Annotated in this window: 59 protein-coding genes (1 of these 59 only partly in view); 25 read left to right on the top strand and 34 right to left on the bottom strand. The window is 53.7% G+C overall.

Annotated features, from left to right (window positions below):
* The 3 genes in view from aaeB to aaeX are tightly spaced (at most 7 nt apart) and all read right to left on the bottom strand, a layout consistent with a single transcriptional unit that may run on beyond the window.
* Positions 1–1,026: the 5' portion of a p-hydroxybenzoic acid efflux pump subunit AaeB gene (gene aaeB / locus ADJ24_RS13815; RefSeq protein ID WP_023309393.1), read on the bottom strand. It extends 942 nt beyond the left edge of the window; the window shows 1,026 of its 1,968 coding nt (coding positions 1–1,026); the start codon lies at positions 1,024–1,026; the stop codon falls past the left edge of the window.
* A gap of 5 nt (positions 1,027–1,031) precedes the next feature.
* Complete coding sequence (aaeA, locus tag ADJ24_RS13810) at positions 1,032–1,964, bottom strand: p-hydroxybenzoic acid efflux pump subunit AaeA (protein WP_023309394.1); 933 nt, start codon at positions 1,962–1,964, stop codon at positions 1,032–1,034.
* A gap of 7 nt (positions 1,965–1,971) precedes the next feature.
* Positions 1,972–2,175, bottom strand: a complete 204-nt coding sequence (aaeX, locus tag ADJ24_RS13805) for a p-hydroxybenzoic acid efflux pump operon protein AaeX (protein ID WP_003860416.1) — start codon at positions 2,173–2,175, stop codon at positions 1,972–1,974.
* Positions 2,176–2,354: 179 nt separating this feature from the next.
* Here aaeX and aaeR point away from each other — a divergent pair, with 179 nt between their 5' ends.
* Positions 2,355–3,281 (top strand): HTH-type transcriptional activator AaeR, encoded by a 927-nt coding sequence (gene aaeR, locus ADJ24_RS13800; protein ID WP_023309395.1) that lies wholly within the window; start codon positions 2,355–2,357, stop codon positions 3,279–3,281.
* Between the two features lie 76 nt (positions 3,282–3,357).
* On the opposite strand, the gene tldD is transcribed toward aaeR, so the two are convergent.
* The 8 genes from tldD to csrD all read right to left on the bottom strand — a co-directional run bounded on the left by tldD (position 3,358) and on the right by csrD (position 15,629).
* Positions 3,358–4,803: a metalloprotease TldD gene (gene tldD, locus ADJ24_RS13795; protein ID WP_023309396.1), complete on the bottom strand. Its 1,446-nt coding sequence runs from the start codon at positions 4,801–4,803 to the stop codon at positions 3,358–3,360.
* 84 nt (positions 4,804–4,887) lie between these two features.
* A complete protein-coding gene (gene yhdP / locus ADJ24_RS13790; protein WP_023309397.1) occupies positions 4,888–8,691 on the bottom strand; it encodes an AsmA2 domain-containing protein YhdP in 3,804 nt (1,267 codons plus the stop codon).
* Positions 8,692–8,733: 42 nt separating this feature from the next.
* Positions 8,734–10,203 (bottom strand): ribonuclease G, encoded by a 1,470-nt coding sequence (gene rng / locus ADJ24_RS13785; protein WP_010436156.1) that lies wholly within the window; start codon positions 10,201–10,203, stop codon positions 8,734–8,736.
* Entirely contained in the window at positions 10,193–10,786 is a 594-nt protein-coding gene (locus ADJ24_RS13780; RefSeq protein ID WP_023309398.1) for a Maf family protein, read from the bottom strand. The genes rng and ADJ24_RS13780 overlap by 11 nt, the downstream gene beginning before the upstream one ends.
* Before the next feature lie 9 nt (positions 10,787–10,795).
* Positions 10,796–11,284, bottom strand: a complete 489-nt coding sequence (gene mreD / locus ADJ24_RS13775) for a rod shape-determining protein MreD (protein ID WP_023309399.1) — start codon at positions 11,282–11,284, stop codon at positions 10,796–10,798.
* Positions 11,284–12,300 (bottom strand): rod shape-determining protein MreC, encoded by a 1,017-nt coding sequence (gene mreC, locus ADJ24_RS13770; protein ID WP_048702671.1) that lies wholly within the window; start codon positions 12,298–12,300, stop codon positions 11,284–11,286. The genes mreD and mreC overlap by 1 nt, the downstream gene beginning before the upstream one ends.
* A gap of 62 nt (positions 12,301–12,362) precedes the next feature.
* A complete protein-coding gene (mreB, locus tag ADJ24_RS13765) occupies positions 12,363–13,406 on the bottom strand; it encodes a rod shape-determining protein MreB (protein ID WP_000913396.1) in 1,044 nt (347 codons plus the stop codon).
* A 282-nt stretch (positions 13,407–13,688) separates the two neighbouring features.
* Positions 13,689–15,629, bottom strand: a complete 1,941-nt coding sequence (gene csrD, locus ADJ24_RS13760; RefSeq protein WP_023309401.1) for an RNase E specificity factor CsrD — start codon at positions 15,627–15,629, stop codon at positions 13,689–13,691.
* Between the two features lie 182 nt (positions 15,630–15,811).
* Here csrD and ADJ24_RS13755 point away from each other — a divergent pair, with 182 nt between their 5' ends.
* The 12 genes from ADJ24_RS13755 to fis all read left to right on the top strand — a co-directional run bounded on the left by ADJ24_RS13755 (position 15,812) and on the right by fis (position 26,165).
* Positions 15,812–16,786 (top strand): MDR family oxidoreductase, encoded by a 975-nt coding sequence (locus ADJ24_RS13755; protein ID WP_023309402.1) that lies wholly within the window; start codon positions 15,812–15,814, stop codon positions 16,784–16,786.
* Between the two features lie 77 nt (positions 16,787–16,863).
* Positions 16,864–17,865, top strand: coding sequence for a protein-methionine-sulfoxide reductase catalytic subunit MsrP (msrP, locus tag ADJ24_RS13750; protein ID WP_023309403.1), 1,002 nt, complete (start codon positions 16,864–16,866; stop codon positions 17,863–17,865).
* Entirely contained in the window at positions 17,866–18,465 is a 600-nt protein-coding gene (gene msrQ, locus ADJ24_RS13745) for a protein-methionine-sulfoxide reductase heme-binding subunit MsrQ (RefSeq protein WP_023309404.1), read from the top strand.
* Between the two features lie 234 nt (positions 18,466–18,699).
* Positions 18,700–19,152 (top strand): type II 3-dehydroquinate dehydratase, encoded by a 453-nt coding sequence (gene aroQ, locus ADJ24_RS13740; RefSeq protein WP_023309405.1) that lies wholly within the window; start codon positions 18,700–18,702, stop codon positions 19,150–19,152.
* A gap of 21 nt (positions 19,153–19,173) precedes the next feature.
* Positions 19,174–19,635 (top strand): acetyl-CoA carboxylase biotin carboxyl carrier protein, encoded by a 462-nt coding sequence (accB, locus tag ADJ24_RS13735; protein ID WP_010436174.1) that lies wholly within the window; start codon positions 19,174–19,176, stop codon positions 19,633–19,635.
* Between the two features lie 10 nt (positions 19,636–19,645).
* A complete protein-coding gene (accC, locus tag ADJ24_RS13730; protein WP_003860388.1) occupies positions 19,646–20,995 on the top strand; it encodes an acetyl-CoA carboxylase biotin carboxylase subunit in 1,350 nt (449 codons plus the stop codon).
* Between the two features lie 108 nt (positions 20,996–21,103).
* Positions 21,104–21,346, top strand: a complete 243-nt coding sequence (locus ADJ24_RS13725; protein ID WP_006178860.1) for a YhdT family protein — start codon at positions 21,104–21,106, stop codon at positions 21,344–21,346.
* Positions 21,336–22,787: a sodium/pantothenate symporter gene (panF, locus tag ADJ24_RS13720; RefSeq protein WP_023309406.1), complete on the top strand. Its 1,452-nt coding sequence runs from the start codon at positions 21,336–21,338 to the stop codon at positions 22,785–22,787. The genes ADJ24_RS13725 and panF overlap by 11 nt, the downstream gene beginning before the upstream one ends.
* Positions 22,788–22,798: 11 nt before the next feature.
* Complete coding sequence (prmA, locus tag ADJ24_RS13715; RefSeq protein WP_023309407.1) at positions 22,799–23,680, top strand: 50S ribosomal protein L11 methyltransferase; 882 nt, start codon at positions 22,799–22,801, stop codon at positions 23,678–23,680.
* Between the two features lie 128 nt (positions 23,681–23,808).
* A complete protein-coding gene (locus ADJ24_RS13710) occupies positions 23,809–24,549 on the top strand; it encodes a carbonic anhydrase (protein WP_032667954.1) in 741 nt (246 codons plus the stop codon).
* Between the two features lie 330 nt (positions 24,550–24,879).
* Positions 24,880–25,845 (top strand): tRNA dihydrouridine synthase DusB, encoded by a 966-nt coding sequence (gene dusB, locus ADJ24_RS13705; RefSeq protein ID WP_023309409.1) that lies wholly within the window; start codon positions 24,880–24,882, stop codon positions 25,843–25,845.
* A 23-nt stretch (positions 25,846–25,868) separates the two neighbouring features.
* Positions 25,869–26,165 (top strand): DNA-binding transcriptional regulator Fis, encoded by a 297-nt coding sequence (gene fis, locus ADJ24_RS13700; RefSeq protein WP_000462905.1) that lies wholly within the window; start codon positions 25,869–25,871, stop codon positions 26,163–26,165.
* Between the two features lie 153 nt (positions 26,166–26,318).
* On the opposite strand, the gene ADJ24_RS13695 is transcribed toward fis, so the two are convergent.
* The 11 genes from ADJ24_RS13695 to ADJ24_RS13650 all read right to left on the bottom strand — a co-directional run bounded on the left by ADJ24_RS13695 (position 26,319) and on the right by ADJ24_RS13650 (position 33,494).
* Positions 26,319–26,507: a hypothetical protein gene (locus ADJ24_RS13695; protein WP_023309410.1), complete on the bottom strand. Its 189-nt coding sequence runs from the start codon at positions 26,505–26,507 to the stop codon at positions 26,319–26,321.
* A gap of 8 nt (positions 26,508–26,515) precedes the next feature.
* Entirely contained in the window at positions 26,516–27,130 is a 615-nt protein-coding gene (locus ADJ24_RS13690; RefSeq protein ID WP_023309411.1) for a tail assembly protein, read from the bottom strand.
* A gap of 11 nt (positions 27,131–27,141) precedes the next feature.
* Positions 27,142–28,803, bottom strand: a complete 1,662-nt coding sequence (locus ADJ24_RS13685; protein ID WP_023309412.1) for a terminase large subunit — start codon at positions 28,801–28,803, stop codon at positions 27,142–27,144.
* The gene (locus ADJ24_RS13680; RefSeq protein WP_023309413.1) at positions 28,787–29,143 is read right to left on the bottom strand and encodes a phage terminase small subunit P27 family; all 357 of its coding nucleotides are present in this window, start codon (positions 29,141–29,143) and stop codon (positions 28,787–28,789) included. Before ADJ24_RS13680 ends, ADJ24_RS13685 begins: the two co-directional genes overlap by 17 nt.
* A gap of 128 nt (positions 29,144–29,271) precedes the next feature.
* Positions 29,272–29,424 carry a hypothetical protein gene (locus ADJ24_RS25285; protein WP_001547822.1) on the bottom strand — a complete coding sequence of 51 codons (153 nt, stop codon included), beginning with the start codon at positions 29,422–29,424 and terminating at the stop codon, positions 29,272–29,274.
* A complete protein-coding gene (locus ADJ24_RS13675) occupies positions 29,417–29,860 on the bottom strand; it encodes an HNH endonuclease signature motif containing protein (protein WP_023309414.1) in 444 nt (147 codons plus the stop codon). The genes ADJ24_RS25285 and ADJ24_RS13675 overlap by 8 nt, the downstream gene beginning before the upstream one ends.
* Complete coding sequence (locus ADJ24_RS13670; protein ID WP_023309415.1) at positions 29,860–30,153, bottom strand: head-tail connector protein; 294 nt, start codon at positions 30,151–30,153, stop codon at positions 29,860–29,862. The genes ADJ24_RS13675 and ADJ24_RS13670 overlap by 1 nt, the downstream gene beginning before the upstream one ends.
* Complete coding sequence (locus tag ADJ24_RS13665; RefSeq protein WP_023309416.1) at positions 30,150–30,488, bottom strand: phage head closure protein; 339 nt, start codon at positions 30,486–30,488, stop codon at positions 30,150–30,152. The genes ADJ24_RS13670 and ADJ24_RS13665 overlap by 4 nt, the downstream gene beginning before the upstream one ends.
* A complete protein-coding gene (locus tag ADJ24_RS13660; protein WP_032667956.1) occupies positions 30,485–31,720 on the bottom strand; it encodes a phage portal protein in 1,236 nt (411 codons plus the stop codon). Before ADJ24_RS13660 ends, ADJ24_RS13665 begins: the two co-directional genes overlap by 4 nt.
* 1 nt (position 31,721) lies before the next feature.
* A complete protein-coding gene (locus ADJ24_RS13655; RefSeq protein ID WP_023309418.1) occupies positions 31,722–32,282 on the bottom strand; it encodes an HK97 family phage prohead protease in 561 nt (186 codons plus the stop codon).
* 51 nt (positions 32,283–32,333) lie between these two features.
* On the bottom strand, positions 32,334–33,494 hold the full coding sequence (locus tag ADJ24_RS13650) for a phage major capsid protein (RefSeq protein WP_045343320.1): 1,161 nt from the start codon (positions 33,492–33,494) through the stop codon (positions 32,334–32,336).
* A 262-nt stretch (positions 33,495–33,756) separates the two neighbouring features.
* Here ADJ24_RS13650 and ADJ24_RS13645 point away from each other — a divergent pair, with 262 nt between their 5' ends.
* Positions 33,757–34,269, top strand: coding sequence for a hypothetical protein (locus ADJ24_RS13645; protein ID WP_023309420.1), 513 nt, complete (start codon positions 33,757–33,759; stop codon positions 34,267–34,269).
* Positions 34,270–34,315: 46 nt separating this feature from the next.
* On the opposite strand, the gene ADJ24_RS13640 is transcribed toward ADJ24_RS13645, so the two are convergent.
* From ADJ24_RS13640 to ADJ24_RS25280, 7 genes are all read right to left on the bottom strand, one after another.
* Positions 34,316–34,651 (bottom strand): hypothetical protein, encoded by a 336-nt coding sequence (locus ADJ24_RS13640; protein WP_023309421.1) that lies wholly within the window; start codon positions 34,649–34,651, stop codon positions 34,316–34,318.
* A 345-nt stretch (positions 34,652–34,996) separates the two neighbouring features.
* Complete coding sequence (locus ADJ24_RS13635; protein WP_023309422.1) at positions 34,997–37,126, bottom strand: DUF927 domain-containing protein; 2,130 nt, start codon at positions 37,124–37,126, stop codon at positions 34,997–34,999.
* Positions 37,126–37,491 (bottom strand): hypothetical protein, encoded by a 366-nt coding sequence (locus tag ADJ24_RS13630; RefSeq protein ID WP_023309423.1) that lies wholly within the window; start codon positions 37,489–37,491, stop codon positions 37,126–37,128. Before ADJ24_RS13630 ends, ADJ24_RS13635 begins: the two co-directional genes overlap by 1 nt.
* Positions 37,488–37,856, bottom strand: a complete 369-nt coding sequence (locus ADJ24_RS13625) for a hypothetical protein (RefSeq protein WP_023293262.1) — start codon at positions 37,854–37,856, stop codon at positions 37,488–37,490. The genes ADJ24_RS13630 and ADJ24_RS13625 overlap by 4 nt, the downstream gene beginning before the upstream one ends.
* A complete protein-coding gene (locus ADJ24_RS13620; protein WP_023309424.1) occupies positions 37,853–38,080 on the bottom strand; it encodes a hypothetical protein in 228 nt (75 codons plus the stop codon). The genes ADJ24_RS13625 and ADJ24_RS13620 overlap by 4 nt, the downstream gene beginning before the upstream one ends.
* Positions 38,073–38,270, bottom strand: coding sequence for a hypothetical protein (locus tag ADJ24_RS13615; protein ID WP_001547835.1), 198 nt, complete (start codon positions 38,268–38,270; stop codon positions 38,073–38,075). The genes ADJ24_RS13620 and ADJ24_RS13615 overlap by 8 nt, the downstream gene beginning before the upstream one ends.
* Positions 38,263–38,475, bottom strand: a complete 213-nt coding sequence (locus tag ADJ24_RS25280; protein WP_023309425.1) for a host cell division inhibitor Icd-like protein — start codon at positions 38,473–38,475, stop codon at positions 38,263–38,265. The genes ADJ24_RS13615 and ADJ24_RS25280 overlap by 8 nt, the downstream gene beginning before the upstream one ends.
* 193 nt (positions 38,476–38,668) lie before the next feature.
* On the opposite strand from ADJ24_RS25280, the gene ADJ24_RS25275 reads away from it, so the two are divergent.
* Both ADJ24_RS25275 and ADJ24_RS25270 read left to right on the top strand, forming a co-directional pair.
* Entirely contained in the window at positions 38,669–38,854 is a 186-nt protein-coding gene (locus ADJ24_RS25275) for a YlcI/YnfO family protein (RefSeq protein WP_023309426.1), read from the top strand.
* A gap of 8 nt (positions 38,855–38,862) precedes the next feature.
* Positions 38,863–39,096: a hypothetical protein gene (locus ADJ24_RS25270; RefSeq protein WP_023309427.1), complete on the top strand. Its 234-nt coding sequence runs from the start codon at positions 38,863–38,865 to the stop codon at positions 39,094–39,096.
* A gap of 166 nt (positions 39,097–39,262) precedes the next feature.
* On the opposite strand, the gene ADJ24_RS13595 is transcribed toward ADJ24_RS25270, so the two are convergent.
* From ADJ24_RS13595 to ADJ24_RS13585, 4 genes are all read right to left on the bottom strand, one after another.
* Positions 39,263–40,042, bottom strand: coding sequence for a phage antirepressor KilAC domain-containing protein (locus ADJ24_RS13595; RefSeq protein WP_023309428.1), 780 nt, complete (start codon positions 40,040–40,042; stop codon positions 39,263–39,265).
* Positions 40,043–40,050: 8 nt separating this feature from the next.
* Positions 40,051–40,335, bottom strand: a complete 285-nt coding sequence (locus ADJ24_RS24295; RefSeq protein ID WP_023309429.1) for a helix-turn-helix transcriptional regulator — start codon at positions 40,333–40,335, stop codon at positions 40,051–40,053.
* A gap of 104 nt (positions 40,336–40,439) precedes the next feature.
* Positions 40,440–41,246, bottom strand: coding sequence for a DUF6387 family protein (locus ADJ24_RS13590; protein ID WP_023309430.1), 807 nt, complete (start codon positions 41,244–41,246; stop codon positions 40,440–40,442).
* A 91-nt stretch (positions 41,247–41,337) separates the two neighbouring features.
* Complete coding sequence (locus ADJ24_RS13585) at positions 41,338–42,564, bottom strand: tyrosine-type recombinase/integrase (protein ID WP_023309431.1); 1,227 nt, start codon at positions 42,562–42,564, stop codon at positions 41,338–41,340.
* A 365-nt stretch (positions 42,565–42,929) separates the two neighbouring features.
* Between ADJ24_RS13585 and ADJ24_RS13580 the strand changes: the two genes are divergently transcribed.
* Entirely contained in the window at positions 42,930–43,094 is a 165-nt protein-coding gene (locus tag ADJ24_RS13580) for a DUF2556 family protein (protein ID WP_023309432.1), read from the top strand.
* Positions 43,095–43,233: 139 nt separating this feature from the next.
* Positions 43,234–45,315, top strand: coding sequence for a putative bifunctional diguanylate cyclase/phosphodiesterase (locus tag ADJ24_RS13575; RefSeq protein WP_023309433.1), 2,082 nt, complete (start codon positions 43,234–43,236; stop codon positions 45,313–45,315).
* Here ADJ24_RS13575 and envR read toward each other — a convergent pair.
* Complete coding sequence (envR, locus tag ADJ24_RS13570; RefSeq protein WP_023309434.1) at positions 45,231–45,950, bottom strand: acrEF/envCD operon transcriptional regulator; 720 nt, start codon at positions 45,948–45,950, stop codon at positions 45,231–45,233. The genes ADJ24_RS13575 and envR overlap by 85 nt on opposite strands.
* A 386-nt stretch (positions 45,951–46,336) precedes the next feature.
* On the opposite strand from envR, the gene ADJ24_RS13565 reads away from it, so the two are divergent.
* The 7 genes from ADJ24_RS13565 (at position 46,337) to ADJ24_RS13535 (ending at position 55,753) form a co-directional block, all read left to right on the top strand.
* Positions 46,337–47,476: an efflux RND transporter periplasmic adaptor subunit gene (locus ADJ24_RS13565; protein WP_023309435.1), complete on the top strand. Its 1,140-nt coding sequence runs from the start codon at positions 46,337–46,339 to the stop codon at positions 47,474–47,476.
* Between the two features lie 11 nt (positions 47,477–47,487).
* Positions 47,488–50,601: an efflux RND transporter permease subunit gene (locus ADJ24_RS13560; protein ID WP_023309436.1), complete on the top strand. Its 3,114-nt coding sequence runs from the start codon at positions 47,488–47,490 to the stop codon at positions 50,599–50,601.
* 303 nt (positions 50,602–50,904) lie between these two features.
* The gene (locus ADJ24_RS13555; RefSeq protein WP_008502867.1) at positions 50,905–51,126 is read left to right on the top strand and encodes a lipoprotein; all 222 of its coding nucleotides are present in this window, start codon (positions 50,905–50,907) and stop codon (positions 51,124–51,126) included.
* Between the two features lie 473 nt (positions 51,127–51,599).
* Entirely contained in the window at positions 51,600–52,625 is a 1,026-nt protein-coding gene (locus ADJ24_RS13550) for an amino acid ABC transporter substrate-binding protein (RefSeq protein WP_024906309.1), read from the top strand.
* Positions 52,626–52,692: 67 nt separating this feature from the next.
* On the top strand, positions 52,693–53,874 hold the full coding sequence (locus ADJ24_RS13545) for an amino acid ABC transporter permease (RefSeq protein ID WP_023309438.1): 1,182 nt from the start codon (positions 52,693–52,695) through the stop codon (positions 53,872–53,874).
* 9 nt (positions 53,875–53,883) lie between these two features.
* Positions 53,884–54,987, top strand: coding sequence for an amino acid ABC transporter permease (locus ADJ24_RS13540; protein ID WP_023309439.1), 1,104 nt, complete (start codon positions 53,884–53,886; stop codon positions 54,985–54,987).
* Between the two features lie 7 nt (positions 54,988–54,994).
* Positions 54,995–55,753 carry an amino acid ABC transporter ATP-binding protein gene (locus ADJ24_RS13535; protein ID WP_023309440.1) on the top strand — a complete coding sequence of 253 codons (759 nt, stop codon included), beginning with the start codon at positions 54,995–54,997 and terminating at the stop codon, positions 55,751–55,753.
* Positions 55,754–55,911 lie beyond the last annotated feature (158 nt).

Raw genomic sequence — 55,911 nt, 5'->3', positions numbered from 1 at the left:
CACTTCCCCCTGCAGCACCTCTTCTTCCGCCGCGCTGATTTTGGTGTTACCAATCACGCCGCGCTTCAGCAGCAGATAGCGCGTCGCGGCGCCGACCCAGGTGTAGATGGTCACCGGCGTGTCGCGCTCCCCGGTCCAGGCAATCACCCGGCGCATGCGCTTAAGCTGCTTATGCACGTCCTGTACGGTTTCCACCGGCTCGGCAAACAGTTCGCGGAACGTATCGGTGACTGCTTCCGGCCGGGTGTTCTGAATCAGATAGGTTTCACAGGCCTGGGTAATCAGCGTCAGAGAGACGGTGTTGAGGGCTTTAAGGCGTCGATTCGCGCGGGCCCAGCGCGAGGACTCCATGTTAAGGTTGCTGCGCATACCTTCCAGCGCCTGCGTACGACGTACCAGCCCGCTCCAGGCTTTATCCACCTCTTCGCTATCGCCGTGCTTAATGCACAGCTGCATCAGCTGATACTGGGCAACAATCAGCGCGTCGAGCTCACGGTCGACCTCCTGCTTGATGGAGCGCGGGGAGAAAAGCAGATCAGCGACGATCGCGCTGACAATACCAATCACAATTTCACTGCATCGCTCCACCGCAAACTGCGGGGCCAGCAGCGGTTCGCTTTGGATAGTGATGATAATAATCAGCGCGGTATAGCCCGCCAGTCCCCAGGCGTAGGAGTTTTCCACTTTCACCAGAGACGAGATCCAGGTGCAGAAACCCGCCCAGATGCAGCAGACCATCAGCATCAGCAGCGGGGTGCGGATCATGAGAATAATAATGGTCAGCGCCGCGAAACAGCCGATAAACGTCCCGATGATACGCAGCATCCCGCGATAGCGGATCGCGCCTGAATAGGGTTCCCCACCCGCGGCAAAGGCCGGGCCCGCCGCGACAATCGCGGCCGTCAGCACTGCCCAGCGAGGGGTTTCAAGCTGGAAGTGAAAGCCAACAAACAGCGCCAGCACGATGGCGCACGCCAGCTTCACGGCGAAGCGAATGTGCTGGCTGGCGATGGAAAAGATACCCATGGCGATTAACCAAACTCGCGCAGGCGGTGGGCAATTTTACGGAAGAACGAGTCCTGGCTGGCATCCCGGTCCTTTTCACCGGTGATCACCACCGTCGCCGTGGTACCCGCAGGCCACAGATTTCCCTGCTGTTCATCCAGATGAATACGTACCGGCACGCGCTGGGCCAGACGCACCCACTCCAGGTTGGAATCGACCGTCGCCATCCCTTTGGCATCGTTAGAGCTGCTGGAGTTAGTCACCCCTGCGGCAACGCTGTCGACGGTGCCTTTAAAGACGCGATTGCTGCCGAGCGGCGTAATTTCCGCCCGATAACCTGGACGCACGCCTTCCAGCTTGGTCTCTTCCATATAGGCGAGCACGTAGAAGGAGTTCTGTTTAACCAGCGCCACGGCGGTTGAGCCACGGGTAATGAATTCCCCGGCATAGACGTTGAGGTTGGTGACCCAGCCATCGGACGGCGCGCGGATCACGGTGCGCTCGAGATCGAGCTTCGCCAGATCGCGCGTTGCCTGCGCTTTCGCCAGCTGGTGCAGCACGGTTTGCAGCACGTTGTTGGACTGGTCAATCTCTTCGCGGGACATTGCCTGAACGCCCAACTGATTACGGCGGCCTGCCTCGCGGCGTTTCTCCGCAGCGAGCGCCTGATAATAGGCCACATCCGCTTCCGCCTCTTCCAGCGCTTTCTGGTAACGAGGCTGGTCGATGGTGAACAGAACCTGATCTTTTTTCACCAGCTGGTTATCGTGGACGTTGACCGCCGTGATAAGACCGGCCACGTCAGGGGCTATTGCCACCACATCGGCGCTGAAGCGTGCATCACGCGTCCACGGTGATTCGGTGTAATAAACCCAGGCGCGGAAAATAGCGATGAAGGCGAGGATAACCAGCGCCATTGTGATGGCAGTGCGGGAGATTTTTCTTGTTAGCGTTTTCACATCAACCTCAGACAAACATGCGCGATATCAGATAAAACAGGCAGCAATACAGCGCGGTATTGAACAATGCAGGGTGCCAGACGAAATCGTAGATCCCGGTAGGGACCAGCACCTTGCGCACCAGCCAGAAGATCGCCAGTGATAAAAGAAGCTCGAAAAATATCGGTGGGAACGACAGACCGAACACCACGATAACGGGAAACAGACTCATGTTGACCTTGATAAGAGAGAGTGCAGGCTTCAGAATTTTTTAGCGCACGCCACCGCAGGAGAGCAAGAAACGCCGGGCGAGAATGGCGCAGCCGTTATGTAATTAATAATATATTAACGTAACTGTTATGCTGTTATCTATAATATGTGATCTAAATCACTTTTAAGCCAGAGTGAACAATGGAACGTTTAAAACGCATGTCGGTCTTCGCCAAAGTGGTTGAGCTGGGCTCTTTTACCGCCGCTGCACGCCAGCTTCAGATGAGCGTCTCATCCATCAGCCAGACGGTGTCCAAACTGGAAGATGAGCTTCAGGTCAAGCTGCTCAACCGCAGTACCCGCAGCATTGGGCTGACGGAGGCGGGTAAAATTTACTATCAGGGCTGTCGCCGCATGCTGCTTGAAGTGCAGGATGTTCACGAACAGCTCTATGCCTTCAACAACACCCCCATCGGCACGCTGCGCATCGGGTGTTCTTCAACTATGGCACAAAATGTTCTCGCTGCCATGACGGCGGATATGCTGAAAGAGTATCCCGGGCTTACCGTCAATCTGGTGACGGGTATCCCGGCGCCGGATCTGATTGCCGACGGGCTGGACGTGGTGATCCGCGTCGGCGCGTTGCAGGATTCCAGCCTGTTCTCGCGACGGCTGGGCAGCATGCCGATGGTGGTCTGCGCCTCGAAAAGCTATCTGGCGCAGTACGGCGTTCCGGAGAAACCCGCCGATCTCACCAACCACTCGTGGCTGGAGTACAGCGTGCGGCCCGATAATGAATTTGAGCTGATCGCTCCGGAAGGGATCTCTACCAGGCTGCTGCCGGAAGGACGGTTTGTCACTAACGATCCGATGACCATTTCGCGCTGGCTGGTGGCCGGCGCCGGGATCGCCTACGTGCCGTTAATGTGGGTGATCAACGAGATCAACAGCGGCGTGTTGGAGATCCTCTTCCCGCGCTACCAGTCCGATCCGCGACCGGTGTACGCCCTGTATACCGAAAAAGACAAACTCCCGCTCAAGGTACAGGTGTGTATTAACTATCTGACCGAGTATTTTGTGGACGTAGCGGAGCTGTTTCAGGGGATGCGGGGGAGAAGGAAAGAGTAGACCTTTTCCAAAAGGACGAGGGAGAAAAGACTGCGCGGAGCAGTTCCCTCTCCCCTTTGGGGAGAGGGTCAGGAAATCACGCCGTTCCGCCCACCGTCAGGTTGTCCACCTTCAGCGTTGGCTGGCCCACGCCAACCGGCAGGCTCTGGCCCTCTTTACCGCAGACGCCCACGCCGTTATCCAGCTTCAGATCGTTACCGACCATAGAGATCTGCTGCATGGCTTCAATACCGGAGCCAATCAGCGTCGCACCCTTCACCGCTTTGGTCACTTTGCCTTTCTCGATCAGATACGCTTCTGACGTGGAGAAAACAAACTTACCGGAGGTAATGTCCACCTGGCCGCCGCCAAAGTTTGGCGCAAAGATACCGTAATCAACGGATTCGATAATCTCCTGCGGCGTGGATTTGCCCGGCAGCATGTACGTGTTGGTCATGCGCGGCATCGGCAGGTGCGCGTAAGATTCACGGCGTCCGTTGCCCGTCGGCGCCACGCCCATCAGACGCGCGTTGAGTTTGTCCTGCATGTAGCCTTTCAGCACACCATTTTCGATCAGCACGTTGTACTGCCCTGGCGTACCTTCATCGTCGATAGCCACCGAGCCGCGACGATCGCGCATGGTGCCGTCATCCACCACGGTGCACAGCTCAGAGGAGACAAGCTGCCCGATTTGACCGCTGAACACGGACGTCCCGCGACGGTTAAAGTCGCCTTCCAGGCCGTGGCCTACGGCCTCGTGCAACAGCACGCCCGGCCAGCCAGCGCCCAGCACCACCGGGAATGAGCCCGCCGGCGCCGCGACGGCATTCAGATTCACCAGCGCCATACGCACGGCTTCTTTCGCCCACGCGTCGGCGCGAGCTTCACCGTCAACGTCGCCCAGGAACCAGTCATAGCCGAAACGACCGCCGCCGCCGCTTGAGCCGCGTTCGCGTTTGCCGTCGTCATCGACCTGCACGCTGATAGAGAGACGCACCAGCGGGCGAACGTCTGCCGCAAGGGTACCGTCCGTTGCCGCAACCAGAATCAACTCATACACGCCGCTCAGGCTGGCAGAAACTTCCTGCACGCGTTTATCCGCCGCGCGGGCGACTTTGTCCACGCGACGCAGGATATCCAGCTTCTCTTCACGGCTCATGCTCTGCAGAGGATCGATGCTGGTATAGAGCGCAGAGTGCTGCACTTCTCCCAGGGTTTTCACGCGACCATCGCCGGTATCACGCACAATGGTACGCGCGGCCTGCGCGCTCTGCTCAAGTGCAGCCAGGCTAATCTGATCGGCATAGGCGAAACCGGTTTTCTCGCCGCTAACGGCGCGGACGCCGACGCCCTGGTCGATGTTGTAAGAGCCATCTTTAATGATGCTGTCTTCTAAAACCCAGGATTCGTGATAGCTCGACTGGAAATAAAGGTCGCCGTAGTCGAGACGGCGTTCGGTCAGTTGACCAAGAATGGAGAACAGGTCCTGATGATTCAGGCCGTTCGCTGCGAGCAAATGTTCACTTACCAGGTTCAGACTCATCGTATTGCTACTCGTTCGTTGCCGCCCGTGGCGGTATAAAGATCGTATTTATTGAGAGTGAGGCAATTACCTGCCCACGTCAAATCATTGCTGTGCATCTTTGCGCGGCTGGCGCAGCACCTCGTTAATCTGCGGTTTATCTACCGGACCGGTAATGCGGTAGCGCAGAATGGAGACTTTGCTCCACAGCGGACCCAGCACTTTGCTGGCGGCAAACACCGCCGCACCGACAATCGGGTTCACCACAAAGGCCGCCGCCACGCCCACGCTCGCGGAAATTTCCGGTGCCACCACGGCTTCCATATCCAGCTCGCGACGCACGAGGTTAACGGAGCCTTTCATGGCGATATCCGCTTCCAGGCCATCCACCAGCGTATCGTCCGTATGCAGAACGCCGTCCTTAATCCATGCCGTACTGCGGATGGAATCGTAGTAGAAACCTTCGCTGAACGTATCGCTGAAATCGAAGCGCAGCTTGCGCAGCAGCGCATCAAAACTCAGCAGGCGCAGGATCTGCCCGGCGCGCCCCGTACTCACGTCGGCGATCTCACCTTTACCAAAGTGGGTTTTCAGAATGCCGTTCAGCGAGGCCTCATCCGGCTTCCACGGAGCGTCGCGCCAGTGAAGATCGTAATCGACGTCAAATGACGAGCCGCGCAGCGGCGTGCTGATACCAAAGAAATTGGCTGCCGCATCCAGCTTGTTGCCTTTAATGTCACCCTTCAGGGAAGTTCGCTGCTCGCCCGGGTTATTCACCCATTCCCCTGCGGCCGTCATGCGGCCAAAACCGGTATCAACCAGGCCACCGGAGAGCGTAAGCGTATTTGCCTGGATGGTGAAATCGCCGTCGATACGGCCATATTTCTGCCCCCACAGCCAGCACTCCGCGCAGCGCAGCTGGAGATCGGGCCAGCCGCTAAAATCGACGCGGGAGACATTACTCAGCGGCGACGTCTCTGCCGGTTTATCTTTCCCGCTCGCGGCGCTTGCCGGGTTGTAGTAGAGGTAGCGGATCGCCGCCTGCCAAGGCGCGTGATTGCGCATGGTCAGCGTGCCGTTGATCTCTCTGCCCTGGGCCTCCACCTTCGTGCCGTTAGCGCCAGGCCGCGAGACAATGCTCAGGTTGTTCCACTGCTGCCCGCCCAGCATCAGCGACGGCGTACGTACGGTAATGGCTTGCGGGAACTGGGCGGTTTCATCAACGTTTTGCCCAACGCCTTTCTGGAACAGCGCCAGCCACTCTGCGCCGTCCATCGGCGGGAGATTCAGCTCAATGCCAGCCTGCTCCGGCAGAGGCGGCGTGGAGCGGCTATCCGTTGTCCAGATGGCTTTGTCGAGGGTGAGCTTGCGGTTAAGTAGCCATCGGCTGTTGAAGTGGTTTGTCCCGCCCGCGCTTCCGGTCAGCGCGAAGCTGTTCAGGTTGCCATCGACGTTCAGCTTTACCGGCAGCGGCTGTCCGGCCTGTTTATCCAGCGGCGCAGGCAGCTGGCTCTGAAGGTTTTTCAGATCGCCCGTGATGTCGACCTTGTACCGTGCGCCCGCGTGATAAGGCAGGTCAATTGCCACTTTACCCTGCCAGGCGACCGCGCCCTGCACTGACGCCTCAATGGGCTTCGGCAGAACGTCCATGCGCGCTGGCTGCCAGTTACCGGCCAGATTGACGGCCACCTGATAAGCCTTTTCACCCTCGGTGGTCGTGAAGTCGATATTAACGGGCTGATTAAACCAGCTGGCCGTAAGCGGCTCGCTCTTAAGGTTTCCGTTGTCAAAGCTGAACTGCCCGCTGAGATTTTTCAGCGTGCTCTCAAGGGGTTTGATGAACAGACTGTTGTTCTTCAGGCGGACGTCACCTTTGGCTGTGGTCATCTCTCCGTCCAGCGGGATATCAAGATGTAAGCGAGCATTCACATCGCCATCAAGCTGAAGCTGCTGGAGCGTCGCCGCCAGCGACTCTTTCAGGGGCGTCTCCTCAAAATACGGTCCCACCGCTTTGCCCGGACCGTTGATGTCAGCATCAATCAGCAGCTTCTCTTTGGAGTAATCCGGGATGTTGGCCGTTAGGTTGCTGGCCATCACGCCGCCCAGCGCCACGCTGTCGGACTTCATCCATAGCCCGTCATTGAGGAAGTTGAGCTCGATATCCAGGTCTTTCAGCGCAGGCCAGCCGGGCTGGAACGCAAAGGTCGCGTTATGCAGCGGCACCAGCACCTGGAACTGGCCTTCATTATGTTTGTACGGGAATAGATGCGGGTTACCGCCGTAGACCAGCGTGGCATTGTCCGCCTGACCGCCCTGAATCGCGCCGCTGAGATAGTCCACCAGGGCTTTTCCCATCAGGTTTTCCGGGAAGTAACGCCAGGCCTGAGAGCCGTCATCGGTGCTGATCCCGGCCAGAATGCCCAGCCACGGCTCGTCACCTGCAGGCTGCATATAGCGGAAATCACCGCGCGCGTGCACCGCTTTGGCTTTCACATCGATATGGCGACCATCAAGCTGGAAACCCTTGTCGTTACGGAGCCAGTTGAGTACCGCGCTGCCCTGTTCGATTTCCAGCGGCGCGCGGAAGACCGTCTCGTAAGGCATTTTGGCGTCGTGCATATCAACCGTCAGCCTGCCGTTTTCCACGCTGCCTTCCAGCTTGCCGCTAAAGTGCTCCGCCCCCGGCAGCAGCTTCCACTGCTTCCAGGCAAGATCTTTCCACGTTGCCTGGAAGCGGGTTTTTTCCGTCGCCTGGAGCGGGATATCCAGCCCCAGAGCATCGATCGTCCCGCTCGGCTGCGTTGCCAGCCAGATCTCGCCCAAGTCCGGAGAGAGCTTTGCCGCCATCGAGCGCAGGCCTTCAATGGCCGCCAAATCGAGGTTGCTGGCGCGGATGCGCAGCTCGTCGCTGCGTTTACTGGCCGTACCGCCGACGTCCTGCTCCGGCATCCAGGCCAGCGTCAGCGCACCGCGCGGCCACGGCTTGCCGTCCATGGTGATGCGCGTATCCGGAATGGCAAACTGCCAGCCCTCTTTCTCCTGCGTCACGTGCGCGGTGAGGTTATCGACGGAAAGCTGATGCTGCTGTTTTTCGCCTTTCCAGCTGGCACCCCCCTGCTTGAGCCAGATATCGCCGCTGGCAAATTCGCCTTTGGTCAGGGTCAGCCAGCCTTCAAGGCTGAAACGGGCAGTCTCCAGCTGCATATTTTGCTGGATCCAGTCACCCAGCCATGGCTTCACGTCAACATCGTCGGCCTGCAGCCAGACTTTGCCGTTGTTTAACAGGCCGTCATCGTCCCGCAGATCCATGCGCACCTGCATCACGCCGTGCTGGCCGTTCAGGCTTGAGAGATTGACCTGCCCCTCGGCGCGGTGACGTTCTTTACCGTTGAGCCAGGTCAGCTGAGGGATCGCCAGTTCGGCGCGCTGGCCGGAAAGGGTAATGAAGCTCACCTCGCTGTCGCGCAGATCGAAGTGATCGAACTGGCGGAGGAAAAGATCGCTGAAGCGGTTGGCTTCAAGACCCTGACTGCTATCGCCGCCAGACAGCGGCGTATTGGTCAGGAACTGGAGTTGATAAAAGGTGAGATCGCGAAACTGCCAGCGCAGATGCAGCAGGCTTTGCCAGACGTCCAGCGCCAGGGTCACGCGTTTGATTTTCAGGTGGCCGCCATCTTTTAGGCTGGCGTTGATATCCCGGACATCGAGCGTCGGGCCAAAATTCTGCCAGTTAGCGCTTAGCTGGCTTACGTTCACCGGCACGCCGGTGGTGGATTCAATTTTAGCCAGCAGCTGCGGACGCCAGCTGTCCAGATGCGGTAATACGAGGCGTAGCCCGCTCACGAGCAACGCGACAATCACGACCAGCGTTGCCCCTGTAAGCAATAAAATCCCCGGCAATCGCCTCACGCATCTCTCCTTGTCAGCTTTCGTCACGCAGCGTACTGCGTCTTACATCATCACGACGTCAAACTGCTCCTGGTTATAGAGCGGTTCAATTTGTACTTTTACCTGTTTGCCGACAAAGATTTCCACTTCCGCCAGCGCGTGTGACTCTTCGCCTTTCAGCGCTTCAGCCACCGCAGGGGAAGCATAGACCAGAAAACGATCGGAGTCGTAGGCATGATGAACACGGACGATTTCACGCATAATTTCGTAGCAGACGGTCTCAACCGTCTTTACCGTTCCGCGTCCATGGCAGGTTGGGCATTCATTACACAGCACATGCTCAACGCTCTCGCGGGTACGCTTACGCGTCATTTCCACCAGCCCCAGCTGTGAGAAGCCATTAATGCTGGTTTTCACGCGGTCTTTGCTCAGCGCCTGCTCAAGCGAGTGCAGCACGCGGCGACGGTGGTCTTCATTACTCATATCGATGAAGTCGATGATGATAATGCCGCCCAGATTGCGCAGACGAAGCTGGCGCGCAATCGCCTGCGTGGCTTCGATGTTGGTGTTGAAGATGGTGTCATCCAGGTTGCGATGGCCGACAAACGCGCCGGTGTTGATATCGACGGTGGTCATCGCTTCGGTCTGATCGATGATCAGATAGCCGCCTGACTTCAGTTCGACCTTACGCTCCAGCGCGCGCTGGATCTCGTTTTCGACATCATAGAGATCGAAGATCGGCTGACGCCCTGAATAATGCTCCAGCAGGCCGGGCATCTCCGGGATGTACTCAGCGGTAAATTCCAGCAGCGCTTCATAGGTCAGGCGCGAGTCCACGCGAATGCGGTCGAGCTGCGCATCAGCAAAGTCGCGCAGAACGCGCTGAGCAAGCGCCAGTTCACCGTAAAGCTGGTAGCGGGTCTGGTTGCGTTTTTTACGCTCCATTACCTTGGTCCAGACGCGCTTCAGGTAAGCCGCATCCGACGCGAGGTCTTCTTCGCTGATCCCTTCTGCAGCGGTACGGATGATAAACCCGCCCTGTTCATCGCAGTAGGCGCTGACCACTTTCTTCAGACGCTCGCGCTCGGTTTCGCTCTCAATACGCTGCGAAACGCCCACGTGCGACGCGCCGGGCATAAAGACCAGATAGCGGGAAGGTAAGGTGATGTCGGTGGTCAGACGGGCGCCTTTGGTACCGAGGGGATCTTTCACCACCTGCACCATCAGATCCTGCCCCTGACGTACCAGTTCAGAAATATCGCGCACGGCAAACTGCTTTTGCTCTTCGCCCGCGACGCACTCGGTGTGCGGCATGATATCGGAGGCATGTAAAAACGCCGCCTTATCCAGTCCAATATCTACAAAAGCCGCCTGCATACCCGGTAGTACACGACTGACACGACCTTTGTAGATATTGCCTACTATTCCGCGCCGCGCTTCACGCTCAATATGAATTTCCTGAAGAATGCCACCATCAATATAGGCCACACGGGTTTCCGATGGCGTTACGTTTACCAACAATTCAGCCGTCATAATTATCCCTTCCCTCACGCAGTGAGTTAAAATTGCTCAGCAACTCATACGTTTCCACCAGCGGTAAGCCGACTACGGCGTGATAGCTGCCATTAATCTTCCTGACAAAACAGCCACCCAGCCCCTGAATACCGTATGCACCTGCTTTATCCATCGGTTCACCGCTGGCAATATAAGCGGCGATGTCGTCGTCGGTAAGTACTCTGAACGTCACTTCGGTCACCACCAGGCAATCCAGCACGTGCTGGCGGTCAGCCAGCGCGACGGCCGTCATCACCTGATGCGTTTGTCCGGACATTTTGTGCAGCATGCGCGCCGCATGATCGGCGTCGCGCGGTTTCTCAAGCACTTCACCGTTCAGAATAACGATGGTATCTGCTCCCAGCACGGGAAGATCGCGTGGCACACTGGCCACGCCCGCCTGCGCTTTCTCGCGCGCCAGGCGAGACACATACTGTTGAGCGCTTTCGCCCTCAGCACGCTTTTCTTCAATGCCGGTAACGATGCGTTCAAAAGAGACCCCTAGTTGCGTCAGGAGTTCCTGACGGCGCGGGGAGCCGGAAGCGAGATACAAAGACGTCATAGAAACCTTTTATTGCACAGCAAACTGCTGGCGAACCTTACGCATCAGCAGGAATAACCATGGCCAGAGCACACCGTTTACTACACTACTCCAGAACACTTCCGGTCGGAAAGAGACGTTGATCACTAAAAACTCTGCCCAGAAAACAACGATATCCGCAGCGAGCGACAATAACATCACCACCAGGGCCTGTTGCCAGAGCGCAAGGTTACGAAAGAGCTGGAATTTGAGTGCGACGAGGTACGCAATAATGCTCATGGACAAGGCGCGCACGCCAAGCGTTGAGCCGCTAATGAGATCCAGTATGGCACCCATCACAAAACCTGTGCCGACATTTACGCGATGCGGCAGGGCAAGGATCCAGTAGAGCAAAATGAGCAATACCCAGTTTGGCCGGAAAACGAGAATGTCATCCGGCCAGGGCATCACTTGCAGTAACAGTGCAATGAGAAACGAGAGCCAGATGACCCAGCGCCCCTGGCTACGATAGCTTGCCACTACTGCCCTCCCGAAGAGAGTTTAGGCGGTGGCGGCGCATCCGGCAGCGGCTGCGTTAACCCTGTTGCCGGCGCCGGTACTGGCGCAGGCGGCCCCATGGAATCCGCAGGCGGGAGAACCTGCGGCATCATCTGCATCAGGCGCTCATTTGCTACGCGATGCACCTCTTCAGGCGTCATCGGGTTAGCACCGTTACGATCGGCGCCCCACAGCAGCAGCAGATAGCGCAGACGCTGCAACCCGGCGGTTGGAGGCGCCTGAATCACGGTATAGGCACGCTGGGTGTCCAGCTTGACCGAAGAGACCACCGCAACCGGATAGCCTTCAGGGAAGCGTCCGCCCAGGCCGGAGGTTACCAGCACGTCGCCCACGCGAATATCCGTGTTAGCCGGGAGGTGTTCCAGCTGCAGATCGTCCGTACAGCCGTTACCGGCCGCAATCACGCGGATGTCGTTACGCAGGACCTGGATCGGCAGCGCATGTGTGGCATCGCAAATCAGCAGCACGCGGCTGGTCAGTTTGGCCACGGCAACAACCTGGCCCACGACGCCCTTATCACTGATAACAGGCTGACCTTCATACACCCCGTTCACGCTCCCTTTGTCGATCACAACCTGATCGCTGTAGGGGTCGTTCACGGTGGAGATCACCTGCGTGACCATTTTCTGCTCATCCTGACGCAGCGGCGAGCCGAGCAGTTCACGCAGACGCGCGTTTTCCTGCTTGTATTGCCCCAGCATCAGCAGTTCGCTGTTTTTCAGCAGCAATTCCTGACGTAATGCCCGGTTTTCAAGTTCGAGTTGGTCGCGCGAAGACAGCGTTTGAGAAACGGAGTCGAGCAGTTCACGGGGACCATTTGAAACAAAGTAGAATGGACTGACGGCGGTATCCATGTACGTTCTGATCTGGCTGAACGTACCGAGGCGGCTATCGGCAATAATGACCCCAAGCGCAACCAGCACCGCCAGAATAAGGCGAAACTGTAGCGATGGGCCACGGCTAAAAATTGGCTTCATAGGCTATGCGTATTCTCGCGTCAGAGAGAAAGGGTAGCAAATTGCTACCCTCTCAAACTCGACTACTCTTCGCTGAACAAATCGCCGCCGTGCATGTCGATCATTTCCAGCGCCTTGCCACCACCACGGGCGACGCAAGTCAGTGGATCTTCTGCAACTACGACAGGAATACCTGTCTCTTCCATTAACAGGCGGTCGAGGTTACGCAGCAGCGCACCACCACCGGTCAGAACCATACCGCGCTCGGAGATATCGGACGCCAGCTCTGGTGGGCACTGTTCCAGCGCAACCATTACCGCGCTCACGATGCCCGTCAGTGGTTCCTGCAGAGCTTCCAGAATTTCGTTGGAGTTCAGGGTGAAACCGCGTGGAACACCTTCAGCCAGGTTACGGCCACGCACTTCGATCTCACGCACTTCATCGCCCGGATACGCAGAGCCGATTTCGTGTTTGATACGCTCTGCGGTGGCTTCACCGATCAGAGAGCCGTAGTTACGGCGCACATAATTAATGATGGCTTCATCGAAGCGGTCACCACCGATACGTACGGAAGAGGAGTACACCACGCCGTTCAGAGAGATAACGGCCACTTCAGTGGTACCACCACCGATATCCACCACCATAGAACCGGTAGCTTCGGAAACAGGCAGGCCCGCACCGATGGCCGCAGCCATTGGCTCTTCAATCAGGAACACTTCACGTGCACCTGCACCCTGGGCAGATTCACGGATTGCGCGACGCTCTACCTGGGTTGCGCCAACCGGCACACACACCAGAACACGCGGGCTTGGACGCATGAAGCTGTTGCTGTGAACCTGCTTGATGAAGTGCTGAAGCATTTTTTCAGTCACGAAGAAGTCGGCGATAACGCCGTCTTTCATTGGGCGAATGGCGGCGATGTTGCCAGGGGTACGACCCAGCATCTGCTTCGCGTCATGACCCACTGCAGCCACGCTTTTCGGCGAGCCTGCACGATCCTGACGAATGGCCACAACGGAAGGCTCATTCAATACGATGCCTTGTCCTTTTACATAAATAAGGGTATTCGCGGTACCCAGGTCAATGGACAGGTCATTGGAAAACATGCCACGAAATTTTTTCAACATACTAAGGGATAATCCTGAAAGCTGGGGCGGAAAACAAAATCCGCTTACTTTACCAACCACACGCAGCAGCGACAAGGCGCAAAAATCATCTGCAACGGTGAAAATTTGTGCAGTACGTTTCCTGATGTTACAAAATCATCCCCTGACTCCCTCAGGGCTGAGTAAACAGTAGCGTTCCCCACTGACGTTTGTAACCCGTTACAGGTCGTTCACTGGCTTTTTGCTCGACATACTCAAAGCTACAGGCGCGATATTCTACGTGAAAACAGCGTAAACGGCAGGTCAAACAGAGTATCTTTGCAAATATTTTTTCACGTTGGTGTCAAGCGGTTGAGAGGCAGCAAAAAAATCCCCCTGACCGCCCATCACGCCGCGCGCTGTTAACATCTGCCATTCGCTTCTGGAGCGCACGCCCGTGGCAAATACTTGTGTTCGCGTACCCTTGCAAGCTTCTACCAGACTCTGTACCAGCAGCTGGTTTTCCGTACGCTTCTCAATATTCCTTACCAGCCCCGGATGTAGCTTTAATAACTCTACATCCAGCTCCTTGATCCAGTTGGTGCTGACCAGCGTTAAACCTGCCTGCGTCACAGCGATACGTGCACCGAGCGCATTGATCAAACGTACCACCGGACGTAACCGGCTGATGTGTTGACCTACATCGGCCTCAGCAAGTTCAAAAATAATGTGTTTACGTTGCGATTTTTCGCATTGCATTAACGTATCACGTAGCCACCGCTGAAAACGTGGACGTATTAACGACTCCACGGTGACCTGCAACGCCAGGTTTTCTTCAGGCCAGAAGGATAAAAACGGAATCAGCCGGGTAATTTGCTGGCGGTCATACTCTTCCGACAGGCCAAATTGCAGCACCATCGGCAGATATTCCGCAGAGATGACCTCTTCGGTGCCGTCAAAAATACGACACATCAGTTCACGGTGATGAACGTTGCCGTTTTTCATGACCGCGGGTTTTTGATAAATACGTGGCCCGCCGCGGCTAAGCATTTGCTCAATCAGCGTTCGCCAGCGCACGTTGCCGCGCCCTTTTTCCGGCAGCGAGTCATCGTAAACCGCCCATCCGTTGGCCCCCTGCAACACGGCGTTGCGGGTAGCGGCTTCCGCATGTTCCATCACCTGCTCGGTGGATTGTCCGCCACGCCAGGCGCAGATCCCCATGTGGACCATATCGTCCCTGTCGAGCATTTTGCTCTGCGGCAGCGCATCTACCGCCTTCAGCAGCTGGCTGGCGATGCTTTCGGATTCCTTCAGCGTACGATGAGGCAACAGCACGGCAAAGTCGCTGCGGTGATAGCGGGCCAGCAGCGCGCCCGGGTAGCGCATAATAAAGGTGGAGAGCAGGTTGATCAGCGTAAAGAGGTTTTCTTCCGCGGCCCGCTGTCCCCAGGTGTCGCGCAGGAGATCGAAATCGGGCAGGCGAATCATCATCACCACCCCGTGAGTCCCCACTTTCTCTGAATCGTCGAGCAGCGTGGCGAGCTGATTATCAAAGAAAAGACGGTTGTTAAGGCCGGTTTTATTATCCTGCGCCGCATAAGAGCGGATCAGCGTATCCATACGGCTGCGCTGGTCGCTGGCAAACTGGATTTCGGAGAGCAGGGTATCGAGCGCGCTGCTGGCGCGTGACGGCCACTCGTGAACGGAGCCACGCACCTGCGGGCCGCGCTCACCGTTCAGGATCCGCACGGAGCGCATCTCCAGCAGCTCCTGACCGGAAAGCTGGCGGCGCAGCCAGCGGACCGCGAGAAAGATCAGCAGGACGATAAACGCAACGGCGACGGTGAGCGGCGCGGTGGTCATCATGGAACGGAAATAGCTGGCCATCGGATCGAGGTAGACCATGCGTATGGTCATCCCCGGATTTTTAAGGGAATGCACCGTCACTTCCCGATACTGGCTTACCACGCCCGCGGGGCGATAGCTTCCCGGTCGTTCGTGGCTTAAAACACGATGCTTTCCCTGCAGAATGTCGATCTGAACGATATCAACAGGTACCATCAACTCATCGAGCTCACGGGAGAGCGCTGGTAGCGGCGTCGTCAGCAGACGCGTATCAATCACCGAGGCAACAGACTGTACCCGGTTAACCAGCTTGTCCTGAATGGCAGTGTAAAAACTCAGGGAACAGCCCAGAAGCGTGACAAAAATGGTAAGCCCCGTCAGCAAGGTGATAAAAGCTGAGAACTTCGTCGTTAATCGCATCCTTGAGATTACTCCGTGGGTTGATGGGGTAGCGAGTGAGCGCTAACTTGCATTTCAAATGCGGCATACTACCAAATCGGGTGTATCTGGCAATTTATTGCGTTAAATCGGCACTGCGTTTCCCTGAGCGAGTATAGTCTTCAGAAATTATTTTCCAATCATCTGAGTCGAGAGGACCCCGTATGCAGGCTTTGATCTTAGAACAGCAGGACGGCAAAACGCTTGCCTCAGTGCAGGCGGTTGAAGAGAGTCGCCTGCCGGAAGGCGACGTAACCGTCGACATCGACTGGTCCAGTTTAAATTATAAAGATGCGCTGGCTATTACCGGTAAGGGTAAAATCATCCGAAATTTCCCTATGGTGCCGGGGATTGATTTCGCTGGCCGGGTTCATACCAGCGAGGATCCGCGCTTCCATCCAGGCCAGCATGTACTGCTCACCGGCTGGGGCGTGGGTGAAAATCACTGGGGCGGGCTGGCAACGCAGGCGCGCGTGAAGGGCGACTGGCTGGTGCCTGTGCCGAAAGGCATGGATGGCCGCAAGGCAATGATTGTCGGCACGGCAGGCTTTACCGCCATGCTGTGCGTGATGGCGCTGGAAGATGCGGGTATCCGCCCTGAGTCAGGGGAAATTGTCGTCACCGGTGCCAGCGGCGGCGTGGGCAGCACGGCAGTCACGCTGCTGCACAAGCTGGGCTATCAGGTCGCTGCGGTTTCCGGCCGAGAAAGTACCCATGACTATCTGCGCCAGCTCGGTGCAAACCGCATTCTCAGCCGTGACGAATTCGCTGAAACCCGTCCGCTGGAAAAACAGGTTTGGGCAGGGGCGGTGGATACCGTCGGTGATAAGGTGCTGGCAAAAGTCCTGGCGCAGATGAACTACGGCGGATGCGTGGCAGCCTGCGGTCTGGCGGGCGGATTTGCCCTGCCAACCACCGTGATGCCATTTATTCTGCGTAACGTACGCCTGCAGGGTGTGGATTCCGTAATGACCCCGCCGGCCCGTCGTCATGAAGCATGGGAACGGCTGGTGCGCGATCTGCCGGAATCTTTCTTTACCCAGAGCGCAACGGAGATAACCCTCAGCCAGGCGCCGGAATACGCCAGTAAGATCATGGACAACCAGTTCCACGGTCGTGCGCTGGTGAAAATCGCCTAATCTTCAAATTTTCGTGACATATTCGCGCGAATCCCTCTCCTCCGTCATGCTTAGAAAAACGCATGACGGAGGATGCCATGAAAAACCGAAAACTGACGGAAGCCGACGTAACGTCTGAGTCTGTCTTTATGTTACAGCGCCGCCAGATCCTGAAAATGCTTGGCATCAGCGCCACTGCCCTGACGCTCTCTCCGGCGGCACACGCCGACCTGCTCGACTGGTTTAAAGGCAACGATCGGCCAAAGGCTCCATCCGGCGCCCCGCTCACCTTTACGAAACCGGCCGAATGGCAAAACAAGCTGACGCTTACGCCGGAAGATAAAGTTACCGGCTACAACAACTTCTACGAATTTGGTCTCGATAAGGACGATCCTGCCGCCAACGCGGGGAGCCTCAAAACCGATCCGTGGACGCTGAAAATTGATGGTGAAGTGGCGAAGCCCCTGACGCTGGACCACCACGATCTCACTACCCGCTTCCCGCTCGAAGAGCGTATCTATCGCATGCGCTGCGTGGAAGCCTGGTCGATGGTGGTGCCCTGGGTCGGCTTCCCGCTTCATAAGCTGCTGGCGATGGTTGAACCCACCAGCAATGCGAAATATGTCGCTTTCCAGACGCGCTATGCGCCTGACGAGATGCCCGGGCAGAAAGATCGGTTTATCGGCGGCGGGCTTGAGTATCCGTATGTGGAAGGGTTACGTCTCGACGAAGCTATGCACCCCCTTACCCTGCTGACCGTTGGCGTTTATGGCAAAGCGCTTCCGCCGCAGAACGGCGCCCCCATCCGTTTAACCGTACCGTGGAAATATGGCTTCAAAGGGATTAAATCTATCGTCAGCATTAAGCTTACCCGCGAACGTCCGCCAACCACCTGGAATCTGGCGGCCCCGGACGAATACGGCTTCTTCGCCAACGTGAACCCGCACGTGGATCATCCGCGCTGGTCGCAGGCAACCGAGCGATTTATTGGTTCCGGCGGTGCGCTGGACGTAAAGCGCCAGCCGACGCTGCTGTTTAACGGCTATGCGGATGAAGTGGCTTCGCTTTACCGTGGTCTCAACTTACGGGAGAACTTCTGAGTGCGTTTAACGGCAAAACAGATTACCTGGCTGAAAGTGCTGCTGCACCTGGCCGGGCTGCTTCCTTTTATATGGCTGTTTTGGGCCGCCAGCCAGGGGCTCTTTAGCGCAGACCCGGCAAAGGATATCCAGCATTTTACCGGTCGGATGGCTCTGAAATTTTTGCTGGCCACCTTGCTCGTCTCGCCGCTGGCGCGCTACGCTAAACAGCCCTTATTGATACGCACCCGTCGGCTGTTAGGGCTATGGTGTTTTGCCTGGGCGACGCTGCACCTCACCAGCTACGCCCTGCTGGAACTGGGAATTAACAATCTGGCGCTGCTTGGCCGCGAACTGGTGACACGTCCTTATCTGACGCTGGGTATTGTGAGCTGGGTGGTTTTACTGGCGTTAGCGCTGACATCCACGCAATATGCGCAGCGAAAACTGGGCAGGCGCTGGCAGCTTCTGCACAACTTCGTCTATCTTGCCGCGATCCTCGCTCCCATTCATTACCTGTGGTCGGTGAAGATCCTCTCACCACAACCGATCCTTTATGCACTGGCGGCCGTGGCGCTTTTGGCATGGCGTTACAAGAAGTTCCGCCAGTGGTTGCGATAGTTCGCGAAACTGTGCGTTTTCCCGCAGATTACCCGTCAACCGCAAATCTTTTTCGGATAGCGGTTGATAATCTTCCCTGATAAGACCAGTATTTAGCTGCTAAATGCTACGAAATCGTTATAATGTGCGACCTTGGTTCGCCTGACAGCGGTTTTAAGCCTCTGAAAAGGTGACATTTGCGTTTCGAAGGTATATTTTGTTTTTTACCCGAAAATCGCAGGAGATAGCGGCATTATGACTGATAAGTTCCATATCTTAGTTTTGAACGGACCGAACCTGAACATGCTCGGCACCCGTGAGCCAGAGAAGTACGGCACGCTAACATTGAGTGAAATTGTTAACCGTCTGGGAACGGAAGCAGCGTCACTGAATGTGGATTTGGATCATTTTCAGTCGAATGCGGAGTACGCACTCATCGACCGTATTCATCAGGCTAAAGACAATGTGGACTATATCCTGATCAATCCGGCCGCGTTTACGCACACCAGTGTTGCTATCCGCGACGCACTGCTTGCGGTGAGTATCCCGTTTATCGAGATCCACCTGAGTAATGTGCACGCCCGAGAGCCGTTCCGTCACCATTCGTATCTGTCAGATATCGCTGCTGGCGTTATCTGTGGACTGGGCGCAGACGGCTATTCATACGCTTTACAGACAGCGGTAAAACGCTTGTCACAATCACACTAAACAAGAGTACGGAACCCACTCATGGATATTCGTAAGATTAAAAAACTGATCGAGCTGGTTGAAGAATCAGGCATCTCCGAACTGGAAATTTCTGAAGGCGAAGAGTCTGTACGCATCAGCCGTGCAGCCCCAGCCGCTAGCTTCCCGGTAATGCAGCAGGCTTATGCTGCGCCAGTGCAGCAGCCTGCGCTCTCCGCAGCCGTTGCGCCAGCAGCTGAAGCCGCACCTGCCGCTGCAGCAGAAATCAGTGGTCACATCGTACGTTCCCCAATGGTTGGTACTTTCTACCGCACCCCGAGCCCGGACGCGAAGGCGTTCATCGAAGTGGGTCAGAAAGTCAACGTAGGCGATACCCTGTGCATCGTTGAAGCGATGAAAATGATGAACCAGATCGAAGCAGACAAATCAGGTACTGTGAAAGCGATTCTGGTCGAAAGTGGTCAGCCGGTTGAATTTGACGAGCCGCTGGTCGTCATCGAGTAACGAGGCGTACATGCTGGATAAAATTGTTATCGCCAACCGCGGCGAGATCGCACTGCGTATTCTTCGTGCCTGTAAAGAACTGGGCATCAAGACCGTCGCTGTGCACTCAAGCGCGGATCGCGATTTAAAACACGTATTGCTGGCGGATGAGACGGTCTGTATTGGCCCGGCTCCGTCCGTAAAAAGCTATCTGAACATCCCGGCTATCATCAGCGCCGCTGAAATCACCGGCGCGGTGGCAATTCATCCGGGTTACGGCTTCCTCTCTGAGAACGCCAACTTTGCTGAGCAGGTTGAACGCTCTGGCTTCATCTTCATCGGCCCGAAAGCCGACACCATCCGCCTGATGGGCGACAAAGTGTCTGCAATCACCGCGATGAAAAAAGCCGGTGTTCCAACCGTACCAGGCTCTGACGGCCCTCTGACCGACGATATGGATGCTAACCGTGCTCACGCTAAACGCATTGGCTATCCGGTTATCATCAAGGCGTCCGGCGGCGGCGGCGGTCGCGGTATGCGCGTTGTGCGCAGCGATGCTGAACTGGCGCAGTCCATCTCCATGACCAAAGCAGAAGCGAAAGCCGCTTTCAGCAATGACATGGTATACATGGAAAAATACCTGGAAAACCCACGCCACATCGAAATTCAGGTGCTGGCTGACGGTCAGGGTAACGCGATCTATCTGGCAGAACGTGACTGCTCCATGCAGCGTCGTCACCAGAAAGTGGTCGAAGAAGCGCCAGCACCGGGCATTACTCCGGAACTGCGTCGCTACATCGGCGAGCGTTGCGCCAAAGCGTGTGTCGATATCGGCTATCGCGGTGCAGGTACCTTTGAGTTCCTGTTCGAGAACGGCGAGTTCTATTTCATCGAAATGAACACCCGTATTCAGGTTGAACACCCGGTTACCGAAATGATCACCGGCGTTGACCTGATCAAAGAACAGCTGCGTATCGCTGCGGGCCAGCCGTTGTCCATCAAGCAGGAAGAAGTTGTGGTGAAAGGCCATGCGGTAGAGTGCCGTATTAACGCCGAAGACCCGAACACCTTCCTGCCAAGCCCGGGTAAAATCACGCGTTTCCACGCGCCGGGTGGCTTTGGTGTGCGCTGGGAGTCTCATATCTACGCCGGTTACACCGTACCGCCGTACTATGACTCAATGATCGGCAAGCTTATCTGCTACGGCGAAAACCGTGACGTGGCGATTGCCCGCATGAAAAACGCCCTGCAGGAACTGATCATCGACGGTATCAAAACCAACGTTGATCTGCAGATGCGTATCATGAGCGACGAGCACTTCCAGAATGGTGGAACTAATATCCACTATCTGGAGAAAAAACTCGGTCTGAACGAGAAGTAAGAGACCTGTGTTGCTAAAAGGCCGGAATATCCGGCCTTTTTTATTTCTGGGGCCTGGAAAGCCTCATCATGTACAATCCCCGCTTTCTTCATCCACAAGGGACAAAAAATGGACAAACGTTTTGTTCAGGCCCATAAAGAAGCGCGCTGGGCGCTGTGGCTGACCCTTCTCTATCTCGCCGCATGGTTAGTAACTGCTTACTTACCTGACTCCGCTATTGGCATCACCGGCCTGCCGCACTGGTTCGAAATGGCGTGTCTGCTGGTACCGCTGGTCTTCATCCTGCTGTGCTGGGCAATGGTGAAATTCATCTATCGCGATATTCCGCTGGAGGACGATGATGCAGCTTGAAGTCATTCTGCCGCTTATCGCTTACCTGTTAGTGGTGTTTGGTTTATCCGTTTACGCCATGCGTAAAAGAACGACGGGCACCTTCCTGAACGAGTATTTTCTTGGCAGCCGCTCGATGGGCGGCGTCGTGCTGGCCATGACGCTGACCGCGACCTACATTAGCGCCAGTTCGTTTATCGGCGGGCCCGGTGCAGCCTATAAATACGGGTTAGGCTGGGTGCTGCTGGCGATGATCCAGCTTCCAGCCGTCTGGCTCTCGCTGGGCATACTGGGTAAAAAATTTGCCATTCTGGCGCGCCGTTATAATGCCGTGACGCTCAACGATATGCTGTTTGCCCGCTATCAGAGCCGTTTACTGGTGTGGCTGGCCAGCTTAAGCCTGCTGGTGGCCTTTATTGGCGCAATGACGGTGCAGTTTATCGGCGGGGCACGCCTGCTGGAAACGGCGGCGGGAATTCCCTACGAGACGGGCCTCGTCATCTTTGGGGTGAGTATCGCACTCTACACCGCGTTTGGCGGATTCCGCGCCAGCGTGCTGAACGATACGATGCAGGGATTGGTGATGCTTGTTGGCACCCTTGTTCTGCTGGTCGGCATTGTGCATGCTGCTGGTGGCCTGAGCCATGCGGTTGAAACGCTCGAGGCGATCGATCCAAAACTGGTTTCGCCGCAGGGCGCGGATGACATCCTTTCGCCAACCTTTATGACCTCGTTCTGGGTGTTGGTATGCTTTGGGGTGATTGGCCTGCCGCATACCGCCGTGCGCTGTATCTCTTACAAAGACAGCAAAGCCGTGCACAGAGGTATCATTATCGGCACTATCGTTGTCGCAATCCTGATGTTTGGTATGCACCTGGCAGGCGCGTTAGGTCGGGCAGTTATTCCTGACCTTACCGTACCCGATCTGGTTATCCCAACCCTGATGGTTAAAGTACTGCCGCCATTTGCCGCCGGGATCTTCCTCGCCGCACCGATGGCCGCCATTATGTCGACCATCAACGCTCAGCTGCTGCAAAGTTCCGCTACGATCATTAAAGATCTCTATCTGAACCTGCGTCCTGACCAGGCAGAGAATGAACGGCGCCTGAAGCGCATGTCGGCCGTTATTACTCTGGCGTTAGGGGCATTGCTGCTGTTAGCCGCGTGGCGCCCGCCGGAGATGATCATCTGGCTGAACCTGCTGGCATTTGGTGGGCTTGAAGCGGTATTCCTGTGGCCTCTGGTGTTAGGGCTCTACTGGGAGCGCGCGAATGCCGCCGGTGCGCTGAGCGCTATGATTGTCGGCGGCGTGCTTTACGCCGTCCTCGCAACGTTTAAGATTCAGTACCTGGGCTTCCATCCAATTGTGCCTTCGTTACTGCTAAGTTTACTGGCGTTTGTGGTGGGGAACCGTTTCGGTCAGCCCATCCCACAACCCGCTATGATTTCTACTGATAAATAAAGAGTTTTGCCATGCCGTGGATCCAACTAAAACTGAACACAACCGGCGCGAACGCCGAAGAGCTGAGCGATGCGCTGATGGAGGCCGGGTCGGTCTCTATCACCTTCCAGGACACGCATGACACGCCGGTCTTTGAGCCGCTGCCGGGCGAAACCCGCCTGTGGGGTGATACCGACGTTATTGGCCTGTTTGATGCCGAAACCGATATGAAAGAGGTTGTCGCGATTCTGGAGAATCATCCTCTGCTGGGCGCGGGTTTCGTGCATAAAATCGAACAGCTGGAAGACAAAGACTGGGAACGCGAGTGGATGGATAACTTCCACCCGATGCAGTTCGGCAAACGTCTGTGGATCTGCCCAAGCTGGCGCGACGTCCCGGACGAGAATGCGGTCAACGTGATGCTCGACCCGGGTCTGGCGTTTGGTACCGGCACTCACCCCACCACGTCCCTGTGCCTGCAGTGGCTGGATGGTCTCGATCTGGACGGTAAGACCGTGATCGACTTCGGCTGTGGATCCGGGATCCTCGCGATTGCAGCCCTGAAGCTGGGCGCGGCAAAAGCCATCGGGATCGATATCGATCCGCAGGCGATTCAGGCCAGCCGCGATAATGCCGAGCGTAACGGCGTCTCCGATCGTCTGGAGCTGTATCTGCCGGATGGTCAGCCAGAAGCCATGAAAGCCGATGTGGTGGTCGCAAACATTCTGGCGGGCCCGCTGCGTGAACTGGCTCCGTTAATCAGCGTGCTGCCCGTTGAGGGCGGTCTGCTGGGGCTTTCCGGTATCCTGGCGAGCCAGGCCGACAGCGTGTGTGAAGCCTACGCCGATCTCTTTGCCCTTGATCCGGTAGTGGAAAAAGAAGAGTGGTGCCGCATCACCGGTCGTAAAAAATAAGAATCTGGCGTGGTCATCTGACCACGCCTCTCCCCCTCTGATAATCCTCTCTCCCCCGTTCATTCTTCGGTAAAATAACCCTACAAATCATGTTGATTTGTATTACAAAAATTCACCGGAAGAATATGATGACACAGGTTACAGGCAAGGCAGCGCTGCTGGCGCTGAGCATGATCTCGGCTTCAGCATTCGCATCACACTGGAGCTATGAAGGGGAAGGTTCACCGCAACACTGGGGCGAGCTGGACGAGGCATATAAGACCTGTCAAAGCGGAATGAACCAGTCCCCTATTAATATTGATTCGACCGCTATCGCCCATCTCTCCCCGCTACAAACCCACTACGTTGATGGCCCTGTTACGCTGACGAACAATGGCCATACCATTCAGGCAGGTGAACAGGCGAACACCCGCGATACTCTTACTCTCGATAAGCAAACCTGGACGTTACAGCAGTTCCATTTCCACGCGCCGAGCGAAAACACCGTACATGGCAAGAGATACGCGATGGAAATGCATCTGGTTCATAAAAATGCCAGTGGGGAACTGACGGTGGTGGCGGTCATGTTTGATAAAGGAACCGCAAACCCGGAGCTAGAAAAACTGTGGCGCGTTATGCCTCAGCAGGCCGAGCAGAACGTCTCCATCAAACAGGATCTCAACCTGAACAAACTGCTGCCAAAAAATAAAACGTACTGGCGCTTTAGCGGTTCACTGACCACTCCACCGTGTTCAGAAGGCGTTACCTGGATTGTACTTAAACAGCCCCTGACGATTTCTGCAGAACAACTTGCCAGATTCACCCAGACAATGCATCACGATAATAACCGTCCGGTACAGTCGCTGCATGGGCGCGTCGTGGTCGAATAACACGCATTTTTCGCATGACGATCATGTTCTAAAATGCGACGCAGATCGCAAAGAAGAAGGGAAATCTGCTGCTAAAAACAGCAGATTATCCCGCTTCAGCGACGCATTTATTCAGAAATGATGAGAAGTTACGGGAAATTGTAAGCGCCCATAAAATAACCATCACCATATAACTTAATGATTTAAATAATGAATAATTTTTAACGGGAAGATTGGGTGGCGATTCCTTGATCTACAACAGTGGATTGTTCAAAGTTTGGCCTTTCATCTCGTGCAAAAAATGCGTAATATACGCCGCCTTGCAGTCACAGTATGGTCATTTCTTAACTCATGCGCATCGGACACCACCAGCTTAGAAATCGCCTGATCGCAGCCCCAATGGCAGGTATTACAGACCGGCCGTTCAGGACGCTGTGCTATGAGATGGGAGCCGGTTTAACCGTATCCGAGATGATGTCGTCTAACCCGCAGGTTTGGGAAAGCGATAAATCCCGCCTTCGGATGGTGCACGTTGATGAACCAGGTATTCGCACCGTGCAAATTGCCGGAAGCGTGCCTGAAGAGATGGCAGATGCCGCGCGGATTAACGTGGAAAGTGGTGCCCAGATTATTGATATCAATATGGGGTGCCCGGCCAAAAAGGTGAATCGCAAGCTTGCAGGTTCAGCCCTTCTGCAATACCCCGACCAGGTGAAAGCTATCCTGACGGCGGTTGTCAGCGCGGTGGACGTTCCTGTTACGTTGAAGATTCGCACGGGTTGGTCGCCGGAACACCGTAACTGTGTAGAGATTGCCCAACTGGCCGAAGACTGTGGCATTCAGGCCCTGACCATCCATGGACGCACTCGCGCCTGTTTGTTCAACGGTGAAGCTGAATACGACAGCATTCGGGCAGTTAAGCAGAAAGTTTCCATTCCGATTATCGCGAATGGCGACATTACTGACCCGCTTAAAGCCAGGGCTGTACTCGACTATACGGGAGCTGATGCTCTGATGATAGGACGTGCAGCTCAGGGAAGACCCTGGATCTTCCGGGAAATCCAGCATTATCTGGACACTGGGGAGCTGCTTGCCCCGCTGCCTCTGGCAGAGGTTAAGCGCTTGCTTTGTTCGCATGTTCGGGAACTGCATGACCACTACGGTCAGGCAAAAGGGTACCGAATTGCGCGTAAACACGTCTCCTGGTATCTCCAGGAGCACGCTCCAGATGACCAGTTTCGGCGCACATTCAACGCCATAGAGGATGCCAGCGTACAGCTGGAGGCGTTGGAGGCATACTTCGAAAATCTTGCGTAATGAAATAAAGAGCTGACAGAACTATGTTCGAACAACGCGTAAATTCTGACGTACTGACCGTTTCTACCGTTAACTCTCAGGACCAGGTAACTCAAAAGCCCCTGCGTGACTCGGTTAAACAGGCACTGAAGAACTATTTTGCTCAACTGAATGGTCAGGATGTTAATGATCTGTATGAGCTGGTATTGGCTGAAGTTGAACAGCCACTGTTGGACATGGTGATGCAATACACCCGCGGTAACCAAACCCGCGCTGCGCTGATGATGGGTATCAACCGTGGTACTCTGCGTAAGAAACTGAAAAAATACGGCATGAACTGATAGATTTCAGCTATGTTATTGAATAAAAAGGCGCTACTCGGCATGGGATAGCGCCTTTTTTATTAATGTTTATACAGATGTTTATACAGTTTTGTCTGAACAAACAAAAAAGCACCAGAACAATACTGGTGCTTTATAGGGGATGAACCTCTTTCAACGCCTTAATTTATCTGGCTTTCGCCACTGATAGGGTGGCGCTTCTATGCGCTGGCGGTGCCGCTGTTTAGCGGCTAACACCATAGCTGTTTTAGTACGGATTACCAGCTTATCCTGCCCGTTAAGTTCATGGCCCTCGCGACTAGCAATCTCTTCCAGGGCAGCGATAAGTAAAATTTTATTCATATGAGCCTCTATTGCTGATCTTCTGCATAAATCCCGGCGGAGATAATCGCGCCGCCAATTTCCCGTTGCCCATAAAGCAGGGGAACGGGATTGCCAGATGCTGTCGTGTTAACGGGACCACCAAACGCATAGGAGGGTTTGTTATCAGGTTCCTGACGCATTCGCAGGCCTGATACCTGCGGGGAAAGTAACTGGACTACTCCACCCAAGGCCATTGATGCTCCAACAAGGCCAATGTTTAATGCAGCGCCCTTCCCAATCAGTGCGGCACCTGCTGGACCAAGAGCTATACCACCAGCAATCAATGCTACACCGAGAACAGCCTGGAACAGACCTGCCCGCTTACTTCCTCGTATTACCGGAATAATTCTCAGCTCATCACCCGGCCCCAGGAGTTCAAACTCTTCGTGTCCGATATTGCGGCGATCCCGGAAAATAACAAAATCCAGCCCCTTTGCCCGAGCCTCACGCAGGTAAGCATCAAAGCCATCAATGGTGTTAGATAGCGCCCTGAATACTTCATTGGCAGACGTTAACGCGCGGCGATGTGTCCTGCCAAATCGCTGAGCCATTGAGCCGCTGAGTTTTATCGTGGTTTTCATAGTAGTTAATACCTGTTGCATATTACCCCCTGTCAGATACCGTTAAATGTCGCCAACCGTTGTTTGTGGTTGTCGCTCATATCGAAAGCAAAATCCTCATGCTCGGCCTGGAAGGTGCCGAACGCCATCAGCGCAGATACCGCCGGGTCTATCTTGTTTGAGGATTTCTTTTTGTTGGGCTTAATGTTGGCGTTAGCGTCGGACTCCATCACCACGTTTCCAATCGCCCAGGCCAGAACCGGATCGCCACGATGGCGCACCACCTTACGGTTAACGAACACCTCGAAGGATTTCGCCACAGGACTGAACTTGAGATAGGTTTGCGGGAACGGCTCCACATCGAGGCCCGCTCCCTGTAGCTGAGTGCGCAGGTGCGTGGCGTTCCACGTATCAAAGCCCACCAGCCGGATATTGAATGTTTCAGCGTCACGCAGGATATCGTCACGGATGCGGTCATAGTCGATGCAGTCGCCGGGCGTGGTGCGTATCCATCCCGCTTTCACCCACTGGCGGTAGATGGCGCGGTTTTTGTTGGCGACGTTAAGCAGCTGCGCTTCCGGCAGATAATGACGGGTAAGGAGTCTGATCTCCCTGTCGAACGGGAACGCATAGCTTACGCTAGTGATGTCGCTGGTAGAGGACAGGTCAAACCCGGCATAACACTCCATTCCGGCCAGATCGTCTTCGGTATAGTCGAGCGCACAGGCATCCCATGCACCGGCGCCCATCCACGGCGTGGAGCCCTGACACCAGATATTGAAACGCTTGGTCAGCATTTCCACCCACTGCGACGGTATGCCCCGCGCTTTCTGGATGGTGGACTCCAGTTTCGCCGCGTCAACGGACACATACAGGTTAGGGTTAGCCTTGATCCACATTTCAGGCTGCTCAACCTCACTTTCGTCGTCCAGTTCGTAGATCAGGACAAACAGCGAATCGTTGCTCTCTTCCCCGGCCAGAATCTGGCAGCAGTAGTCATAATGCTGTTTACAGGCAGAGACAACGTTACTCCCGGCGGTCGTGATGGCGAACAAAATCGCCTCAGGACGTGCGCCCATACCCAGCTCAAGCGCGGAATAAACGCCGTTATCCGGGTGAAGGTGGTACTCATCGACAATCGCCAGGCTGGGATTAGTCCCCTCAATGGTGGCCGCTTTCGCCGCCAGCGGCTTTAACAGGCTGTTGCTCTTCGGGAAAATGACCTTATGCGCCTGGATATTGACGCGCTTTTTCAGCGGTTTGGACAGCAGGCACATCTGGCGGGCATCGTCGAATACGATTCGGGCCTGATCCCGGCTCACCGCCGCCGTGTAGATATCCTGCTGGCCCTTCTCCATTACGAGAAACCAGTTAGCCAGCATGGCGGCCACGGTGGATTTAGCGTTTTTACGCGGTACCTCAATAAAGGCGCTGCTGTACTTGCGGCGGCCTGACTCCCTGACCTTAAAGCCCAGCAGGTTAGCAAAGGCGAACTGCTGCCACGGCTCCAGCTCGATTGGCTGGCCCCTAAGCGGGCCTTTGACGTGTGGACAGAGCCGGGAGAAGGCAATAAACCGCTCCACGATCGCCGTATCGAACTCATAACGGGGGTCATTCAGGTCTGAAAAGTACCTCTCGACGGCCTGTTTTACTCGCTTACAGGCCGGAATTTCACCCGATTTAATGGCGTTTGCGTAATCATTCCAGACGGTCAAGCTCGTCCTCCTCTTCCGTTTCCACCGGATTGCGGCGGCGGCTTACCGGATCAAAGCCCAGCAGCGACGACATTTTTATAAGAATTTTTTCGGCATCCGCTTTTGCGCTCAGTGCCGGATTCCGGCTCTCACCGCCCTGGCTGTTCACTATGCTGAATCCCCGCGTGGCAAGGTCCTCCACGGCTTTGCGGTACATCGAATAGTTGACGCAATAAAGCTCAAGGTTGTTCCAGTCGGCAGGCGTCAGATCACCACGTTCCGCCAGTTGCTTCGCCTTTGCTTTCCACTGCTGCGCCGCGATTTCATCAAGGTAAGCGGGCGGTTTTGGTGGTCTTGGCATAACTCACTGTTTTCCTTTTCGTTTTATTTTCAAAAAAAACACTGTGCATAAAAATTTGAGGGGGCGGTCGGTGCCTGGCACCTTGAGGTTTGTCCTGAAAACCTCCCCCACCCCGTCCATGCGGCCTGTCAGCGGTTGCGGAAGCATTCCCGCAACTCCCGTTCACGCTCGCTCATACGCTGCACAGGCTGGCGCTCATTGCGTCTGCTTCGCCCCTGCATGAAGCCATCACGGCAGCGCATCAATGATCGGTACAGATTCACCACGTCTTTCTCATTCATTGCTGGCCTCATACATCCAGTCATTGCGATGGGCTGCACGCTCTTCCTGCTCTCGGTACAGCCCTGCTTTGCGCTTCGCTTTGGTGGTTGGGTCTTGCTGTGTGGTCTTCTGGTTATGATGCGCCTGGCATAACGGCTGGTGATTCCACTCAGGCCAGAACAGAACATCATCACCGCCGTTGATAGGGATGATGTGATCGACAATCTTTGCAGGCACGTAGAGGCCCAGTTTCTGGCACTCAACACAAAGGGGGTGACGTTTCAGATACTGAGCGCGGTACTTCTCCCATGAGGCTGAGTAACCACGGGCGCGACGGTGTCCGCGCCTGGCATCCTGTTCCCGCCATGCTTCTCGCTTGTGCTCATCGCACTTTCCGGACCTCACTCGCTTATTACATCCCGGCTCGGTGCACCGGCGCATTGGTTGCCACGGCATCAGTACACCCCCACATCACGATAGACCGACCACAATGCAGATATAGCCAGCGGAACCTCTTTCGCCTCAGTGTCGCCAATCATCGTGCGGTACTCATAAAGCTGAGAGACGTACATCAGACAGCCGATCTTGATAGCGGGGGTAAGCTCCAGATCGTTATCAAATCGCTTACCGATATGCTTCTGGCAAACCTCCAGCGCCGCATCGATGTACGCCTGTATCAGCGTGTCTTCATCATTGCCATCAATACGACAATGCAGCTTTGCTTCAGCCAGGGTGATTTCAGTTGTCATTTCTCGGTCCCCTGTTTGCAGAGAATTTCAAGATGCGTCATGCCTGAGTCCGGTATCGGTGGTCCGATGATGTTGAGCGTTGCCCCGGCAAACGGGCCAGTCAGCACCTTCAGGCGGTTGGCGGCAGTAATATCGCAGCGGAATCGCACCCAGACGCGGATCGTTGCTTCGGCAACCTCAGCACCAGCCGCCACCAGTTCACGGCCACTGATCCCCTTAACCTCAGCCCAGATGGTTTCCCCGTCTTCCCACACCTGAATAACCTGACCAGTTGAATCGCGGTCGGTAGTGAATACCCGGATAGTGACGCGGCTTCTCAGTCCTCCGGCTCTCATACGTCACCGTCCTTGCTGTCTTTACTGATCTTCACTTCCTGCTTCCATGCCTGACTGAACTCGTCACCACCTTCACGCGGCGGCATACCCTCACGCTCACGGGCTTCGTTCGGGTTCATAATCCCGTTCTTGATACCGCGCTCATAAGTGGCGTAACGCTCGGTAGGTGTGGCACGGAGAAGGTCAGCAGAGTCAAACTCCACCTGATAGCGGGTTCCCGGAACGGGAGAGGCCACCAGCAGCGCGGATTTAATTTGTTGCTCGAAGTTCGCCAGCCACGGACGCATCGTCATGGTGAGAAATGCGCGGCTCGCCTCACTAAAGTTGCTGTAGGTGCTGTTGCTGTATTCCTGCAGGAAGATGGGCGACACGTTGAACATGCGGGCAATATCTTCGATGGTGAAGCGCCGGGAGGCCAGCCACTCAGCATCCTGATTGCTCATGCCAAGCTGCTTATAGTCCATGCCACCTTCAAGGATCGGTGTTTTACCGGCATTTCTGGCACCTTTGTAGCGCTCAAGCGCGTCCAGCGCCTGTTTACCCTTCACACTATCGAGCCATTCAGCAGTAGTGACTACGCCAGCCGCCATCATGCCATCTTTCATAATGCTGGCACCGTGACGCTGCTGGGCCAGACCTAACCCCAGCGCCTCACGGCAGATGGTGATCGGCGAGCGCCCCAGAAAACCATCATCGGTCGAGTAACGCAGGTGCAGAATCTCTTCCTGCAGGTAGGTGCGCACTGCACCGGTAAACGGTTCAGTAACGGTGTATTTGTACTTATGCTGGCCGATACGCTCAGGAACAACCGCCCCAGGCGCATACGGATGCAGGGATTGCGGCTGGCCGTCACGGCCCCACTGGATCACCGCATAGGCGTTACCATTCAGCAGGCAATGACGCATCATCGTGCGCTTGAACTGGTAAGGCGTCTGACAGTCGTTCGGTTGCTCGTTAAGGAGAAAATCCACCGGGTGATTGCTTAGCCACTCCCGCGCTTCTCGGCCGTTATCGTTGCGCACGCGGTAGAGGTAGCAGGGCATTGTTGCCACTGCCTCGCTGATAACTGATATGGCGTTCATGACCGCCGGCAGAGATTCCGCAGTACCGGCAGACACATATTCGCCTGATCCGGTATTTGGAATCCCTGCCATCGCCAGAAATTCATCAATGGTCATGCTGCGCTGCTCAGAGGGTTCAGACTTACGGCCAAACGGCCAGATATTCCACATATCACAGCCCCGCTAAGTCAGCCCAGCGTCGGCGGTTATCACCAGCGCGGCGCAGTTCAGGATGTTGGGAGAACAGAGAACGGTGCGCAATTTCCACGCCGGACTCAGGGTAAGCAGGCATAGAGGTAACGGTGATTTCGCGTAGTTCAGCAGTGATGACGGTTCGCGTGTAAGGTAATTTCGCTGTATCCCAGAAATCTTTTGACGCACGGAAACCAAAGCTCATGCCGGAAATGTCACCGCGCTCCACCAGCTCCAGTACATCATTCCCAAGCTGGGTATTCGGCGGGGTCAGTTCGAAGCGTAGCCCGGTATCATCTTCGGCCAACACCAGCGTGCCGGATTTGGTACGCCCCAGCAGTTGGGTATAGTTATGCTCGTACAGTGCACGCACATCGCTACCGGATGCCAGGCTGTCTTTAAACGCCCCCGGCGCAAACTGCTCGCGGAACTCATCCCAGATAATTTCTGAGAGGCTGTTCCAGCGCACGGCATAGCCAACCAGCTTTTTGTTGCTGGCGCTCAGTTCGGAGGTACGGATTTCAAAATCGATTGTTTTCATTGTTGGACTCCACAGAGGGCAAAAAGGGGCCGAAGCCCCTTAAACGACAGATCAGGAGCCGGAAAGCTCAAGCACCTTGATGGCGTTGGAGTCCACCACACCACCGCCCAGGTATTTATCGGTGTGCACCTTGTAGAAACCAGGTTCGGTGATGTTGTCGGGGCGGGTACGCACGCCAGTAGTGTGATCCACGATGAAGTAACCGCGCTTAAAGTCGCCAACTGCCAGGAACGCTTCACCCGCAGCCGCATCAGGCATCGTTTCCAGATATTGAACCGGACGGCCAAGGAGGGTATCAGGGGAGTCAGCGACGAGACGATCACGCCAGATGTAATCCCCGTTGCCGTTTTTCAGCTTTTGCAGCGTAGCGGCAGTGTTGGAGTTCATCACCCATACGGCATTTTTGCGGTATTTGGCTTTCAGCTTGTACAGCAGGTCGATCAGACCATCAGAGGAAACGGCAGCAGCCTCCATCTTCTCCAGCGTGCCGAACGGACGGGTTTTATCGCTGGTGGCCGCACGCGGATAGGACAGGAACCCTTTGGATTTTTTATCACCGTCGCCGTTCACAAAGTCGGTTTCTTCGGTAGCAGTGAAGGTGTCGGTGATTTCGGAAGACAACCAACCCAGAATATCAACTTCGGAGAAGTCGAGAATTTCCTGAGTGGTTTTCGGGTAGGCGTAGATCGGGTTGAGTTTGATATCAACGCGCTCCATCTTCGGTGTGCTGGTTTCGGTACGCGCTTCGCCTTCGGTGCCGCGCTTAACGGTAGTGCCACCCACTGACACCAGCTTCTGGTATTCGTTGGTTTTGGTGGTCTTCACCGTGGCGATGGAGCGCATAACGCTGTCATCCTGCAACTGGCGCATGATCTCTTTGTCCAGCTCAGGGATAACGGTATAACCGCCGTCAGCCTGCACCAACGTGGAGAGAGAGCGGGTATCGCCGGTCATGATGTAGTGGCGCAGCTCATCGTTGCTTACACCGTTACCTTCAACAGAAGTACCAGGCAAATTGCGCTGATCGTCGGCGACGGCCTCAAGGCGGGTAATTTCAACTTCAAGCGCATCAGCCTGGGCGCGGAGTTCATCGAACTGCTTGCCCTCTTCATCGTTGAGGCTTCGCTTTTCGCTGTCAGCTTTTTCCAGCATGGAACGCATCTGGGTTTTGAGTGCGGCTTTCTGCTGGCGTAATTCAAGTAATTTCTTCATGGAGTGGTTTCCGTAACAATTAACGTTGAGACGTGAAACCAGCGCTTGGAGGGATGTCCACCTGGAAAGGAAACCGTCGCAGAACGGGAAAAAACCAGGTGGACAGTGGCGGCTCACGTCTGAGTGCCACTCTTCAAGATATACATAATAATCAATGAGTAAACACCTCTATGTTGTCGCAAACAGCAGCGAAAACAGGAGAACAAATAATTTACAAAGTTTGATAATATGAACGGGAAAAACACCACTTCTGGGGGATTTTATGGACTTCGATTTTGATGATATGGCGTACCCGGATATTTTTTTAATTTCCGGCGAGGAGTTTAAAGGAAGCCGGAACACAGGAAAAAATCAGGTAGATATCCCGTTTACTGACGAACCGCAAATTGAATTGGGCGATATTCTGATTCAGAAGATTGGAAGCCGTGAGTTAAGTCTTAAAGTTGTCGATCTTTCAATATCAAGGAATGGAACGCTGAACGTGGGTACAACGCATCCCCACTTGCTTACGCTATCCGTAGAGAATCTTTCTTCCGACGCACACAGGACAGCAAAGAGTATGAATACTTTTAACATTGGCTCCGTCAGTGGTGAGCAAGTTCAAATAGGTGAAAGTAATCATATGCTGGTGAATATCAGTATTACTGAACTTGTCGAGAAAGTGGCTAACTCTGGCGATCCACAGGCTAAATCAATACTGAAACAGTTACTGGAAAATAGCACCGTTGCCAGTATCGTTGGCGCTGGCGCTTCCGCGCTGTTAGGTCTGCTTTAAAATATGGCCTGGGAAAACCAGGCCACTAGCTTACATGGCAGGATGATTATTCTTTATCCAGCCCCCACTGATAGAAAGCCCAGCTTGCCGTTGATTGTGCGCTATGGATAGCGTTCTCAAGGCCAGAGGTTGGGTACGACAAATCAGCCGCCATCCTCTGTAGAAGATCGAGGTAAGCGCTGGCATCTTTCGACAACTCTTGCCCCCCTTCTTCCAGCCCAGACTGGTACGCTTCCAGATCAAGCTTTTCAGAAGTGACAAAAGCGCTCAGAGCCAGAAAATCCGTCACCGTAATCTCATCTTTATTTGAAAGCTCATCAACGGCGCTATAGAGAAACTTGAGATCGCTCATATGCCCGTTATCTTTGCCAATCAGTTTCATAATGACCTCGTTATTTTTTCGCGTATATATACAAAACGTAGCGGGTTACGTGGGTTATTGGGTTATCTTCGCTTGCTAAGTATTTTTTATTACATATATTCAACAAGTTAACATTTAATCAACACGAAAACGTAACCCACTCAGCCCCTGAAATAACCCACTTATCCGTTTTTAAGGTGGGTTACGATTTTCGCAGTGGGTTATTTTGCCCTGCCAGTGGGTTATAAGTGGCGTTTAGTGGGTTACTGGTGGGTTATTCAATCCCTTTAAAATCAGAATGTTAAGAAACTTAACTACCACGTAACCCACATAACCCACCTATATAATCCTCACCTGTATAAAAAATTACTCTTCATCCGGCGAGAACATCAGCACATAAAACACATGCTGCTTGCCGCCCATCTTGCGGAGTGCTTTCTTCTTGTACCTCCCTTTATCCCCGGTCTCAAGCATCCCCGCGCTGGCTAAAGCCCTGGCAAATTGCGTATGGTTAAAGCCGCTGGCAATCTCCCGTTCAAATGCCGCAGGGAAGGTGTAGAACTTGTAAACCTCATCCCCGGATGGGTTTCCTGTACGGTAGCCAGCCAGCTCTTTAATTGGCAAATCGCGTGCATCGCTTTCCGGGTAAGGAAGGTAACGACTGAAACCGTAGGCATTCAGGAACGCCTCGCACTGCTCGATGATCTGCTGGTGCTCTTTGTTACCAGTGCCGAACTCTTTCACCCAGGCGTTAAAGCTATGCTGGATAGCGTCACGGCTGGCCTGTTCACTCCATCCGGTGATTGATGCACCAGTTACCAGCGCGGCTTCGAGGATTGCAAAACGTTCGGCCACGCGGTGTACCTGCTCACCGTAATCCGCCGGGATGAGGCCGCGCCAGCGCGTTTGCGCGTCACGCACCGCCTGTTTAGCCTCCTGCTGGTTAGCCGCCAGCCATTTAACCCACTCACGCCCCGCCGCCCCGTGGTTATCAATCCAGGCTTCTTTCAGTGCGTCAGCATGAGCCTTGCCGTTTGGCAGACCGTTAAAGGCCGTCGATTTCTCCATAGGGATGTTGAGCAAGCGCACCAGTTGGCCCGCTTTCACTTTCAGCCCACCAGCAGCCAGGAAGGTTTCAATATCCATTTCCCCGGTGCTGATCGCCACAGTGCGCCAGCGTTTAAGCTCCCGATTGCCGCCCTCTTTGGCTCCCTGCAACTTTCCGGCACCGTTAAACAGGGTGTAAGCAGACGTGGCAACATCTTTGGCACTGCTGCCCTGTCCTACCTCATCAAGCGGTAACAGGCTGTCGTTATGCGCCTCCGCTTCGTTTGCTATGCCAAGCGCAGTACCGTACCAGGTAAGCCGCAACGCATCAGGCTCACCCCACAGGCTGCTCGCAATATTGGCGGTAGTGGTCTTACCGGCGCTCGACTGCTCGAACAAATGGACGCCGAAACCATCAGCACCCACCAGGCCAATAAGCGGCGCGGATAACGCCGCTGCCACGCCCAGCATCATGGAAGGATTGCCCCCGGCCAGACGGGCGACGGAATCCCGCCAGGTGACAGCAGTACCAGCAATGGCATACCCGGAAGATGCAGCGCTGCGACCGTTAAAGAGAATGGGCGTCTCTGGATCACCAATCACTTCACCATCAGGCATGATATATGCGCCATGATGCCAGCCAGTGGTATGGGTGATAATCCATTCCTGATCAGTGCCGCTTTGCTGCAACCAGTCGGCCAGAATCGCCCGGAAGGTGCTTTTAGTGGTCACATTCACCCCACCAGCTTTAAGTGAGCGCCAGCCGTCGCGCTCACCGATATCAGCACAGGGGATCGCCCTGGTAATATCTTCATGGCCACGCGGCGAACGCCAGCGCAAAACAAGATAGCGCTCTGCCCCATCACTACCGGAGCCGACCACCTCAAGAGGAGAGCACAGCCACGTTTCGTTATTGATGATCTCGCCGCTATCCTTGTCCACCTTTGGCGTGATCCAGTACAGGCCATCGCTGCGGCTCTCCACGCGTGGTTTGAGTTCATCACCCGGTTCAGGCTTTGGCTCCCGTTTTTTCACAGGCAGGTTAACCACAATACTTTCCCCGCGTTCGGCCTCTTCCTTGAGACGTGGAAGCCTGCCTGTCCAGTCCTCCTTCGGCTGAGGCTCAAACATGCCATTAAACAGCCGGGCCTCTTTCACATCCGCCAGCGCCAGTTTGGTTGCGATAGTGCTAATCTGCATTTCAGAAAGCTCGCCAGCGCGGATCACACGAACACTGCGACGGCCGTTATCAACGATGTTTAACCGTTCCAGTTCCGCCAGTTGCTTTTTACCCAAATAAACAGGCGGTACATCATCCCACGCCCTTTTACCTTCGCTCTCGATCCAGTGCTGCACATGTGAATAGGCATCTTCACCCGCAAAGATAATCGCCTCAGTAAATTTATCTTTCGGCAGAAATTTGATATTCGGGGCATTCTTCATCTTCATCAGTGCAACACCTTATTGGACATATCCGCGCCCAGGTCTTCATGCAGGTACTCAAGGTGGCAGCTTTTCACTATCTGCAACCCCATTTCGCTAATATCACCATCGTCGGTAAAGCAGGTCAGCAGAATATCGCGCAGGCGAGTTAAGCACTCATCCCGGCCAAATTCTGCTACACAACCGAAGACCATAAATTTCGCCAGCACGTTATAAGTGGTCACTGGTTCCAGCGTGAAGCGATAGCGAGCCATATACTTATCGCTTTCCACCAGCAAGGTTGCCGAACCGGTTTCCGCTATCTGGTGAGCAATACAGGTTTCGGTCAGTTTGCGGAACAACGGCCCCAGCACATCAAAAATATCGGTCATTGTGGGATACCTCCGCTCATCTGAAATTTGCCAAGTAATGGGTGATACCAATACGCCGATCCATATTTGCGCTTCGCGCTGCGAAGAACCTGCCTCGCCGCCTCTCTGAATTTGCTATCCGGCGCAATAAAGCCACCAGCTTTCATCCTGACCAGCATCACGCCCGTGTTTTTTGCCAGCTCTTCGGCTTTTTTCGTCGATATGCCGAACTCAGCCGCCAGCGTGGCGACCGGGGCCATACCGGGAGGAATATCTCCCCCCTGGCTTTCGGTGAGTGTGCGCACCTGCTGTTCTAACTCCAGGACGCGGTTAACCAGCAAATCGACACGGTTTTCCAGTTCGATAAACTTCACATTGCTGATCATTGTTTTTCCCCCTGCGATTCAGGGTCTGAAAAAGTAGAAATATCCAATGAGTTTGCCAGTTCATCAGAAAGGCGTTGAGCCAAGCCCGTTAAACTCATTACATGGATACGCTCTTCCTCGCCTCTGATAGTCGCAAGGTAAGCAGCACATGACAGAAGCGCGGCAACCTCTTGCGCCAATAACAGCAAATCTTTATTGCTGCGGTAGGTGTAAAAGTTATCCATTGAGCGCCCCCTTTTTATCCTGCTCCAGCATAAAGGTGGCAATATCGCCAGAAATATCACGGGCCAGATCGATGAGGTTATCCCTCTCGTGACCTGAAATTTCACAGTCTGAAATCACCAGAAGCAACGTTGCCAACTGACAAGCACGGGATGTGGCTTTTTCTCTGCCAAGAGTTTCAATGTCATACATGGCGCACCTCCAGCATCTGAAATGCGTGGAGCGGCAGACGGGCAGCGAAAATAAGAGTTACGCCGGGCATGGTGTCGCGGGCTTCCCGTTCACTGGATGCGTTGACGTAAATCACCAACGGTTTGGCGGTAGGGTAGCGCTCAGAGGCGGAGAGAAAACGCCATGTAAATTCAGGGCGAGTTTGGGTAGACTGATTATCAGCCATAACTGTTACCTCACTTAACGGTTTGTGGTTAGACGCCTCGGTACTGCTCCAACAGTCCGGGGCGTTGCCATTTCTGCACCTTGCTTTAATCAAGGTGCTATTCACCATATTACTAGGTGAATAGCACGTCAAGCATTGAATATGATTTTTTTTTGCGTATAGTGAATAGCACCTAACGCATGGAGATCCAGTAATGGCAACGGGTTCAATAAACAACAAATCAAAACAAGTAAATGTTCGAGTTCCGCATGAAGTGTTAGAGGATATCGAGTCAGTGAAAGATAACGGTGAGAGTACCGCCGGTTTTCTTATCGTCGCCGCCATGGGCGAGATCAAACGCCGCCAGCGCAAGCTGTCAAAAAAATCTACAACGGAGTAAAAATTACAATGGCTAAGATTACCCGTAATCAAGCAATTGAAATTATTAAAAATTATTTCCTTCCACTTGAAGTGATAGACGATGGAAATACTAATGAGGGTGATCCGATTTCCTTTTGTGTTTACCTTTCCGAAAACAGTGATGAACGTATTGGGCCTTTTTCCATAAATCGCACAGATTTTATAATTCAGGAAAGGCTGATAAAAGGCATTGAATTTATTAAGAAAGATCGCATCAAATAACGAGCATTGTTCGTTTGATGTGATATTTTTTTTAACTCTCTGATTTCGTTGCAAAGCGTATTCTTGCGCTCTGTTTAGACTTTGACCACCATCATTAACCCTGGTATGCTTAATCTGTTTCGGTTTTTCGTAGTGACATTGGCAGCTCTGCAAAGCTGCCTTTGTTTTATTCAGCGTCAGCATTCGGCACCTCCGGCAATACACCACCAGCGATCAGTTTCTTCGTTAACCACTGCTCACCTTTCCCTGTCAGCATCGTTGTGAATGAGGCTCTTACCTCGCCATTCGTTTCATACGTTCCCTGGCGAACGGCAAAATAACCGCTATCGATATAACGCTGCATAGGCAGGTTGTGGCGCTGGCCGCCATTGATGAGAATCCCCTGTTGCCTCATCCAGCCGAATAATTTGATGGGGCCAAGCCCTACGGCTTTGGCATAGTTGGGAATGGAAATACCCTTGCTGATCTCCGCCACGCGATCAGCGAAATCAACCTTTGGCGCAGCGGCCACCAGCCGGTTTTCAAGTTCGCTTGCCTTTTCTGCCAGATCAGCAGCAAGGCGCAGGGCTTCCGGTAACGTCTGGGGGATATTAGCGGCGGCTTTTGCCTGGCGTTCGCAGTTGATAAAGTAGCGGCGCACCTCCCGCCCTTTTTCGTTGCGCTCAACCATTGCCAGCTCTTTACCCATGTCGATGGTGATCAGGTAATCATGTGCAATTTGTTGGCGATATTTTGCGCTCCCCGAAACGGGGGCGCTCAAATTTTCAACCACAGTAAAATCCACGCCAGCAGTAAAACCATACTGGCTGATACGCCCTTTAATCCAGGTGGTGAAATCACGCCCAACGCCGAGAAACTCATGGAGTTTTTTTGCACTGACCAGCGATACCGTCACGCCGCCAATATTTCCGGGGTTAACCGGAACCAGCTCATTTAATTTTTGCATAGCGCCCCCTACGCAGATCTACGGTTGTAAGGGGTATTGACGTTCTCAACAGCAGGTGGATTGCGAACCCACCAAAGAACATCTGACAGAAGCCATGCGCAACTATTACGGCCAAAGTGGCAGCGTGGCGGGAATTTACCTTCGTTCTCCATATACCAGCGGGTGGAACGGGAAAGACTGGTTATTTCAAAACATTCATTTTCACGAATACGACGATCAAACTTAATTCCGTACTCTGCCAGAATGTTGCGGCGTTGCTCAGGTGTTGGCGGGGTAAAAAGAGTATTTGACATGCTTCCTCCACTTCACACATTCAGAAGGACACTTTCCTAACTGTTCTTGTGTTGTGGAGGAATATTGATATCTACATCATCTTACTGATACAGAGGAAAAAAATTCATTTCCTACGCCTATTTTTTTGCTCAATCAACCTCTCCCGAATTTCTCTCTCAAACTTTTCCAACGAAAAATTTGCAAGATTTTTTTCGAAAAAAGGCCGAATAGTTTCACAGAGTTTCTTTTCTCCGACTGATAGATCAGGGAAAATCGAACCGGCAATAACACTACTGCTTATCCTGTTTCCTGTAATTTTTTGCCAGCAGAACAGGTCAGCATAGGGGAAGATTCCATAACTTATTATCTTCCTTCTGGCTACTTCCCAAGAATTTATTGATAGTTCATTATTTGGGTCTGGAATATTTAAGGAATTTCGCCATAATGAAAGCAAAGATGATAAATCTTCAATTAAAAATTCATCAGGATAACGTAAGTCCAATTTAACAAAAAAATCATCCCCGAAATTATCAATCAGATTAATGCAGTCAAACAGCCCCAAAGTATCAGCATCATCATATTCATCAACTACTTTTTTAGAGTGCATTATTTTGAATATATCGTGACGCTGTAAAGGCTCAATCAGCATTGACGAACCAAGCCGCTTACCTGCATTTGAGTTATTTTCCTGCATATCGGATTGCACGTAATCAACACCTGCAAAGGCATCCTCACTATATTTTCTGTCAGCTATTGGATTAGACATTATTATTTTCAAATCATCTTCATCTATCCATTTATCATAATCTGCAACCATATAATGACGCATTAATAACTGATTAAAAAACTCTCTATCATCTAATGATTCAAAAGTTTTATATTTCCCTATATCGAAATACTCCGGCAAATCGCTTTTCTTGTTAATTAACATATCGTCACCCTCAACGCCCCTAATAACTTGCGAGCCAGGCGGGTAGGGTTTCCCGCTTTTCGGTTGGCCGACCTAGACCCGCAATATCAGTTTAATCTCTATTCGCTACAGTTAACAGAACCACATTTTGATGATTACCCGCAAGAAGTTCTAAGCGGTCATACCACTTGTTCAGCGCGTCCAGCTTCTCCGGCAAGTACAGACTACGGTTATAAATTGCCATAACTCCCGGCATTGAGTGGCCCAGCAACTGTTCAACAACATGCGGAGCGATACCCATATTATTCATATGCGTTGCAAGCGTTCGCCGTAGATCATGCAATGTCCACGGTTCAGAATGCCCCAGTTTTTTATAAACGCTACGGCCCCACTGGCTAACCGCCTCGCTATTCTTCACAACTCCGAGAAGGTAGCCGGATGATTTTGTTTCATCGTGGAGAATTTCAATAAATGAACGCATCGCTTCTGGAACTGGCCGCACAATCTTTTCACCGCCTTTACTATGCGCTTTCGGAACCGTCCATACCCATGCCTCCATATCCCATTCGGCCCACTCGGATAATCTGGCCTCCTGGGTGCGGCAACCAAACAAAGTGGTGATCCTGAGCAAGTTTGTGTAGTAAGGCAGAAAAACATCGCCGGAAGATATAGCAGCCCACAATCTCCCAACCTCTTTATCTTTCAATACCCGATCTTTTTTCGCCTGCTTTTTACCAACATCGGGAATACTCAAATCTTCAAGGGCGGTACTGACGGCGTAACGGCGAACGCGGCAGAATTTCAGAGCCTGCTTACACATCTGGAATACATAACCCGCAGCAACTGGCGTCTTCTTTTTCATTCTGTCAAAGCAGTCAAGCCAGTATCGGGTTTCGCAGTCAGCGAGCGCCATTTTCCCAATGTAAGGGTAAATATGTTTGCGTAGCTCCGCTTTATGCCGCTCAACGTTCGCGCGGTTTTCTTCCGCATATTCGCGTATCCAGTATTCGATAGCTTCCTGCACCGTGACTGGTTTAAGCGTTTCCTGAGTAGTGAGCGCCAACTGGTGCTTTGGGTCTTTACCAGAGGCCAACCACTGACGACATTTATCACGCGAAGAACGGGCCTCTCTGAGACTCATATCAGGGTAGCGCCCCAGAGTCAGCCGATGCAGCTTCTGCCCGTCGAGTCGGTAAGTAAACACCCAGCTAATGCCACCAGCTTTCGTTACCTTAGCGCTCAACCCGGCACCATCAGCATAAAACTCAATCTTACTGGCCGGGATGCCATGTAATCCCTTTAACTTCCTGTCGCTCAGTTTGTTAAGTTCGCCAGCCATAGACCACCACCCAGCCCAAAGTGTTTATACAAATGTTTATACATAATTGCTTGCATAATAGCATAAACAACAAAAAGCACTGGAACAATATACAGTCATAATTTCATATAACCAATTGATTTTAAATAAAATATAAAAACCACCTCAAAGCATGAAAACAGCTAATCTGACAGTACGGCATGAACTGATACTAATCAGTTAAATGCTTGTTTAAAAAGGCGCTCTTCGGCATGGGGAAGCGCCTTTTTTATTACCTGCGCTTCTCCGTCAACGCATTGTAAACCTTCGCCTCTCCCGCTTTTCAACCACGGTTTTTCGTGTATATTTCCCCCACCTTACTGGCGATCTTCTCGCGGAATGACACAATGATTCGTAAATACTGGTGGCTGGTTGTCTTTGCAATCTCCGTTCTCATTTTCGATACACTCCTGATGCAGTGGATTGAACTGATGAGCACCGAAACCGATAAGTGTCGCAATATGAACTCCGTTAATCCGCTGAAACTCGTGAACTGCTCAGAGCTCGACTAACCGCCCGATTGCGCAAACCACCCCGTTATTACCCACTAAAAACGGGGATTTAAATCCCTTTGAGCCATTACCTGACGGTGATAATGTCTCGCCCTTCTCAACCGCTCTAGCGTAACCCCACACTCGAGTAGAACCGTCCATGCTGGTCAGCCAATACAACCCTATCCTTGTCGTCCTCTCCTTTGTTGTTGCCATTCTTGCTGCGTATACCGCGCTGAACATGGCTGCACGCGTCGCCGGGAGTGAAGGTGTCGCTGCCCGCGTCTGGCTGGCTGGCGGCGGTATTGCTATGGGCATCGGCGTGTGGGCCATGCATTTTATCGGCATGCTGGCGATGGACCTCTCCATGAGCATGAGCTACAACGCCACCCTGACGGTGTTATCCATGGTCATCGCCGTGGGTTCGTCGCTGTTTGCGCTATGGCTCGTGAGCTGCGAGCAACTACGCCTGCGCCGACTGCTGCCCGGCGCGCTGGTGATGGGGAGCGGTATTGTTGCTATGCATTACACCGGCATGGCGGCGCTGGAAGTGATGCCCGGGATTATCTGGGACAAGATGTGGGTGGCCATTTCGGTCGTGATTGCGCTTGCCGCTTCGCTCGCGGCATTATGGCTCACCTTCCGCCTGCGTCGCGAAGCCGCGCAGGTCGTGCTGATGCGCATGGGTGCCGCCATCACGATGGGAATTGCCATTGCCGGCATGCACTATGCCGGGATGAAAGCGGCGCAGTTTCCGATGTCCACAATGGTTCACCATGAGGGTATCAACGGGAGCTGGCTGGCGGTGCTGGTCAGCGTCGTCGCGCTCTCAATTCTTGGGATCACCCTGCTGGTGTCGATGCTGGATGCCCGCCTTCAGGCACGTACCGCCCTTCTGGCCTCGTCGCTGGCAGAAGCTAACCGGGAACTCGCTCAACTGGCGCTACACGATACCCTGACGCGCCTGCCCAACCGTATCCTGCTGGAAGACAGACTCGATCAGGCCATCAGCAAAGCCGATCGTGAAGGGAACCACTTTGCCCTGATGTTCATGGATCTTGACGGCTTTAAAGCCATCAATGATGCCTACGGCCATGATGTTGGTGACAGGCTGCTGGTCGCAGTTACGCAGCGTCTGCTGCTTCTTCTGAAAGGCCAGTTCACCCTTGCACGTATCGGCGGTGATGAATTTGTTCTGCTGGCAGAGGGAGAAGGTCCGGACGACGCGGCATCGCTGGCAAATTCGCTGGTGCGTGCGATCGATAGCCCGTTCAATCTCAGCCCCTATGAACTGGTAGTGACCCTCAGCATTGGTATCGCGCTCTACCCTCACGACGGCAAAACCGAGCGTGAGCTGATGTTTAACGCCGACGCGGCGATGTATCACACGAAGCATATGGGCCGTAACGGTTACCACTTTTTCCAGCCCTCCATGAACACCCTGGCGCAGACCCATCTCCAGTTAATGAACGATCTGTGGATGGCAATCGATCGCAATGAGCTGCGCCTGCTGTATCAGCCAAAATTTCACGCCCCGGCGGGCCCGGTCCTCGGATTCGAGGCGTTATTGCGCTGGCAGCATCCTAAGCAGGGGCTACTGACGCCGGACCTTTTTCTGCCGCTGGCGGAAAAAACGGGGCTAATCGTCCCCATTGGCAACTGGGTGATTAATGAAGCCTGCCGCCAGCTGCGGGAATGGCATCTCCAGGGGCATCAAAGCTGGTCAATAGCGGTAAACCTGTCGACACTGCAGTTTGAACAACCTTCACTGGTTAAAACGGTTCTCGACTGCCTGGCACTTCACCAGGTGCCACCGGAAATGTTGATCCTCGAAGTGACGGAAACCACGGCGATGAGCAACCCGGATGAGAGCGTACGCGTGCTGACAGAGCTGACGGATGCGGGCGTGAAGGCCTCCATTGATGATTTTGGCACCGGATATTCGAGCCTGCTGTACCTCAAGCGATTACCTGCCTGCGAATTGAAAATCGACAGGGCGTTTGTGAAAGAGCTTAGCGGCGAGAGCGAGGATGCCACTATTGTCTCAGCAATTGTGGCTCTCGCTAAAACACTTAACCTGAAAGTCGTGGCTGAAGGTGTGGAAACCGAAGCGCAGCAAGCCTTTTTAACCGAGCTTGGCTGTAACACCCTTCAGGGTTATCTGTTAGGTAAACCCGTCAGCGCGCAGACCATAGAGGCACTTTGTGCCCGAGGGGAAATGTTACCTGGCGCTGAGCAGTAAGCACCCTCATCTGGCGACACGCGAATAACCGGGAGTGTCGCCAGTATGCTATCGACCAGAGCGGGAGCCTGCTGATAAAGATTAAAACTGTCGTTATTCATTAACCAGTTTTTGATTATTCCGCTAAAAAAACCGTGGAATACAATCAAGGTGAGATCAACATTCACCTGTGGCGAAATGATGTTTCGCGAAATACAGGTCTCCAGCGCGGAGCGTAGCGTGTCATCGTTGAATCCGATACGCTTTCTGATTTCACGCTCAGAAATCATATCACTGCTAAATTCACACTTATGATACAGAATTTGTAAAAGCGCACATTGCCGGGGTTCATGAGCAATATATTGCAGCGCGGTAATAAATTGCTCACGAAGTTTTAACAATGGATCGTCACTATCGGAAAGGGAAAGCCTGTCGTGAATAATGTCGCGAAGCGGTAATTGCTGTTCCCAGATGGCATTAAATATTTCAGATTTACTGGTGAAGTGCCAGTAGATCGCACCGCGCGTCACCTTAGCGGCATCAGCGATATCCGTCAGCGTCGTGCTGGCTACGCCACGCGTGGCAAACTGTCCGATAGCCGCCTCAATCAGCTGCTGCCGGGTTTGTTGAGCCTCTTCTTTCTTTTTACGCGCCATAGGCAACTACTCGTTACTCACAAGGTTTAAAGGTCATATTGCGTTCATGCAAATGTAAGTATTCACTAAAATCCGTTTTAATTTTGCACAAAAAAAGTCACCCCTCTTGATTTATAATTAATACAAATATATCCAATCAATTAAATTGACGGAATGAATAATTATAAAATATTAAACTCATTTACCTGATTAACATGCCTGACTATATCCCAGAATGAAGCCGGTCTGATTCTTATTTTCTTCTACAAACATGGTCATTCGCACTTATAAATTAAAAAACATTAAATACCCTCATTATTATACGCAGCTACATTTTATTTTTACCCCTCTGCCCCTGCTACCGATTCGCGGCATATATCGGTTAATGGGTATTTAAAGGAACAGTAATGACGAATCATTTCAGACGCTTGCCTTTATCCGGTTTCATTGTCTGCACGGTACTGCTCACTGGATGCGATGGTCAGGAAAATCAACAACAGCATCTGCAGGCGCCTCAGGTCAGCGTGCATATTGTGAAAAGCGCGCCTCTGGCTGTCACCACTGAACTCCCGGGCAGAACAGATGCATTTCGCGTTGCGGAGGTTCGTCCTCAGGTCAGCGGCATTATTCTTCGCCGCAACTTCGCGGAGGGCAGCGATGTAAAAGCGGGCGAGTCACTCTACCAGATCGATCCTGCGACCTATCAGGCGGCCTATGACAGCGCGAAAGGCGAACTGGCGAAGGCTCAGGCGGCAGCCAATATTGCACACCTGACGGTGAAACGTTATCTCCCGCTGGTAGGCACCCGGTATGTCAGTAAGCAGGAGTATGACCAGGCCGTAGCGACGGCTCAGCAGGCAGATGCCAGCGTGGTTGCCGCAAAAGCGGGCGTTGAAAGCGCACGTATCAACCTTGCCTACACCAAAGTGACCTCTCCGGTTGATGGTCGTATCGGAAAATCCAGCGTGACCGAAGGGGCGCTGGTGACGAACGGGCAAGCCGCAGCGCTGGCAACGGTCCAGCAGCTCGATCCGATTTATGTCGATGTCACCCAGTCCAGTAATGATTTTATGCGCCTGAAACAGACGAGCCTGCAAAAAGGCGATACCGCCAGCAGCGTTGAACTGCTGATGGAGAACGGGCAGCCCTATCCGCTGAAAGGCACATTGCAGTTCTCTGACGTCACGGTTGATGAAAGTACCGGCTCGATCACCCTGCGCGCCATTTTCCGGAACCCTCAGCATCAGCTGTTACCCGGCATGTTCGTTCGCGCACGCATTGATGAAGGCACCCAGCCGGATGCGATTCTGGTACCACAGCAGGGCGTGACCCGCACACCGCGAGGCGATGCAACCGTCCTGGTGGTGAACGATAAAAACCAGGTTGAGCCGCGAACCGTCGTGGCCCCTCAGGCAATTGGCGATCGCTGGATGGTAACGGAAGGGCTGAAAAACGGTGATCGTGTGATTGTCAGCGGGCTACAGAAAGTCAGACCCGGGGTAACCGTCGTCGCCACGCCGGATACCACCACGACGCCAGCCGGTTAAGGGACGACGACATGGCTAATTTCTTTATTCAGAGACCGGTTTTCGCCTGGGTACTTGCCATCATTTTGATGATTGCAGGCGGGCTGGCCATTCTCAAACTTCCCGTCGCACAGTATCCGACCATTGCCCCTCCCGCTGTGGCGATATCCGCGACCTACCCGGGAGCTGACGCTCAAACGGTGCAGGATACCGTGACCCAGGTTATCGAACAGAACATGAACGGTATCGATAAGCTGATGTATATGTCCTCCACCAGCGATTCAGCGGGTAACGTCACCATCACCCTGACCTTCGAGTCAGGAACCGATCCGGACATCGCCCAGGTGCAGGTGCAGAACAAGCTGCAGCTCGCCATGCCGCTACTGCCGCAAGAGGTACAGCAGCAAGGGATTGGCGTGGAGAAATCCAGCAGCAGTTTTCTGCTGGTCGCCGGCTTTGTTTCAGACAACAAAAATCTCACGCAGAATGACATCTCTGACTATGTCGCGTCGAACGTCAAAGATGCCATCAGCCGAACGTCTGGCGTCGGTGACGTTCAGCTGTTTGGCGCTCAGTATGCGATGCGTATCTGGCTCGACAGCAACGCGATGAACAAATACCAGCTGACGCCGCAGGATATTATCAACCAGCTGAAAACGCAGAACGACCAGATAGCGGCAGGCCAGCTGGGCGGAACGCCGTCCATTCCCGGGCAGCAGCTGAATGCCTCGATCATCGCGCAAACCCGCCTGAAATCACCGGAGGAGTTTGGCCGCGTGACGCTTAAGGTGAACCAGGACGGCTCGATGGTTCATTTGAAGGACGTGGCTCGCATTGAGCTGGGTGGCGAAAACTACAATATGGTCACTAAAATCAACGGGCAGGCGGCAACCGGTCTGGGGATTAAGCTGGCAACCGGGGCAAATGCGCTGGACACTGCGGCAGCCATTAAGAGCAAGCTGGCGCAACTGCAGCAGTTCTTCCCGCAGGGGCTGAAAGTGGTCTATCCCTATGACACCACGCCTTTTGTGAAGATCTCCATTCACGAAGTGGTGAAGACCCTGTTTGAAGCAATCATTCTCGTCTTCCTGGTCATGTACCTGTTCCTGCAAAACCTGCGCGCGACCCTCATCCCAACTATCGCGGTGCCGGTCGTTCTGCTGGGTACCTTCGCGGTTCTGGCGGCATTCGGTTTCTCCATCAATACCCTGACGATGTTCGGCATGGTGCTGGCGATAGGTCTGCTGGTCGATGACGCTATCGTGGTCGTTGAGAACGTTGAACGCGTCATGGTCGAGGACAAACTGCCGCCGAAAGAGGCCACGCAGAAGTCTATGGAGCAGATCCAGGGTGCACTGGTCGGGATCGCCATGGTGCTCTCGGCGGTCTTTATTCCGATGGCCTTTTTTGGCGGCTCGACGGGGGCGATCTATCGTCAGTTCTCGCTGACTATCGTTTCCGCTATGGCGTTGTCCGTACTGGTTGCGCTAATCCTGACGCCCGCACTCTGCGCAACGTTGCTTAAGCCCCTATCCGGCGACGATCATGAGAAAAAAGGTGGTTTCTTCGGCTGGTTTAATGCGCTCTTCGATAAAAGCGTGGAGCACTACAGCAACAGCGTGAGCGGTATTTTGAGTAAGGCAGGGCGCTATCTGGCGGTGTACGTCATTATCGTCGGTGGGATGGCGGTGCTCTTCCTGCGCTTGCCTACCTCCTTCCTGCCCGAAGAGGATCAGGGGGTGTTTATGACGATGGTTCAACTCCCGGCGGGTGCAACCCAGACGCGTACTCAGCAGGTCCTCGATCAGGTTCAGGACTACTATCTGAACAACGAAAAGGCGAACGTGGAATCCGTCTTTACCGTAAACGGCTTTAGCTTTAGCGGCCAGGGCCAGAACGCCGGTATTGCCTTCTTCAGCCTGAAGCCCTGGGAGGAGCGACCGGGGTCGGAAAACGGCGTTGAAGCCATTGTGGGTCGCGCGACAAAAGCCTTCAGTCAGATTAAAGATGGCCTCGTGTTCCCTTTTAACCTGCCTGCCATTATTGAGCTGGGTACCGCCACGGGCTTCGATTTTGAGTTGATCGATCAGGCGAACCTGGGGCATAACCAGCTGACGCAGGCGCGTGATCAGCTGCTTAGCATGGTGAAAGAGCACCCTGACCTGCTGGTTCGCGTGCGACCTAACGGCCTTGAAGATACGCCTCAGTTCAAGCTGGATGTCGACCAGGAGAAAGCGCAGGCGCTGGGTGTGAGTCTTTCTGACGTCAACCAGACGATTTCGACGGCCTTAGGTGGCACCTATGTGAACGACTTTATCGATCGTGGGCGCGTGAAAAAGGTCTACGTACAGGCCGACGCAAAATTCCGTATGTTGCCGAGAGATATTAATAACCTTTACGTACGCAGCGCGAATGGGGAAATGGTCCCGTTCTCAGCCTTCAGCAACGCTCGCTGGGTGTATGGTTCACCTCGTCTGGAACGCTATAACGGGATGCCCTCTATGGAGGTACTGGGTGAATCAGCCCCGGGTAAAAGCACCGGTGAGGCCATGGCTATGATGGAAAGTCTCGCGGCAAAACTGCCTTCCGGTATCGGCTATGACTGGACGGGGATGTCTTATCAGGAGCGCCTCTCGGGTAACCAGGCGCCAGCACTGTACGCCATTTCACTGATCGTGGTGTTCCTGTGCCTGGCTGCGCTGTATGAAAGCTGGTCCATTCCGTTCTCCGTCATGCTGGTTGTGCCGCTGGGGGTCATTGGGGCTCTTCTCGCAGCGTCGCTGCGCGGGTTAAACAACGACGTCTATTTCCAGGTCGGTCTGCTGACGACGATTGGTTTATCGGCTAAAAACGCCATCCTGATCGTCGAATTTGCTAAAGACCTGATGGATAAAGAAGGCAAAGGCATTATTGAAGCCACGCTGGAAGCTTCCAGGATGCGCCTTCGACCGATCCTGATGACGTCCCTGGCCTTTATTCTTGGCGTCATGCCGCTGGTGATCAGCACCGGGGCCGGGAGCGGGGCGCAAAACGCCGTCGGTACGGGCGTTATGGGGGGAATGCTTTCCGCAACCCTTCTGGCGATTTTCTTCGTGCCTGTTTTCTTTGTGGTTGTTCGGCGACGGTTTACTCACCATAAAGGTTAATGTTTCCCTGAAAAGGCACCTCTGGTGCCTTTTTATTTTTAACATAAACAATGAATTAGGCTTTACATAAAGGCAGCATTAAAAATATGATGATTTGCATTAAGTAAAAACAGTCTCTTGCAACTCCATAATTCCTCCATTGATGCCTCCTTAAACCGACTTTTCTCCACGATTTTTACAAACTACATAATTTGAGATTATTCCTCGTGTAACGGGGACTTACCCCGGTGGTAAAATAACCTCCAGTTCGTTAATAGCCCTCCTGGCTTAATAGCGGATGAGAAATAATACTGAGGTAACATCATGAAAAGATTCATTTCCGTTGCACTTCTCGCTGCGCTGCTTGCTGGTTGCGCGCACGACTCTCCATGTGTACCGGTTTACGACGACCAGGGCCGACTGGTTCATACCAATACCTGTATGAAAGGCACCACCCAGGATAACTGGGAGACTGCGGGTGCTATCGCCGGCGGTGCTGCCGCAGTAGCGGGTCTGACGCTGGGTATTGTTGCCCTGACCAAGTAAAATCTGTTGAGAAAGCGCGGCTCTGGCCGCGCTTTTGCTTTTAATGAGTGCAGTATTTTCAAATAAGTAAAAAAATAGCCCCGTATTTATTCACGTAATTAATCTAAGCCTGAAGTCAGTCACAGCTTTTTTGCATACTCATTCAAATTACTTATTCTATCGTGATGATTTTCACACATTAATATTATTGAATACCCTGCCAATATTCACGCTAAAAACTATCTCTTCTTTTTCCAGACCCGACTCGCAACTTTTGCTCCAATTTGTGGCACAGGTTGTAATTTCGCACCGTTTCGGGGCGCTCGTTTTATTTAAGCCTGTCTACACTCAGCATTAAGCGTTCACTCGTCTCTTATTTTGTCGAACGCAAAACTGGCATTACGTTTGCTTTATAAACGTTGGCCAAAGCCACAGACAGGTAAAGCGTTTAAAAACGCCTCTATAACGATAAATTACGCCACACAGGATGCATTATGAAAAAGACTATGATAGCCAGCCTGGCCGCTGCAGGCATGTTGTTTGCCGTAGCCGGTCAAGCCCATGCGGGAACGACACTGGATGCCGTTAAAAAGAAAGGTTTTGTTCAATGTGGTATCAGTGACGGTTTGCCTGGCTTCTCTTATGCCGATGCGAACGGCAAATTTACCGGTATTGATGTGGACGTCTGCCGTGGCGTTGCAGCCGCCGTTTTTGGCGATGACAGCAAAGTGAAATACACCCCGCTGACGGCGAAAGAACGCTTTACGGCGCTGCAGTCCGGCGAGGTCGACATGCTCTCCCGTAACACCACCTGGACCTCCTCCCGTGATGCAGGCATGGGGATGTCATTTACGGGCGTAACCTATTATGACGGCATCGGCTTCCTGACCCACAATAAAGCCGGCCTGAAAAGCGCTAAGGAACTGGATGGCGCCACCGTTTGTATCCAGGCGGGCACCGATACCGAGCTGAACGTGGCGGATTATTTCAAAGCAAACAACATGAAATACACCCCGGTTACATTCGACCGCTCGGATGAATCGGCCAAAGCGCTGGAATCCGGCCGTTGCGACACGCTGGCCTCTGACCAGTCACAGCTGTATGCCTTACGCATTAAGCTGAGCAATCCGGCAGAGTGGATTGTTCTGCCTGAAGTCATTTCCAAAGAGCCTCTCGGACCGGTCGTTCGTCGTGGCGATGAAGACTGGTTCTCCATTGTTCGCTGGACGCTCTTTGCCATGCTGAACGCAGAAGAGATGGGCATCAACTCGAAAAACGTTGATGAGAAAGCCGCTAAGCCATCCAACCCGGATATGGCACACCTGCTCGGTACAGAAGGTGATTTCGGCAAGGACCTGAAGCTGGATAACAAGTGGGCCTACAACATCATTAAACAGGTGGGCAACTACTCTGAGATCTTTGAGCGCAACGTGGGATCGGAAAGCCCGCTGAAGATCAAGCGCGGCCAGAACAATCTCTGGAACAACGGCGGTATTCAGTACGCGCCACCTGTACGTTAAGTCATAGCTGTAACGGGCACTGCTCCGGCAGTGCCCACTCCAGAGTCATGGTTACTGAGGTTTCTTTATGTCCCATCGCCGCTCAGCCGTAAAAGGATCGCTATCCTTTTCTCATCCCGCGGTCCGCGCCTGGTTATTCCAGATTATTGCTATTGTTGCGGTTGTTCTCATCGCCGTGTATCTGATCCATAACACCATCACCAACCTGAATAACCGCGGCATTACCTCCGGTTTTGCGTTTTTAGATCGCAGCGCGGGGTTTGGTATTGTTCAGCACCTTATTGATTACCAGGAAGGTGACACGTACGGACGCGTGTTTGTGGTCGGTTTACTGAATACGCTGTTGGTATCGGCGCTTTGTATCGTCTTCGCGTCGATACTGGGCTTCTTTATTGGCCTGGCGCGTCTTTCTGAAAACTGGCTCCTGCGGAAACTGTCGACCGTTTATATCGAGACGTTCCGCAATATCCCCCCGCTCCTGCAGATCTTCTTCTGGTATTTCGCCGTACTGCGTAACCTTCCCGGTCCCCGCCAGGCCGTCGACGCGTTTGAGCTGTTTTTCCTGAGTAACCGTGGATTGTCCATTCCTTCTCCTCAGCCGGGTGAAGGGCTGTACGCTTTTATCGGCGCGATTGTGATAGCGCTTGCGCTCTCTGCGGGGGTATTCCGTTTTAACCGCAAGCATCAGATCAAAACCGGTCAGCTTCGTAGAACCTGGCCCACGGCAGCTGTCCTGATCGTTAGCCTGCCGCTAATTGCACACTGGCTGTTTGGGGCCGCTTTGCACTGGGATATTCCACATCTGCGGGGCTTTAACTTTCAGGGCGGGATGGTATTAATTCCCGAGCTGGCGGCCCTGACGCTGGCGCTGTCGATTTATACGTCCGCGTTTATCGCAGAAATTATCCGTGCAGGGATCCAGGCCGTACCTTATGGACAGCACGAGGCGGCGCGCTCGCTGGGATTACCCCATACCGTGACGCTTCGCCAGGTCATTATTCCGCAGGCTTTACGGGTCATCATTCCCCCCCTGACCAGCCAGTATCTCAATATTGTCAAAAACTCGTCTCTGGCCGCTGCCATTGGTTACCCGGATATGGTGTCACTCTTCGCCGGAACCGTGCTTAACCAGACCGGACAAGCCATTGAAACCATCGCCATCACCATGTCTGTCTATCTCATCATCAGCCTGGTAATTTCACTGCTGATGAACCTCTATAACCGTCGTATAGCACTGGTCGAGCGCTAAGGATCTATGATGACAAAAGCGATACTGTCGCACTCCTCGCGCCCTGCCAACTCGACAGGTGGACGTTTCATTCTCTGGGCGCGCAAGAATCTGTTCTCCAGCTGGAGTAACAGCCTGCTGACGATTGTCTGCCTGTGGCTCATGTGGGAGTTGATTCCTCCCCTGCTGAATTGGGCGTTTTTACAGGCCAACTGGGTCGGTTCAACCCGGGCAGACTGTACAAAAGCCGGCGCCTGCTGGGTGTTTATCCATGAACGCTTCGGTCAGTTCATGTATGGGTTGTATCCCCATGAACAGCGCTGGCGGATTAATCTGGCGCTGGTTATCGGTCTGCTCTCTGTCGCAGTCATGTTCTGGAAAAAACTGCCTCACCGTGGACGCTATATTGCCGTCTGGGCGGTGGTTTATCCGATTATTGTCTGGGTGCTGCTGTATGGCGGTTTTCTGGGGCTGGAACGCGTTGAAACACGCCAGTGGGGCGGGCTGACGCTGACGTTGATTATCGCATCAGTGGGGATAGCCGGTGCTCTGCCGTGGGGGATTCTACTTGCTCTGGGACGGCGTTCAAAAATGCCGATCGTCCGCGTGCTCTCCGTTATCTTTATTGAGTTCTGGCGCGGCGTACCGCTTATCACCGTCCTGTTTATGTCGTCGGTCATGCTGCCGCTGTTTATGGCAGAGGGAACAACCATCGACAAGCTGATCCGTGCCCTGGTGGGGGTGATTCTCTTCCAGTCCGCCTATGTCGCTGAAGTTGTGCGAGGTGGTCTGCAAGCGTTACCTAAAGGTCAGTACGAAGCGGCGGAATCACTGGCTCTCGGTTACTGGAAAACGCAGGGACTGGTCATTCTTCCACAAGCACTCAAGCTGGTCATTCCGGGTCTGGTCAACACGATCATTGCCCTCTTCAAGGATACCAGCCTGGTGATCATTATCGGATTGTTCGATCTCTTTAGCAGCGTGCAACAGGCAACCGTTGACCCTGTCTGGCTGGGTATGTCCACCGAAGGATATGTCTTTGCTGCCCTGATCTACTGGATCTTTTGTTTTAGCATGTCGCGCTACAGCCAGCATCTGGAAAAGCGCTTTAACACCGGGCGTACACCGCACTGAGGAAATTATGAGCCAAATAACTATGACACCCGCCGACGCGATGATTACGCTGGAAAATGTGAATAAATGGTACGGACAATTTCATGTCCTGAGGGACATTAATCTTAAGGTAAAGCAGGGAGAACGCATCGTCCTTTGCGGCCCTTCGGGCTCCGGAAAATCCACAACCATTCGCTGTATTAATCATCTTGAAGAACATCAGCAAGGACGCATTGTAGTTGATGGTATCGAGCTGAATGAAGATATCCGCAATATCGAACGCGTACGTCAGGAAGTAGGAATGGTATTTCAACACTTTAATCTGTTTCCGCACCTGACCGTTCTGCAGAACTGTACGCTTGCGCCGATTTGGGTACGAAAGATGCCGAAAAAGGAAGCGGAGGCATTGGCAATGCACTACCTGGAGCGTGTACGTATCGCAGAGCATGCCAATAAATTCCCTGGCCAGATATCGGGTGGCCAACAGCAGCGTGTGGCTATCGCCCGTTCGCTGTGTATGAAACCGAAAATTATGCTGTTTGATGAACCGACATCTGCCCTCGATCCGGAAATGGTGAAAGAGGTTCTGGACACCATGATTGGGCTGGCTCAATCCGGCATGACCATGTTGTGTGTGACGCATGAGATGGGGTTTGCGCGAACCGTGGCCGACCGGGTGATCTTTATGGACCGCGGGGAGATTGTTGAGCAAGCTCCGCCGGATGAGTTCTTTGCGCATCCGAAGTCAGAACGTACGCGAGCATTCCTGTCGCAGGTGATTCATTAGTTGTTTGCTCTGCCGGGTGGCGGCTTCGCCTTACCCGGCCTACCGTTTTTTCGGCGCATAAACGCAAAAAGGCCATCCTTTCGGATGGCCTCTTCACTTATTTGATGTCTGGCAGTTCCCTACTCTCACATGGGGAGACCCCACACTACCATCGGCGC

The sequence above is a fragment of the Enterobacter sp. 940_PEND genome (assembly GCF_001059415.1).
Taxonomy (GTDB): Bacteria; Pseudomonadota; Gammaproteobacteria; order Enterobacterales; family Enterobacteriaceae; genus Enterobacter; species Enterobacter cloacae_M.
This window is presented reverse-complemented; position numbering and strand designations above follow the sequence as displayed.

Excerpts from the sequence above, each read along its gene's own strand:
- ADJ24_RS13725 (WP_006178860.1), top strand. The coding sequence starts at position 21,104 with ATGGACAAACGTTTTGTTCAGGCCCATAAAGAAGCGCGCTGGGCGCTG.
- ADJ24_RS13655 (WP_023309418.1), bottom strand. The coding sequence starts at position 32,282 with ATGAAAACAATCGATTTTGAAATCCGTACCTCCGAACTGAGCGCCAGC.
- ADJ24_RS13650 (WP_045343320.1), bottom strand. The coding sequence starts at position 33,494 with ATGAAGAAATTACTTGAATTACGCCAGCAGAAAGCCGCACTCAAAACC.
- ADJ24_RS13675 (WP_023309414.1), bottom strand. The coding sequence starts at position 29,860 with ATGCCGTGGCAACCAATGCGCCGGTGCACCGAGCCGGGATGTAATAAG.
- ADJ24_RS13620 (WP_023309424.1), bottom strand. The coding sequence starts at position 38,080 with ATGGATAACTTTTACACCTACCGCAGCAATAAAGATTTGCTGTTATTG.
- csrD (WP_023309401.1), bottom strand. The coding sequence starts at position 15,629 with ATGCGATTAACGACGAAGTTCTCAGCTTTTATCACCTTGCTGACGGGG.
- ADJ24_RS13535 (WP_023309440.1), top strand. The coding sequence starts at position 54,995 with ATGAGCCAAATAACTATGACACCCGCCGACGCGATGATTACGCTGGAA.
- fis (WP_000462905.1), top strand. The coding sequence starts at position 25,869 with ATGTTCGAACAACGCGTAAATTCTGACGTACTGACCGTTTCTACCGTT.
- ADJ24_RS13680 (WP_023309413.1), bottom strand. The coding sequence starts at position 29,143 with ATGCCAAGACCACCAAAACCGCCCGCTTACCTTGATGAAATCGCGGCG.
- ADJ24_RS25285 (WP_001547822.1), bottom strand. The coding sequence starts at position 29,424 with ATGAATGAGAAAGACGTGGTGAATCTGTACCGATCATTGATGCGCTGC.
- ADJ24_RS13670 (WP_023309415.1), bottom strand. The coding sequence starts at position 30,153 with ATGACAACTGAAATCACCCTGGCTGAAGCAAAGCTGCATTGTCGTATT.
- ADJ24_RS13690 (WP_023309411.1), bottom strand. The coding sequence starts at position 27,130 with ATGCAACAGGTATTAACTACTATGAAAACCACGATAAAACTCAGCGGC.
- ADJ24_RS25275 (WP_023309426.1), top strand. The coding sequence starts at position 38,669 with ATGGCAACGGGTTCAATAAACAACAAATCAAAACAAGTAAATGTTCGA.
- ADJ24_RS13660 (WP_032667956.1), bottom strand. The coding sequence starts at position 31,720 with ATGTGGAATATCTGGCCGTTTGGCCGTAAGTCTGAACCCTCTGAGCAG.
- ADJ24_RS13595 (WP_023309428.1), bottom strand. The coding sequence starts at position 40,042 with ATGCAAAAATTAAATGAGCTGGTTCCGGTTAACCCCGGAAATATTGGC.
- accC (WP_003860388.1), top strand. The coding sequence starts at position 19,646 with ATGCTGGATAAAATTGTTATCGCCAACCGCGGCGAGATCGCACTGCGT.
- mreB (WP_000913396.1), bottom strand. The coding sequence starts at position 13,406 with ATGTTGAAAAAATTTCGTGGCATGTTTTCCAATGACCTGTCCATTGAC.
- rng (WP_010436156.1), bottom strand. The coding sequence starts at position 10,203 with ATGACGGCTGAATTGTTGGTAAACGTAACGCCATCGGAAACCCGTGTG.
- ADJ24_RS13590 (WP_023309430.1), bottom strand. The coding sequence starts at position 41,246 with ATGTTAATTAACAAGAAAAGCGATTTGCCGGAGTATTTCGATATAGGG.
- ADJ24_RS25280 (WP_023309425.1), bottom strand. The coding sequence starts at position 38,475 with ATGGCTGATAATCAGTCTACCCAAACTCGCCCTGAATTTACATGGCGT.
- ADJ24_RS13635 (WP_023309422.1), bottom strand. The coding sequence starts at position 37,126 with ATGAAGATGAAGAATGCCCCGAATATCAAATTTCTGCCGAAAGATAAA.
- dusB (WP_023309409.1), top strand. The coding sequence starts at position 24,880 with ATGCGCATCGGACACCACCAGCTTAGAAATCGCCTGATCGCAGCCCCA.
- ADJ24_RS13545 (WP_023309438.1), top strand. The coding sequence starts at position 52,693 with ATGTCCCATCGCCGCTCAGCCGTAAAAGGATCGCTATCCTTTTCTCAT.
- aaeX (WP_003860416.1), bottom strand. The coding sequence starts at position 2,175 with ATGAGTCTGTTTCCCGTTATCGTGGTGTTCGGTCTGTCGTTCCCACCG.
- ADJ24_RS13555 (WP_008502867.1), top strand. The coding sequence starts at position 50,905 with ATGAAAAGATTCATTTCCGTTGCACTTCTCGCTGCGCTGCTTGCTGGT.
- ADJ24_RS13645 (WP_023309420.1), top strand. The coding sequence starts at position 33,757 with ATGGACTTCGATTTTGATGATATGGCGTACCCGGATATTTTTTTAATT.
- ADJ24_RS13665 (WP_023309416.1), bottom strand. The coding sequence starts at position 30,488 with ATGAGAGCCGGAGGACTGAGAAGCCGCGTCACTATCCGGGTATTCACT.
- msrP (WP_023309403.1), top strand. The coding sequence starts at position 16,864 with ATGAAAAACCGAAAACTGACGGAAGCCGACGTAACGTCTGAGTCTGTC.
- ADJ24_RS13550 (WP_024906309.1), top strand. The coding sequence starts at position 51,600 with ATGAAAAAGACTATGATAGCCAGCCTGGCCGCTGCAGGCATGTTGTTT.
- mreC (WP_048702671.1), bottom strand. The coding sequence starts at position 12,300 with ATGAAGCCAATTTTTAGCCGTGGCCCATCGCTACAGTTTCGCCTTATT.
- ADJ24_RS13575 (WP_023309433.1), top strand. The coding sequence starts at position 43,234 with ATGCTGGTCAGCCAATACAACCCTATCCTTGTCGTCCTCTCCTTTGTT.
- ADJ24_RS13695 (WP_023309410.1), bottom strand. The coding sequence starts at position 26,507 with ATGAATAAAATTTTACTTATCGCTGCCCTGGAAGAGATTGCTAGTCGC.
- envR (WP_023309434.1), bottom strand. The coding sequence starts at position 45,950 with ATGGCGCGTAAAAAGAAAGAAGAGGCTCAACAAACCCGGCAGCAGCTG.
- ADJ24_RS13625 (WP_023293262.1), bottom strand. The coding sequence starts at position 37,856 with ATGATCAGCAATGTGAAGTTTATCGAACTGGAAAACCGTGTCGATTTG.
- ADJ24_RS13540 (WP_023309439.1), top strand. The coding sequence starts at position 53,884 with ATGACAAAAGCGATACTGTCGCACTCCTCGCGCCCTGCCAACTCGACA.
- prmA (WP_023309407.1), top strand. The coding sequence starts at position 22,799 with ATGCCGTGGATCCAACTAAAACTGAACACAACCGGCGCGAACGCCGAA.
- ADJ24_RS13615 (WP_001547835.1), bottom strand. The coding sequence starts at position 38,270 with ATGTATGACATTGAAACTCTTGGCAGAGAAAAAGCCACATCCCGTGCT.
- aaeR (WP_023309395.1), top strand. The coding sequence starts at position 2,355 with ATGGAACGTTTAAAACGCATGTCGGTCTTCGCCAAAGTGGTTGAGCTG.
- ADJ24_RS13755 (WP_023309402.1), top strand. The coding sequence starts at position 15,812 with ATGCAGGCTTTGATCTTAGAACAGCAGGACGGCAAAACGCTTGCCTCA.
- ADJ24_RS13780 (WP_023309398.1), bottom strand. The coding sequence starts at position 10,786 with ATGACGTCTTTGTATCTCGCTTCCGGCTCCCCGCGCCGTCAGGAACTC.
- ADJ24_RS13565 (WP_023309435.1), top strand. The coding sequence starts at position 46,337 with ATGACGAATCATTTCAGACGCTTGCCTTTATCCGGTTTCATTGTCTGC.
- accB (WP_010436174.1), top strand. The coding sequence starts at position 19,174 with ATGGATATTCGTAAGATTAAAAAACTGATCGAGCTGGTTGAAGAATCA.
- tldD (WP_023309396.1), bottom strand. The coding sequence starts at position 4,803 with ATGAGTCTGAACCTGGTAAGTGAACATTTGCTCGCAGCGAACGGCCTG.
- ADJ24_RS13560 (WP_023309436.1), top strand. The coding sequence starts at position 47,488 with ATGGCTAATTTCTTTATTCAGAGACCGGTTTTCGCCTGGGTACTTGCC.
- ADJ24_RS13580 (WP_023309432.1), top strand. The coding sequence starts at position 42,930 with ATGATTCGTAAATACTGGTGGCTGGTTGTCTTTGCAATCTCCGTTCTC.
- ADJ24_RS13630 (WP_023309423.1), bottom strand. The coding sequence starts at position 37,491 with ATGACCGATATTTTTGATGTGCTGGGGCCGTTGTTCCGCAAACTGACC.
- ADJ24_RS13585 (WP_023309431.1), bottom strand. The coding sequence starts at position 42,564 with ATGGCTGGCGAACTTAACAAACTGAGCGACAGGAAGTTAAAGGGATTA.
- aroQ (WP_023309405.1), top strand. The coding sequence starts at position 18,700 with ATGACTGATAAGTTCCATATCTTAGTTTTGAACGGACCGAACCTGAAC.
- ADJ24_RS25270 (WP_023309427.1), top strand. The coding sequence starts at position 38,863 with ATGGCTAAGATTACCCGTAATCAAGCAATTGAAATTATTAAAAATTAT.
- ADJ24_RS13640 (WP_023309421.1), bottom strand. The coding sequence starts at position 34,651 with ATGAAACTGATTGGCAAAGATAACGGGCATATGAGCGATCTCAAGTTT.
- ADJ24_RS24295 (WP_023309429.1), bottom strand. The coding sequence starts at position 40,335 with ATGTCAAATACTCTTTTTACCCCGCCAACACCTGAGCAACGCCGCAAC.
- panF (WP_023309406.1), top strand. The coding sequence starts at position 21,336 with ATGCAGCTTGAAGTCATTCTGCCGCTTATCGCTTACCTGTTAGTGGTG.
- ADJ24_RS13710 (WP_032667954.1), top strand. The coding sequence starts at position 23,809 with ATGACACAGGTTACAGGCAAGGCAGCGCTGCTGGCGCTGAGCATGATC.